The sequence below is a fragment of the Psychrobacter communis genome, from assembly GCF_014836505.1.
Taxonomy (GTDB): Bacteria; Pseudomonadota; Gammaproteobacteria; order Pseudomonadales; family Moraxellaceae; genus Psychrobacter; species Psychrobacter faecalis.
Genome location: NZ_JACSQR010000006.1, coordinates 57672 through 108973, shown reverse-complemented (window position 1 = coordinate 108973; position 51302 = coordinate 57672). Strand labels below are relative to the sequence as shown.

Below are 51302 nucleotides of genomic sequence, written 5' to 3'. Positions count from 1 at the left end.
AAGGGTGGATGGAGAATAATTTACCTAAACTGTTTCATGATATGGGTTGTATCAATTTTATTTTGGATTGACTATAATACCAATAAGTCAGATTATAAGGTTAATCCTTACTATCGGCCTCAAAAGCTAGAGCGGCATCGAGTGACTTATTATCATAAGTGATTGTCTCATGGATTTGTTGCGCCCTTATTGCATCTGCAGAGATATGCGAAGAGCTGTGCCCAAGCCATGTTGTGCTGTTTATGACATTACCTAAGGTGTTGTTTAATGAGTTCTTTAAAGTGTCATTTTTAGTATTCGGTTCAATCGCGCATAATAACGACCACATTTGCCACACGCGCGGATGGGTATCGACATTTAAAACCAAACGTGATTGAGCATTTTTAATCTGAGAAGGTGTCACTTTGTTATCGGACTGAAGTGTTTGTACTTTAGTAGCTAATGATTTGAGCGGGTCAGCAGCATTGTAGTTTATCACGTGAATAGGCAGTCGACTGTCAAGTTCAAGCGTACAGTCCCAGACACTGGCATCGTTTATTTTGCTCCAACCTGTGAGAGCTTGCAACGTTAAATCACCATTGGCGAGTTGCCAAGTTTTACCTTGCTCACAAACTTGAGCACTGATGGTTGCATGAGTTTTATTTTTACCAGATTGACTGGCTAGTTGATAAGCGCGCTGGAGCTCGGGCCAACGCTCACTACGCCCTGCTTGCCAATACTGAGCGGTTGGGAGACGTTGACTTAGCTCAGCGACGGTTATTGGTAGCAGCTCAGAGTCGTTTGGCTTATAGATGGTCTGCTCCAATGACTGACATTTGTTAATGTCGCTAAAGATGTCGTCAAGGCCGCGCTACTGCTTTGCACCACGATACCTTCTAGACGCTTGATAGATAAGCTGCGCAGTTGCTGCTCTAGGGTCGCAGATAACTTGTCAGCGGTTAGCGTGCTTGGCATCGTACGAATATCATAAGGCCTATGATCGGCTAAAATTAACCAGCTAACGTTTGTCTTATTATCTTCATTATTTAGCACAGGGTATTGTAGCACCGCCGCGCTTAAATATTGGTCGCCCGTTGGCAGAATATAGAGAGTCGGAGTCATGGTTAACGACTGCTGATTGGCGTATACCGTCATAACCAGTAGCGTTAACGGCGCTAGCGCGAGCCAACGACTGATAAGGCCGCGCGGTAATAGCCACGGCAGCATCGCCAATAATACCATCAGCAAAATTGCCATATTCACTGGCGTATAAAGCCATGCCCCTGAGAATATCGGTAACGTCGTTAGCCACGTGATAAGCTCGTGTAAATGAGCGACGAGAGCAATCACCAGTGCCCAAATAGCATCTGCTAACGTGGGCACGATAAGATAGCACAGCCCAGCCAGTAAATTTAGCGGTACAATCACCCAACCAAATAAACCGATGGCAAATAAATTAACGATAAGCCCTAACAGTGATGCCTTACCGAATAACAATAAGGTTATGGGTAATAGCGCGATAAATAGCCAAAACTGTAATTTGAACAGACGTTTAAATCCCAACCATGTACGTTGAAGTATCTTCGCATTTTTATTGTCAGTAGAGTTCGTGGTCGTTAAGCTTGCAGACTCTGTTTGACTCCATGCTATTGAACTATCTTCGTACTTTAATAGCAGCGCTACCGCTATAAAGGACAGCCAATAACCTGCTTGCCACAGTACATATGGGTCGAACCATGCCATCAATACTGCTAGCGCCAACAATATACGTATGGTACTAATTGGCAGTAGCGTTAAGCGTATCAACCCTATCGCTAATAACATCCATGCGGTACGCGCAGCAGGTATATCAAACCCAGTAAATAAGGCATAAGTAAAAGCCGCGCTCATCATAACCCACCAGCGCAATTGCCAGCGCGGGATATGACGATAGATAGAGGGGTAAAAACGATTCAACAGTAAGACTGCCAATCCCGCTAATACAATCGCTAAAAATAAAACGTGCGTTCCTGAGATGGCCAATAAATGAGAAATACCTGCCAGCTGATATAAATCTTTGGTATCGCGATTGATTAAACTGCGATCACCGGTCAGCAAACTCAAAGTCACCGCTTTTGCTTGCTGCTCTGCGAGAGTTTGCCCTGCCCAGTCCTGATAAAAATGCTGACGTAGTTGCCAACGTCCTTGGTCTATCGCGTTACGAAAGCGGTATAAATAAGAATTGTCAGCTTTAGACAATGCTGCTGAGCCATTAAACAGAATAGTTGAGGCGCTGGTCGCTAATATCGTGGCAACCCCATCGATATGTCGCCCTCGTAACCAACGATAACTATCAAATCCCGTTGGATTGTTCAGTGCTTGCTCAGAGTTGGCAAGTGGCGCTAGCGTCAAAGTCATCAATAACTGATCACCTGGCTGCAAATGATTTAGTTCTATAGTCTGCGATTTATTCTCAGTACCTTTCTTAGAAGGTTTTTTAGGGAGCGACTTCTTAGAGAAAGATTTTTTTGGATAAGCATTTAGCAGTATACGATATTGTTCATTTTCGAAATATTCGAAATTATCTCCGTTTAAGTTATTTTCCTCATTGCTGAGGCTATTATCAGTCACCTCTTTATAATTGGCATTGTAATTTACGCTCAGTTTGTCCAATTCTTTTGATGTTAGCTCGGACAGTAAAGGCGATATATGGCTAATGGTAGCAACCTGCCGATAGCCACTATTACTTGCGTCATCATAGACACTATCACTGATGCCTTCGATGCTCACCAACGCTTGCACGCGCACAGTTTGTTTGATGGCATTACTTTGCGCCTGTTGCTGATTTATCAAAGCGAGCAGCCCACTACCAGTAATCAGCGCTAACGCTAATACTGCCATTAATAAATGATGAGCAAATTTATAGAGTAATGATGATGTAGAAGATAGGGTTTTAGCAGAATTTTGAACAGCAAAATTTTGAGCAGAGGAATTTTTAACATACCTCTTTTTAGCGTCAATCGAGGGTGAAAACGCAATGTAACGCTGATTGATAAATAGCAGAACGATGGTCAAAGCTATTAATAATAACGGCAAGATAGAAGATGTGCTCAGGTCTGGTAATAAGGAGCCAACAGGCAGCGGCATAGTATCTGCGACGGCCAAAACCCCCATCATAACGATGATTATCAAGCTACCAATTAACCAGTACACCAGCGCTCCTCGCTTGCTTGATAGCTCGTCCATTGCATATAAGTTGTATGATGGATAATGACTGTTCTAAACATTGAACCAACCATCAAGTGAGCAAACCGTCAAGCGATGGCATTTATGTGGCTATTACCCTATACTTACCAGAAATATTGCAATAGTGATTATTCAACATTATCTAGCCGCTTTTCTGATAACATTTATAGCTATATTTTTTATTAATAATATCACTGTATATCAGCCCATCAATATGATTGAGCGGGCTGAAGATAACATGTAAAGGCGATTCTGTGCCAAACAAACGTCTAAAAGACCTACTTCCTACCCCTGAAAAAATCTTAGAAAGTCGCTCATTAAAACTATTTGCGCCACAACTTGCCGACCCTCGTTTATGGCATTTTAATCGCCATAGTTTAAATAAAGCGGTTTATATCGGTGTGCTCAGCGCATTTTTCCCCCTGCCAGGACAGATGTTGCTGGCTTTAATCGGCGCGCTTATTTTTCGTGCCAATGTGCCGATGGCGCTTGGTCTGACTTGGATTACTAACCCGCTGACGACTCTGCCGGTGTTTTATGCTGGCTACTATATCGGTGCCAAAATCCTTGATGTGCCGATGATTAGCTTGCGCATTATCGGCAGAATGATTTCTGACTTTAGCTTATGGCTCATATCTGATGGCGCCAATCCTTTCATCACTTATAAAGGTACGGTATCTATCGCCGCTTTTTGTCTAGGGCTAACAATTTTAGCGGTCATCAGTAGTATTGTCTGCGGTTTGGCGTTTAAAGCCATCTGGCGCTATAAGACTGTCACCAGCTGGCAAAAACGTCAGAAAGACTCTGCTGAAAAAACCAGCAAGCATGAATAGCCTTAATTATTAATAATCGATCTTGTCGCGTCAGTCATCTTATAAAAATAGCAGCATTTTATAAAGTTGGAAATATCTTATAAAATCATTGCCCAATTTGTAAGCGACCTTATAACTCGCCTTCTTCCTCTTTATGCTTGTCGATAGCATTTTTAACATTGTCGGTGAGGTTGGCATCCATCACAAAGATATCTAGCACTTTCTCATCTTTTAGCAGAGTATAACGCTTGCCAGTCGCACTATCTTGCGCCTTTAAATCGTAATCTGCACCCGCTAAGGTAATTGAGTCAAAAACCGGCGTCAGCAAGTCTATTTGCGCTTGTCTATCAATGGTGTCAAACAGCGTCGGATCCATATAAGGCTTTAGTGGTTCGTTACCTTCTTCAGCACTGCCAAAAGCTTCAATCGGATCATCATTTTTATCCATCTCATTATTCCTTATTTAGCATTTTAGTTATGATTTTATCTATTCGTTAAGTTTGCTAGATACAGTCTGTTTTTTTCGTCGTTTTTATAGTCAGTAACTTTTATAAAAAAGCTAACCGTATCATGCTGCTGCTCAGTAACAGCAATTCTACAGTTTATTGAAAAAAGTATTAAAAATGACGGCTTTAGTAATCTTCCCAATGTCCATTACGGAGCAGGAGCTGACGGTCAGCAAGGGCTGCCAAACTGCGGTCATGCGTCACCATTAATAGCGCGGTTTGCATGGTGCTTTGGAGCTCGGATAACAGCCCAAACACGCTTTGCGCGTTGTCATAATCCAAGTTACCAGTCGGCTCATCGGCCAAAATAAGTGATGGTTTGGTCACAAGCGCGCGAGCAATCGCCACACGTTGACGCTCACCGCCTGATAGCTCACCGGGTCTGTGGGCCAAACGGTGCTCTAAACCGACACTTTTTAAAATATCTATCGCTTGTTGACGTGCCTCGGTCGTCGATACTTTTGGGCGCATCAGTAGCGGCATAGCGACGTTTTCAACAGCAGTAAATTCGGCTAACAAATGGTGAAACTGATAAATAAACCCCAAGTGTTTATTACGCATCGCCCCGCGCTCGGTCTCATTCATACTATTTAATAGCTGCCCGTGTAGCCAAACCTCCCCGCTACTGGGGGTATCAAGTCCGCCAAGCAAATGCAGCAAGGTACTTTTTCCCGAACCACTGGTACCAACAATCGCAATGCGCTCACCGGCATTGACGGTCAAATCCAGACCGGTCAATACTTGCGTGCTCACCGCCCCTTCATCATAAATTTTATTAATATTGGTCGCTTTTAAAATTTCAGACATGGTACTTCCTTTGTTTTCTTTATCATGGCATTGACGATTGACGCCTGTAGATTACTCGTAACGCAACGTTTGCGCAGGCTGAATTTTCGCTGCTCGGCGCGCTGGATAAATGGTCGCCAAGAAGCTCAGTATAAATGACGCACTGGTAATCAGCACCACATCGGCCAAACGCAGCTGCGATGGCAGATAATTTACAAAGTAAGCATCAAACAAATTGAGGCCAAAGGTTTGATTGATAAAGCCCAAAATATCACTGACGGTCAGGGCAAAGATAACACCAAGTATCGTGCCCGCAATGGTACCAATAAAGCCAATAACGATGCCCTGTACCATAAACACATGGGTAATCAGACGCGGTGAAGCGCCAAAGGTTTTTAAAATAGCAATGTCTGCTTTTTTGTCAGTGACTAGCATCACCAAACTTGAAACGATATTGAAAGCGGCTACAAGGATAATTAAAAACAGCAGCAAGCCAACCATGGCTTTTTCCATTTGGATGGCACCAAATAAGTTGCCGTGCGTTTGCGTCCAATCGCTAGGATAAAGCTTGTTAGGCGCAATAGCTGCTGCTTTTTGGGCCGCCATCGGTGCGTTAAAGATATCGTCAAGCTTCATACGAATACCCTGCGCGCCCTCTGGTAGACGCAGTAATTTTGCCGCATCACCCATCGGAATAAACGCCATTAAGCTATCTACCTCGGGACTGATGGTAAAAATACCTGTCAACGTAAAACGCTTGAAGCGCGGTATCACACCCGCTGGTGATGGCGACGCTTCTGGCAATACCAACGTCACTTTATCGCCTAAGCGCAGCCCCAACGATTGCACCATCTCTTCACCAAGAACAATACTGAATTCACCGTTTTGCAGTGTATCAATACTGCCTTCTACCATGTGCTCGTTGATGATAGAAACGTTTTTCTCATACTCTGGATCAACGCCGGTGACCATAATCCCAGCCACTTGACCGTTGGAGGTCAGCATACCTTGCAGCTGAATAAAGGGTGCGACGGCAGCAACTTTGGGATCTTCTTTAATTTTACCAGCTACCTCTTTCCAATCACCGATAATCTCGGTTGAAATAACCGTCGCTTGTGGCACCATACCCAAAATACGCGTTTTGAGCTCGCGATCAAAACCATTCATGACCGATAGCACCGTAATCAGTACCGCCACGCCAAGCGTCAGTCCAATCATTGAAATCAGCGATATAAAGGAAATAAAACCATTACTACGCTCTGCTCGGGTGTACCGTAAGCCGATAAATAACGCTAAAGGACGAAACATATTCAAACTCTTTATCTTATCTACGTGCGACTTTATTTATGTTATAAAATCCAATGCAGCAACCGCCTTTTAGTATGACACTCACTAAGGCTGTTGCCGCAAAAACATATCAATCGAACAAAAAACAGGGGATTATGAGCAGCAAAATACCGCTGTCAAAAGGGAGCTAGTTTGACACAATTTGACTTATATGTGCCAGTCATTAGCGCAAACTGCCGGTATTTTTTAATAAAAACTCAACTTTTCATATTATTTTTCGTGATGGGCTTGCTATTAGTTGCGTCTATACCTATATATTGTATGCTAAGGACAATTGTCACTAACCCCTCATTGTTGTTTGTTGCCTCTTTACTGACGACATTGCTGGTTATCATAAACCAATCCGCTCATATATTGGATAATGGTCAGCAATCACAGTTTTAGACCCAAACTTCATGGCTGACTTAAGTTTGAGTATATTCATGACCATTAATTATCAATACAAAAACATCCAATCCCCTACCAAAATCACCTTAACTGACGAGCAATCTGCCGGTCACGCCGATCATTGGCGCATTTTGACCGATGACATGAGTCAAGACGTGCCAGAATGGCTGCAAAAGATGATTGAAAAAGCGGCGATGCCAAAAGGGCTCAACAGCAATGTCAGCGCTAAAGACAGCTGCTTATTGCTATCTGAAGACCAGCCTTGTCATATCAATCAAGTGCTGGCGATGAAAGACGGCAAGCCTGAATGCTTTATTAATGCTTACCCTTGTGTCGATAGCCCTTATGGTTTGACGTGCAAAATCGAGCGCATGATTGTCAATGACAACACTCACGATGCGGTCTTACGCTTACGCACCGCTGATGGCAGCATTATTTATGCTTTCGACCAGCTATATACCGCTAACCGTCATTTATATCAGCAAGATACCGCTTATTATGTGAACTTTAGTGCGTGGGCGCATGAGATTAAGCTGAGCGAGCAAGACGAAGTGATTATGGTCGAAGACCAAGAAGCCATTCGCTACCATCGCGCCTTTAACGACATCGTTGCCGCTAATGATGGAAAAATGCCTGACGATTTACAAGAGCAAATCAAAGCGTGGCAGCCTCAAACCAAAGAACAAATGGCGCCCGTCGAGATTAATCTCGGTCATATGTGCGCGTATTTGTTCGGCGATACCATAGGGCAAGAAGATGAAGCTTGGTGTCAAGGTCAGGTGCTTGGTAAGCAAGAAACACTATTTAATGGTCAGACCATTATCTTATTTGATGTGGTGGTACTGCGTGAACAAGATGCAGATCCTTTTGTCATTCGCATTGGCGCACCTAAAACCGAAGCCACCGCTGCTATTGAAGTGCATGACTATGTACAGGCCAATATCTGGTTACAAGCGGCGATTTACAAAGAAAATCAAAAACCACAAACAACTGCGCAACAATCAAAAGCCAGTTAATTTAGAAGTTACTTTACTGTTAAATTCTCCGACGAAAAAGCCCTTAATTCATATTAAGGGCTTTTTTTATGCTAAACGTTATTGATACAAAAATGAAAAACAAGTCATTAAGCTAAGGTAGTCATTGACTTGATATTACTATAAAGCTCTTTTTGCTCAGCACTTGGACGCGCGGTTTGTACTGCCATCAATTGTGACATATCACCTTCGACACGAATTTTACCGGCCATAAAAGCGCCCATGATTTCATTGGTATCAAAGTTGGTAATGATAGATTGCAGCAGGCTACGATCCAACAATAAGGTTGTGGTTGCCTTATCATTCAAACCGCGATGCAGTAAGCCGTCAGCAAAGCTTGCTTCGATATCTTGCTCCGTATCGGTAACTTTTAAGTTCACCACCATATTAGCAAGCGCTGGTGGTAAATTTAATTCACCGGCTTCTTGACCCATTTTCTCAACTTGCTCAAACCATTCGTCTGTCAAAAAAACTGCCATATTATTATCCTTAATACCTATTACTTATGAGGTTATTTATGAAGGTAGGCTTGTGCCAGCATACGGCTAAGCCTAACCACTATTTAAAAGTTCAAAATATTCGTTAATATCAGTATAAAGCACTTGGTTAGCGATAATACAAGGCGTCATTATAAGGTGCGATTCGATGATAAGTAAAACTTATTTATAGCGCAAATGCTGCTATTGTTACAAAACCACCGCTTAATTGTATTTTTTGCGCCAAAAAGCACTATCTTTTTTCACCCCTAGAATAGTAGGGAAATTGGGTATAAAATAGGTGTATAACGCTGAAAGATTATATCCTTCATAACTATTTTTACCAAAGAGTTTGTATTTTGGCGCATAGTTCTGATGATATTTGATTAGGTTTGCGTTACAATACCCTTAAACAGAGTCGGGAGTTTTAACTAAACATTACGTAAACATGGTTTTTGTCAGCCGCCGCTAGCATACATTGATGGTGTATAAGTTTTTTATCACCGATTGAATATCAGTATCTATCTTCGTTCATACTGGCTTTTTAGCAGTAATAATTAAGATACATACTCAGCCTCAATAGATGTTTGATGCTCAAGGAAGGCACATTATCTTATCAAATTTAACCGTTTATTATTTATTAATCATCCTATTATCGTCCAGCTGTGAGCGCCGTGCATTTATATCGCCGCCCTCTACTCAGCAGTAACCGCTGATAACTAGTGTAGGTGTGACTTAATAGTAAATAAGGTCTCGATAATAAGATTTGGCAAAAACAACATGTACCGCAACCATAATCTGCTTATAATTTTTTATAATATAGAGGCTGCGGAGAGTTAGTTAATTCTGTTGATAATTCGGGCTGTAAAGGAATCATCCAATGAGTTTACAAAACACAGCAGTCGCCCCAATTGACCGTGAGTATGAAATCACTGTCGTAAGATTCTTTACGATAATGGCCGTGATATGGGGCATCGTCGGCATGAGTATTGGTGTGTTCATTGCTTCACAGTTAGCATGGCCAGCACTCAACTTTGACATTCCATGGCTGACATTCAGTCGTCTAAGACCGCTACACACTAACGCGGTTATCTTTGCATTCGGTGGCTCTGCCCTGTTCGCAACCTCTTATTATGTGGTACAGCGTACCTGTAAGACGAGACTATTTGCACCTTATTTAGCTTGGTTTACCTTTTGGGGTTGGCAAGCGGTTATCGTCGCAGCGGTGATTACTCTTCCTTTAGGTCTGACATCGACCAAGGAATACGCTGAGCTTGAGTGGCCAATCGATATCTTAATTGCTTTGGTATGGATTTCTTATGCCATTGTGTTCTTCGGTACGCTCATCAAACGTAGAACTTCACACATTTATGTGGCTAACTGGTTCTTTGGCGCATTTATTATTACGATTGCTCTACTGCATATCGTAAACAGTATGGCTATCCCTGTTAGTGCGTTTAAATCTTACTCATTATTTGGCGGTGCGACCGATGCGATGGTGCAATGGTGGTACGGACATAATGCGGTAGGTTTCTACTTAACGGCCGCTTTCCTTGGGATGATGTATTACTTCGTTCCAGTTCAGATTGGTCGTCCTATTTATTCTTATCGTTTGTCTATCGTTCACTTTTGGGCATTGATTGCTTCATACATGTGGGCTGGTGGTCACCATTTGCATTATTCAGCGCTTCCAGATTGGACGCAGTCTCTAGCAATGGTATTCTCAATCATCCTATTTGCGCCATCTTGGGGCGGAATGATTAACGGTGTCCTAACGCTATCAGGCAGTTGGGATAAGCTGCGTACCGATCCGATCATTCGCTTTATGATTGTGGCATTGTCGTTCTATGCAATGTCAACGTTTGAAGGTCCGATGATGTCTATTAAGACCGTCAACGCGTTATCGCATAACACGGACTGGACAGTCGGTCACGTACACTCAGGTGCACTTGGCTGGGTTGGTATGATTACCATTGGTTCGCTATATGTATTGTTACCACGTATCTATAACAAACCAAAAATGTATTCTATTAGCTTAATCACCACGCATTTCTGGTTAGCAACAGCGGGTACTATCTTCTATATCGTTTCTATGTGGATTTCAGGTATCGGCCAAGGCATGATGTGGCTTGCGACCAATCCAGATGGTACGTTGGTATATAGCTTCGTTGATACCGTTGAGTTCTCACATTTCCCATATATTGGTCGTGCTTTTGGTGGCCTATTGTATGTATCGGGTATGTTTGTTATGGCATATAACGTTTATAAAACACTGCAAATGCCAGAAGGTAAGCCTGTAGATATCGCTGACCCAACGGATCATGAACCTAGTGTTGATAAACCTTCGGCAGCTAACGTATAAGGAGCGATCATGTCTGGTACACCGCATGAAATTATTGAAAAAAATACCGGCTTGTTGGTTATCGGTATTGTCATTGCCATTAGCTTTGCAACGCTCGTTGAAATCGTACCGCTGATTTATGATAACAAGGGTCCTGAAGAAGGTGGGGTGAACGCTCCCCTTCCCGCCATGGAACCATGGACCGCACTTGAGTTTGAAGGTCGTGACATCTATATTCGTGAAGGCTGTCACGTCTGTCATACACAAATGATTCGTCCGTTACGTGCTGAAGTTGAGCGTTATGGACCTTATTCGCGTGCTGCAGAATCAACGTGGGACCATCCATTCTTATGGGGTTCAAAACGTACTGGTCCTGACCTTGCACGTGTTGGTGGACGCTATTCTGAAGATTGGCAAAAACAGCATCTGATTGCGCCCCGTTCTTTAGTACCTGAGTCAGTAATGCCTGGTTTCCCTTGGCTTGCAACCAATGAAGTAAACGGTACCAATGTGCAAACTAAAATGCGTCTATTCCGTGATCAGTTTGGCGTGCCTTACACTGAAGAAGATATCGAAGGAGCGCCAGATGCGGTACTTGGCGCCACTGAGCTTGATGCTCTGGTTGCCTACTTACAGCAATTGGGTACCGCGATGGAAGGACAGCGCTAATGGGTATTGGTGAATTACAAACAATTGCGACCGTTTCTGCTTTTATTGCCTTCGTGGGCGTTGCATGGTGGGCGTATTCGCCAAAAAACAAAAAACGCTTCGAAGAAGATGCACAACTTGCGCTTGATGACGAGGATATCGAATCTTTGTCTGAAGAGCAGCGCAATAAGGATAAACGATGACATTTTTTTGGAGTTCTTGGATCACCATACTAAGTATTATGTGTTGGGCGGGTATCCTCGGCGTCTTACTAATGGTGTTGAAATACAAGCCAGAAGTAGAAGAAGACGGTACTACTGGGCACACTTACGACGGTATTCAAGAATACGATAAGCCACTGCCTAAATGGTGGTTAGTGATATTTTTTGGCTCAATCATTTGGGCCGTTGCATACTGGATATTTTTCCCTGCTATCTTTCCATCAAAGTGGGAAGGTATTACAACCGTAGAAGTGGATGGCAAAACCTTACCATGGACTTCTCATAACGAGTTGAACAGCGAACTTGAAAGTAATAACAAAGTATTTACCGATAACTTTGAGCAAAACATTTTGGCCAAGGCCGATGCGAGCGGTGCAACAAAAACCCTAGCAACGCTTTCTGAGATGCAAGCAACCCTGCGTCATAGTGAGAAGCCACCAGCAGAGCTACAGGCTCAAATCGACGAGAAAGTGGCCGAGTTGGCACCTTATGTCGAAAAGCTGGCTGAAAACCCGAATGCATTGAAGGTTGGTAGTCGCTTGTTCTTACAGAATTGTGCTGTCTGTCACGGCTCTAATGCGAAAGGTGCGCTAGGCTATCCTAATTTGACCGACAATGACTGGTTATATGGCGGTGAAGCTTCACATATCCTAACGACGCTACATAATGGTCGTGTTGGCGGTATGACAGCTTGGCGTGACCAACTTGGCGAAGATGGTGTGCGGGCAGCGGCTGAATATGTCTTGTCAATCTCTGGTAACCAACCAGGTTATGAGCTTGACCAAGCTAAAGTTGCTCAAGGTAAAGCCATTTTCCATGAGCCTACTAACTGTGTGCTTTGTCATGGTGAAGACGCTAAAGGTATGATCTCTACTGGGGCGCCAAACTTGACTGATAACATCTGGTTATATGGCGGCGATCGCGAAAGTATCCGTGATACCATCCGTTATGGCCGTGCCGGTGTGATGCCAGAGTGGGAAACCAAACTAGGTAATGAGCGTATTATGCTGCTTGCTGCGTATGTTTATTCTCTATCAGACAGAACGCCTCAGCCTGCTAAAGCGCAGCCTGTTTCTGCCGCTGCACCAAAAGCAGCCACACCTGAAACGGCAGTTGCAAACTAAGCACATTTAGTCAGTTGTATATCGTAAATAAGTAGTATTTGACAAAGGGAGGACTGTGATTGCAGTTCTCCCTTTTTAGTTATTTATCAGCTTTATGTTTTATTAATAAACTCTGCCTACGAGCAACTCGCAAAATCAAACTGCCGATAGATTTAATACTTTTTATGCTCTATCACCACTGGTTTTGATATTTATCAAGCTTAATAGTGATACGCACTTTGTCTATCAATAAGTCGCAGATAAGTATTGCTTTTTAACATTCTCACCCCATTTATAGTAGGGAAACTGCTAAAATAGCAATCGAGTAGAAACACTATAGAATCATCTATTTAAGCATATTTTAATCCTTTATTTACAATCGCTCATTTGGTAGCAAGTTTGGATACTTTTTTTGGTATGAGACTTGCTACTTACTGACATTGATAACATCGCACATCCATATACCCAGGTATTAAAGGTATTTGTTCATCATGCCAGCAGACTGATTCTTTTTTTAAAGAGGCACGTTTATGTCAGCACAACCATCCAATAAAATTCCTGTCGTTGAGGTGGATCTTAACGCCAATAAAAAACGCGTTCACCCTAGGTTTATCACCGGATTTTACCAAAATATCCGCGTGATTAGCATGTATGCGTTATTGGCATTATTTTTGATTTTACCGTGGATAAGGTATAACGGCAGGCAAGCTATCTGGTTCGATGTGCCGTCGCAGCATTATTATATTTTTGGTATGACGTTTCTGACACAGGACTTTTACTTTCTTGCCGTCTTTGCGCTTATTGCGGCGTTTGCGCTATTTATGGTGACGGTATATGCAGGACGGGTTTGGTGTGGTTATGCCTGTCCGCAAACCATCTGGACGCATATGTTCCAATACGTTGAAAAAATAGTGATTGGCGATCGCAATAAACGCATTAAGTTTGATAAAGAACCTATGAATGCTAAAAAAGTCTTCAAGCGTTTTTTAATCTACTTTATTTGGTTTGTATTTTCGATGATTACGGCGATGACGTTTGTCAGTTATGTATCAGGGACAGAAGCTCTATATGGTAGTTGGCAAATGTTAGGGGGTGTTATCCCCTTCCCTGAGTGGTCAACGTGGATATGGGTATCGATATTTATTTTCGCTTTTTCAACTTACGTCAATGCAGGCTATATGCGCGAGCAGATGTGTATCCAAATCTGTCCGTATGGCCGTTTCCAAAGCGTGATGTTTGATAAAGATACCTTGATTGTTTCTTATGATTATGAGCGCGGTGAACCTCGCGGCGCCCGTAAAAAAGGCACCCATCCTGAGAATTTAGGCGACTGTATTGACTGTACGATGTGTGTGCAAGTATGCCCAACAGGTATCGATATTCGTGATGGTTTGCAGGTTGCGTGTATCCAGTGTGCCGCCTGTGTCGATGCTTGTAATGATGTAATGGATAAAGTTGGCTACCCACGTGGCTTGATTCGTTATACTACAGAACGGCAATTGGTCGAAAAAGAGCCAAGCCGTGTATTGCGCCCGCGCTTTTTTGCTTATTTAACCTTGCTTGCGGTACTTTGTGGCGGTGTGGTTTATGCATTGACAGACCGCGTACCGTTAGAGATTGATATTCGCCGTGACCGTAATCAGTTGTCGTCATTGAACCAACAAGGCATGATTGAAAACAGCTATATCGTTAAATTGACCAACAAAACCCAAAGTGCGCACACTTATAAAATAAGCCTTGAGCCACAAGATGGGTTGAGCTTAGGCGTACGCTTCAACGATGTACCGTTAGAAGCAGGCGAAAGCTTTGATATGCCAGTCAGTATTTATGGCGACCCTGAGGTGATTGAGTTTGGTCAAACGCCGATTACTTTAACAGTAGCCAGCGAAGATGGTAAATATAATGTGAGTAAACAAAATATCTTTACCACGCAAGGGCAGTAATTATTGAGTATGTAGTTGCTTTTATCTATTCATCCGCTCGTTAGTGGCACTCAGTCAAAGGCTAATTATCATTGACTTGCGGGTGAAGTATTTGTCATTAAACTGGCTGCATTGAGCCGTCGGTTTATTTTTTGATAGCGTTTATAATAAGCTGACAAATCGCACATTATAAACGAATATCTGATTAATAGGTATGTTATGTCTAGTCCAGCACCGAACTTTAAGCATCAAGACAGCCAACCATGGTACAAAAACTATATGGTGGTTATCTTTGTCATTGGCATGCCAGCTTTTGTAGTAATCGCTTGCATTTGGTTTGTTTATTATTCTTATCAAATCCGTGATAGCGTGGTACGCGACGATTGGTATATGGATGGCAAAACCCTATATCATGACGTCTCACGCGACAAGCTCACCTATGATTTAGATTTACATGGCAAGATGCAGTTTGCCGATAATGGCGATGTCGTTTTTTATCTCAATTATCCTGAGCAAAGTTTGCAGTCTGGTAAATTATTAAACGGTGAGCCTTTAACCTATCCTGACTCTTTAGAGTTGTCTATCTCGCACGCCACCGACATTAAAAAAGACCGCGATGCGGTACTCAAACATCAAGAAGGTAACAAGTACACGGCGCAAGTCGATTTGGATGACGTAAAAGGCAAATATTATTTGCAAGTCAGTTATGATGGAAAGAATGATTGGCGTATGCAGGATGTGGCAAAATTACCACGCCCTGAGGTGAGTTTTAACCCTCTACCCGTTTTTGCCAAAAGTTAATTGTTAAGGTTAAATAAATACAAAAAAAACCAGCCATTAGTGAATAATGCGCTGGTTTTTTTTGACGTTAATTCTATAAAAATTAATGTCTATATGATTTAAATCACCGGATTAATCGTGGGGATTTTTTGCGTGGTACGGCTAGTTTTTGCCATGCTATCGGTGCTTTCTGCCTGCTGATCATGGTCGTGGTTGTGATGACTGGCAAACTTCGGATTAAAAACTTGAGTTTTTGGCGCTACTGGTAAACCAATCTCAGCCAAACTGTCGGTCTGCCCTGCTTGGATATTATCGCCTTCAAATAAGCGCTCATTGTCATCGCGCTCTATGTTTAAAGTTTCAAAGTCAAACAACTCGCGATCGGCCAATTGTGACGGCGCGACGTTTTGCATCGCTTTAAAAATAGACGCCAAACGCTGTGGATGGGCGTTATCCCATTCGCGTAGCATATCATTGATAATTGCGCGTTGCAGATTGGTTTGGCTGCCGCATAGATTACACGGAATAATCGGAAATTCTTTTAAACGTGCGTATTCAATGATGTCTTTTTCTTCAACGTAAGCAAGCGGACGAATCAGTAAGTTTTGCTTATCATCGCTTAGCAGTTTTGGCGGCATGGATTTCAGCGCGCCGCCGTGGAATAAATTTAAAAAGAACGTCGCGAGCATATCATCGCGGTGATGACCAAGGGCGATTTTGGTGGCGCCGATTTGTTTGGCAAAACCATATAGCGAACCGCGACGCAGGCGTGAGCAGGCTGAGCAGTACGTTTTACCTTCTGGCACCACGCTTTTGACGATACTATAGGTATCTTTTTCTAAAATATAATGGGCAATACCTTGCTCATTCAAATAAGCGGGCAAAATATCTTCGGGATAACCGGGCTGCTTTTGGTCAAGATTTACCGCAACGATATCAAAGCTAATCGGGGCAATGCGTTTGAGCAGCAATAAGATATCGAGCAACGTATAGCTGTCTTTACCGCCTGAAACGCAAACCATAACAACATCGCCGTCTTCAATCATATTAAAATCGCGAATCGCCCACGATACTTGGCGACGTAGCTTTTTTTGTAGCTTGCGAAATTCCGCCGTTTCAGTCGGTAAAATTTGCGTAGAGGATGTTTGCTCAGCGGTATTATTACTTATAGCCGCGCCAGCAATGTCGTCATACCCCATACTATCAGTATCTTCAGCATCACTATCCCAGCCAGTATCGGTAGAACTGGTTTTCGAAGAGGCTTCATCAAACTGAGAAGGGATTTTAGGCGTAAACAAGGTCGCGACGGTCATAAGGTACTCAATATCTTTACAAAGTTAATTTTACTACAAAGCAATTAGCAATATTTTTCAGCAGGTGGGCTTTAAAAGCAGCGATTATAACAAATTTTGCTAACAGATTGAAAAGTCGCACAAAATTAGTGGCTTTTTGTGCCCATTTTTATCGCCACTTATGCGCAATTAAACATATCTTCAAAGTTATGCAATAATGCTATCTTAGTTAAAATAGCCATTTCTCAGTAACTCAAATTTTTCAAATTTCTTAAACCAACAATAGACAATACTATGACTCCAATAACTGCGCAGACCTCCTCTCCCAGTCCCAAAGACAATACTGATTTAGAAACACTACATAAAAGCCAAAATGCCGTGGTGCTGCTATCAGGCGGGCTTGATTCCGTGACGTGTTTGTATTGGGCAAAGGCGCGCTATGCGTCTGTGACGGCGGTCAGTTTTAACTATGGTCAACGCCACAATAGCGAGCTTGTCGCTGCCAAAACCATTGCAAAGACTGCCAATGTTAACCATCGCATTATTGATATCGATATCGCCCAGCTTGGTGGCTCATCACTCACCGACCACAGCATGACTGTCCCTGATGGCGATACTAATAAATTCCCGAGTAACGATAGCGATGGCAGTGATGTCAATAATATCGATAACGTTGATAACGTCGATAACGTCGATAACGTCGATAACGTTGATAATAATGCCATTCCAAATACCTATGTGCCGGCGCGTAATACCATATTTTTATCTTATGCTTTAGCAGTCGCTGAAGTCACTGATGCTAATCATATCGTCATCGGTGTCAGTTCGGTCGACTATTCAGGCTACCCTGATTGTCGTCCAGAATATATCGCCGCCTTCGAACACATGGCAAACCTCGCCACCAAAGCTGGCGTTACTGGTCACCATTTATCGATTCAAACGCCGTTGCAGCATTTATCCAAAGCCAAAACTATTGAGCTCGGTTTAACGCTCGGGGTCGATTATGGACAGACGATCTCTTGTTATCAGGCAGATGCCAATGGTCTTGCTTGCGGTATTTGCGACAGCTGCGTCCTACGTCGCCAAGGATTTGCCCAAGCTGGGGTTGCTGATCCAACGCGTTACCAGTCTAATGAGTCTTAATAAACCTTTGGAAATATTCTGTTAAGTATTTGAAAATGGCGCTATTATTGTCTTGGCGCGGCCGCCCATTAAACATTTGCGCAACATTTGCTTGCATTAACACAGCACGCTAGCGTTGTATTTTAAGCAATTTACTTGCTATGGTATGGGCGACTATGTCAGTCACAAGCGGCATGTACTGCTGGTTTACTAAAATATAATGAGTGACATAGATAAAAAAGGCTTTTATAGTTACCTATACTTTTATCATCACTTATATAAGCCATAAAACCTGTGACCACATAACACTACCAAGATTTTTATATAAAATCTGAGAAATTGACACGACCCGTAGAGGATGTTTATGAAGTTTTTGCCTGTTTTACCCCTAGCTCTTGCTGCGCTGTTTGCCTTACCACAAGCAAACGCGGCCGACATCAAACAAGACAATATCAATACCTGTGTCAATGGCGCGGTCAAATATAAAGTCGCTAATAAAAGCGATGCTACCAAACTTTGTAACTGCACCATCGGTGTCCGTAGCAATATGACCATCGGTCAAATGTGGGAAATCGAGAGCTATGCAAAAAGTAAAAAAGACCCATCAGGTCTCCCTTACGTGAAAAAAATGCAAAAAGACTTGCAGCAATGCACCGTGGGCTTGGACCTAAAACAGCCACAAAAACCTGCCTAAGCTGCTTAAGAAAATATTTGCTAAAAAATACAAAAGACTGGCCATTGCCAGTCTTTTTTGTTGCGAATGAATAAGTGAAGTGTAAAACGGAGTATTTATTTCTGCCAATCTGCCTATAATAAGACCACCTACTATAATATACGTATAACCGAAACTAATAAGGATTTTATAATGGCTAAGCCCACTACAGAGAACCTTGCCCTGCCCGATTTTCCGGTCACTATCGTGCGCGAGCTAGACGGCAATTTTATTCATGACGATATCAGCCTAAAAGAGCTGGTTGCCCATACCGATAAAGGGCTTATCTTATATTTTTATCCAAAAGACAACACCCCAGGCTGTACCACGCAAGCGACAGAATTTACTACTCATATCAATGCGTTTGATGAATTGGGCTACGATATCATCGGTGTGTCGCGCGATAGCGTTGAGTCTCACGAAAAATTCATCGCTAAGTACAATTTGCATATTCCTCTGATTAGCGACAGTGATGAGAAATTATGCCAATATTTTGATGTAATTAAAGAAAAAAATATGTATGGCAAAGTCAGCTTAGGCCTTGTACGTTCAGCCTTTGTCTTTAATAAAGATGGCATACTTACTCATGCACAGCGCAATTTACGCGCAGCTGGCTATACCGAACGCTTACTCGCCACGCTCGCGCCATAATATTTTTATGATTATTTGGCAATTTTATTTATCTCTATCGACTACGATAAAACCTTTTTTTTGTGAGTAATATGAATCAACAGACTGACAGCACCACCGATAATAACACTAATAAAAAAGCGACGCGCAAGGTATCGGTGGCGGTCATCGGCGCCGGTACCGCCGGTCAAAACGCCTTTCGCCAAGCCAGAAAACTAAAAGACGACGTCCTCATTATTAATGACGGCTCTTGGTCAACGACTTGTATTGCCGTCGGCTGTATGCCGAGTAAACTTCTCATCGCTGCTGCCGATCGCGCCCATGACACCAACCATTCTGGCGAGTTTGGTATTCATGCTACTGCTCAAATAGATGGCAAACAAGTGATGGAGAGGGTTCGCGCCGAACGCAATCATTTTGCCAGTTACGTCCAAAAGCAAGTAGAAAGCTGGCCTGCTGAGACAAAAATAGCGGGGCGCGCTTATATTAATAAACAAGGTCTCATTGAAGTCAATGACGAACTTATCGAAGCTGATAAAATTATCGTAGCGACTGGTAGTAAGCCGTTTATCCCCGATAACTGGGCGGATAAACTTGGTAAAACTTTACTCACTTCTGATACCGTCTTTGAGCTGGCTGATTTACCAAATTCACTAGCCGTCGTCGGCGCAGGTGCTATCGGCTTGGAGCTTGCACAAGCCTTTACGCGTTTGGGCGTCGAGGTCACGCTTTTTAATCGTGACAAACGCGTCGCTGGTTTAAAAGATGAGGATATCAGTAATAAAGCCATTGATTGCTTAAGTCGTGAGCTGACCATGCATTTGGGCAGCAAGATTAACGATGTCGGTCAGCAAGCAGCAGATAACGAAGGCTCAGCGGCTTTTATCGATTACGAAGACAGCGCTGGTGAAGCGCGCCAGTGGCAGGGTGAGTATGTATTGGTCGCTACGGGCCGACGCAATAATATCGCGGCCCTAGGCGTTGAAAACGTAGGGGTTGAGCTTGATGACAAAAATCGCCCAAAGCAGCTCGATAAAAAAACGGGTAAAATTGGCAATTTAGAAGTTTATATTGTCGGTGACGCCAATGCCAATTTGCCTTTATTACACGTTGCCAGTGATGAAGGTTTTAGTGCGGGTAGTATGGTCTGTAACAACAATAGCGATGCATATATCCGCCCAACTGCCGCGCCGTTTTCTATCGTCTTTTGCTCACCACAAATCGTTAACGTCGGCATGTCGCTACCTGAAATACAAGCCGATCCAGAGCTTGAATATGTGATTGGAAAAGCCAGCTTTGATAATCAAGGTCGTAGCCGCGTGATGGGTGTCAATTGCGGCCTACTGCACATTTATGGGTGCAAAAAGACAGATAGAATTTTGGGTGCAAGCATGGTTGCCCCTGATGCTGAATATATCGGTCATATATTGGCGATGGCGATTACCAATGATATGAGTATAAAGGACATGCTCGATACGCCTTTTTATCATCCGACGATACTAGAAGGTCTACGTACGGCGTTACGCAACGTTCAGCGTATGATGAAAATCCCTTATCAGTATCACGATACTCAAGAAGGGACTTTTTAATCGACTGATAAAACCATTTTTATTAAAATTAACGTTAATATGGTTTAAGCTATTACGCCCAGTTAAGCTTAGATTGAGAATGAGCTGCGCGGTTTGCGCTGATTGTTCCTTAAAAATTTAGCGTTAAAACTTTATTATTAGATGATTTTATAGCTGAATTATCTTAGTATAAGCTCTTTTTACGATTCATTTGATGTAGACCCAAACTTTACATGGATAAAACAATGGCAATCGCTGGTATTACTGACTTCTTTCGAGAGATTGTTCGCGACCTACATACCAGCCTATATATTGCTATTGGCGGTTCCATCGAAGAAGACTCACTCGACTGGACTTCTAAATCAGTAGAACTGGTGAGCACGGCCATCAAAATCCTAATACTGCTGGCGGTATTGGGATTTTTTTATTGGCTTGCCATCTATCTTATCAAGAAAAGCAAAAGCCGCATTGGGCTCAATGAACGCCGCTCCAAAATCGCCCGCTCGGTATTACGCTATATTTGGATAGTCAGCAGTTTAATCGCTATTATGAGTCAGCTAAGCTTTGAACCAGATACGGTCAAAGCCACGGCCAAAGCCAGTACGTGGGCGGGAATTTACTATGTGTTATGGGCGTCATCTGGACAAATTATACATAAGGTTTTACAGCATTATGGTCTAAACGCCTCTATTGAGCAGCTGCTTAAAAATATTTTATCGGTGCTATTATTGGTATTCGGGCTTGCCAGCGTTATGGCACAATTTGGCTTTGATATCGTATCTTTGGTAGCAGGTCTGGGGATTGCCGGTATTGCCGTGGGTTTTGCCGCCCAATCGACGCTTGCTAACTTTATCGCCGGCATTACCATTTTACTTGAGCAGTCCTTTCAAGTCGGTGACTGGGTCAATATCAATGACAATGAAGGGCGGGTTGTGGTCATCGCGTTACGCACTACCCATATTTTAACCCGTGATAACATCACCGTCATCATCCCCAACTCCAATGTCGCCTCATCAGTGGTCACCAATTTAACTTCAAAAAACTTTATCCGTTTTGATATCCGTATGCGCATTGCTTTTGAAGATGATGTCGATAAGGCGCGCGAGGTTATTTTACAAGTATTGTCTGATAGTGAAGTGGTGCTAAAACGCCCTGAAACCTCAGCGACGGTAGACGAGATTGGCGAATATGGGGTATTTTTTGTCATCCGTTTTTGGGTCAAGCCTGCCGCCGTTGCGCGTATGCCAAAGATTAAAGAAGCCTTGACGGAAAATATCAAACGGGCGTTCGATGAGGCAAATATCTCAACCCCCTACCCGCATATGCGCCTGCTAATGCCAAAAAACGTTGATTCTCCTATCGACACCAAACCCTTTGCAACCACGACCAAACTGATTACTGAAGACAACTCATTAAAAAAAGATGCTGAATAACGGCTCGATAATCTCAAAACCCAGTAAGTCATCATTTTTTCAACGTAGCTTTTAAACACTGCACCATAAACACTGCCACTTTAAACTATCCACTTCGTAATTATGGTAAAATTGCCAGTTAAACCTCATAATTTTAAGCCTTAAGATTTTAAACATCAGGGTTTTGAGGTGCATTATTTATCAATTTAGCCCACAGGTAACCGTATGACCGAAACTACCACGCCCAACTCCTTATCAACCGCTGCAGCCGAGTTGTCGCTTGACCTTATTATTACTTGTGCCGATGGGCTTGAAGCACCGCTACAAATTGAGCTAAGCAGCTTTGGCATTGCAAGTGAGATGAAAAGTACAGGACGCTTAGCGGTCACTGGTAGCTTGCGCGACCTTTATACCATTTGTTTATGGTCACGGGTAGCGTCGCGGGTCTTGATGCTGATTAAACGTAAAAATATCAATACCGAATACGATGTGGCAGAACAGCTGTATGGCTTGGCAAAATCGGTCAATTGGACCGAGCAATTTAGCTTAGAGCAGACGTTTGCCATTCGTCTGTCTGTCGATAAGCGCGTTGCCGTCAGTCAACAATTCGCCATGCTGCGTATCAAAGATGCGATTGCCGATACTTTTAATGAAGTGTATGACAGCCGTCCTAATGTCGATAGTAAAAATCCCGATTTCTCAGTATTTGCGACAGTCAATGACAAGCAAGCTGAGCTATATTTAGATTTATCAGGCACCAGTTTGCACCGCCGTGGCTACCGTGTGGCTATGACTGAAGCACCGCTAAAAGAAAACTTAGCGGCGGCGCTACTTTATAGCGCAGGTTGGCATAAAAAGAATGATGCCGGTAATGCACCTTTTTATAACGCCCTAATCGACCCGATGTGCGGTTCAGGTACCTTTATCATTGAAGCGCTACTCATGCACTGCGATTATGCTGTCGGTATCGATAAAGCGGCCAATCAATTTGGCTTTTATCAATGGCAACATCATGATGAAGCGCTATGGAAGCAAATGATTGATGATGCGCAGACGCGTTTTCGTGAAGCTTTAGAGATTATCAACGAACAACCTGTTACCTTGCCGCTCATTCTGGGCTTCGATGCCGATAGTGGGGCAATTCTCGCGACAGAAAAGAACTTAATTGCCGCAGGTTTGCAGGATTTATTACCGCTACTTGACCTTGAAACCCGCGCCCTTAACCAGCTCAGTCACGTTTTAAAGCCATTAGCCGATGATGGACGCTTAAGCAATCCGTTGGTCATTACCAACCCACCTTACGGTGAGCGCTTGGGCGATGAAGATATGATTAAGCCGCTATATCAAGCGCTTGGGCTTATTTTGCAAGACAGCTTTGCGGGTAGCGGCGTCAATCCGATGCTTGGTATCTTGGCAGCCAATGTCGAACAGGTTGATATCTTGCCCATTAGAGAGCCGAAAACCTTGCGCTGCCATAATGGGGCGATCACGGTTTATTTCCGCTACGGTACCTTAATTGCTGGGCAAACAGGTAGCCTTATTAGTCGCTTTGAAAAGCGTGAAATTACCGTGGAAGAAGGCCAAGACTTTATTAATCGCTTGCAAAAAAATTTGGGCAAACTTAAAAGACTCGCTAGCAAAGACACTGTCAGCAATATTCGCGTATATGACGCTGATTTGCCTGATTTTAAAGTGGCGATTGATTTGTATGGCGATTACGTACACGTACAAGAATACGCGCCACCAAAAACCATTCCGGTAGAGACCGCGAAAAAACGTTTTAATTTGGCCTTGATGGGCATTCGCGAAGTGCTCAATATTAACCGCGAACAAGTTTTTATCAAAACTCGGGCACGCCAATCGGGCAATGACCAATATAGCAAGCAAGGCAGTAGCGAAAAACGCGGTAAATTTTATGTTGCGCGCGAAAATGGCGCCTATCTGTACGTCAACTTTACCGATTACCTCGATACAGGCTTGTTTATTGACCACCGCAATATGCGCGCTCGTATCAAAGACAATAGCCGTGGCAAATCGGTGCTGAACTTATTTGCTTACACTTGCACGGCGAGCGTCCACGCAGCATTGGCTGGCGCGAAAAAAGTCACCAGCGTTGACTTGTCGCAAAACTATCTCGATTGGGGCAAGCAAAACTTTGCTTTAAATGGTTTAAATGTCAGCAGCAATAAATATCAATTCGTCGCCGCTGATATTTTTGAATGGATTAAAGGTAATACGGAACAATTTGATATTATATTTATCGACCCACCAACGTTTTCAAATTCAAAAAAGTTCCAAGGTACCTTTGATGTCCAACGTGACCATCCGGCCCTTATTAATCGTGCGATGAACCGCTTAACCTCTGATGGTGTGTTATATTTCTCAAATAACTTCACCCGCTTTGAGCTTGATGAGCAGTTAACCGAACGCTATGACATTATCGATATCACGCCACAAACGATAGGCTTTGATTTTAATATCAAAAAGCCGATTCATCAAAGTTTTGAGATTCGCCATCGCTAGAGCTGCTTGGTTAAATATAAAAGCAGCATTTAAACCTTGTCTTTTCCAGTCCGTCTTAGCGTACACATAACTATGACCCAATCAGCTTTGATTGGGTCATTTTTTGTTGCTATGATAGAACGTTACTAGCAACCGTTAAGCGACAGATTTATAACCGCTTTAATCCCACTTTTGCTAGCGTTTTGATTGATATAACCAAACTATCAAACCCTTAATCACTCTAGTAACAAGGATAATCTCATGGCTTTATCATTAAATAAAGGCGGTAATTTATCGCTCACCAAAACTGACCCAAATTTAACCAAGCTACTTATCGGTCTTGGTTGGGATGAGCGCGCAACCTCTGGCGCTGAGTTCGACCTTGATGCCAGCGTGTTTTTGCTAAATACCGCTGGTAAAGTACGCGGCGATCATGACTTTATTTTTTACAACCAGCTAAAATCTGACAATGGCGCAATCGAACATACCGGCGATAACCGCACGGGCGAAGGCGACGGCGATGATGAAGTCGTCAAAGTAAACCTGACCCAAGTACCTGCTGATGTCGATAAAATCGTCGTTACGGTCACGATTCATGATGCTGCTGCTCGTAGCCAAAACTTTGGTCAAGTCGCCAATGCTTTTATCCGTGTGGTCAATGAAGAAACAGGCACAGAAGTGGTACGTTTTGACTTAGCAGAAGATTACTCTGTTGAAACGGCAATGGTGTTTGGCGAAGTTTATCGTCATAACGGTGAGTGGAAATTCCGCGCCGTTGGTCAAGGCTATTCAGGCGGCTTACAAGCCATGTGTCATCAGTATGGCGTCAATATCTAACTCGATATTAACCTCTGCCAAAAATTTAGCCCATACTAAAAACAATGCCTAGACATAAACACCGCCGAAACTTAGGGTAATATGGCGGCGCTATCAATTGCCATTCTGCCAGTAAAATATGGTTGCAAAATAGTCACAATTATTCCTAGCTAAAAGACTGGTAATGCTTTAAGTTTCGTTTAAAATTAGGCAAAAAAGTGGTTAGCGATAACCACTTTTTTTGTGGTTTGTGTTTATAATAGACCGACTTTAGCTTTATGCAACCAGACAGGATATGTCATGAGACATTTTTATTTAGACTTTATCTTCACCATTATTGCCCTAGCAGTCGCGGCATGGTGGGGATATTCACACGGCGGTATAGGCGGTATGATAACCACCTTATCTATTACCGCTATTTTGGCCGTCATGGAAATATCATTATCGTTCGATAATGCGGTGGTCAATGCCTCAGTTCTCAAAGGCTGGGACGAATTTTGGAAAAAGATATTTTTAACCGTTGGTATTTTGATTGCTGTATTTGGGATGCGTTTGGTATTCCCAATCGTTATCGTTGCAGTGACGGCTGACCTTGGTGTTATGCAAGTGGTCGATTTGGCCTTAAACGATCCTAAAGAATATTCAGCCAGACTATTGGCTCACCATGCTGAAATCTCAGCCTTTGGTGGTATTTTCTTATTACTCGTGTTCTTAAACTTTATCTTTGATGATAAAGAAGTACATTGGTTTGATTGGCTTGAGAGTCGTTTGGTCAAACTGGGTAAAGTCGATGCCATGAGCGTCTTTGTGGCGCTTATCGTGTTGATGATTGCCGTATCATTTGCTGACCCTGAGCAGTCAGCCGCGGTATTGATTGCAGGCGTTTGGGGTATCTTGGTATATCTTGGCGTCCAAGTGGTCTCGGGTATGCTAGAAGGTGACCTCGAAGAAGACTTAGAAAACGCTGAAGCTGGCTCAGGTGCAGCAGCAACCAGCGCGATTATGAAAGGAGGTATTATCGGCTTCTTATACCTAGAAGTCCTTGATGCGTCATTCAGTTTCGATGGTGTGATTGGCGCCTTTGCGATTACCAATGACGTTATCGTGATTATGCTGGGTCTAGCAATCGGTGCGATGTTTGTACGTTCGATGACTATTTTCTTAGTCGATAAAGGCACGCTTGATGAGTTTGTCTATCTCGAACATGGCGCGCATTATGCCATCGGCGCTCTAGCCATCATTATGCTATTGTCGGTGAAATTCCATGTGCCAGAGATTATCACTGGTCTGATTGGTATTGCCTTTATTGGTTGGGCGTTTGTCGCGTCACTCAATTATCGTAAACGCCAAGCGCTTGAATAAAGAAATAATTGTCGACGTAATACTTAGACTTATTCAGATTATTAAATCACAGGTCATCACCATTATTGGTTATGACCTGTTTTTTATAGGAATTGTGAAAATAGAATTGTGAGCAGGGATTAGCTTAGGCTATTAATTTTTGCGCTACTTATCAGCGAGCATCTTTTGCAGTTTTGCCAATATCACACCATATAAAGGTAAAAAGATAAGCACGCCCATCACTATCTTAAACAGATAGTCCATCGCGCCAATCTCAACCCAGTGCGTCGCCATAAAAGCATCTGGGCTTTTATAAAAAGCGATGGCAAAAAAGCAGAAGCTATCGACCAGATTTCCAATAAACGTCGATGCCAGGGGTGCAATCCACCACGTTTTAAGCTGGCGTAACTTATTAAAGACTTTAATATCTAACAGCTGTCCAATGACGTAAGCACTAAAGCTGGCGAGGACAATGCGAAAGACAAATAAATTGAAATCCAGCAGATGCTCATGACCGACGAACTGTCCATCTGCAAATACGACAGAAAAATAGTAAGAAATGGCGAGCGCTGGCAGCATGGCAAAGAAAATAATGCGTCTAGCGAGATGTTGACCAAAGATGCGTACGGTCAAATCTGTAATCAAAAAGATAAAAGGAAAAGTTACCGCGCCCCATGTCGTAATAAAGCCAAATAGCCCGACCGGTATTTGCACTAAATAATTACTAATGGCGATGATAAAGATATGCAGGCTGACAAGCCAAAATAAAGCACGGCTGTAACGAATGGATGAAGCGGGATTGGTCGAAATGGTACAGGTATTCATAATAGAGGCCTTTTTTTGAGTCAGGGTGGAGGGAACCTGAGCGCGCTATTATAAATGATAATAAGATAAATAGCTAAAATAGGACAGACATGCTCGTAACATCCTCTTATATAAGCAAAAATATAACTGTCAGATAGGCACACAAAATACACCTTGCTTAGTAAGCAAACGCTTAGTATAGTAAAACGTAATGATAGGCAGGTTATGGCGTACAGGTCGATTTACTGACCTTTTGCGCTGAAATACTTACGCGTAAATAGCATGACTGCCCTATTTTTGTTTTATAAAATCAAATCCACTTAATTATTAATCCAAAGGATATTTATATGGCTATTAGCTTAACAAAAGGCGGCAACGTAAACTTATCAAAAGAAGCCCCAGGCTTAACCAACATTACCGTTGGTCTTGGCTGGGATCCACGCGCTACTGACGGTCAAGAATTTGACTTAGACGCCATAGCCTTTTTGGTCAACGAAGCAGGCAAAGTGCGTAATGACCAGGATTTTATTTTCTTTAACAATCTAAAGTCGGACAATGGCGCGGTTGAGCACACAGGTGACAACCGTACAGGCGAAGGCGACGGTGATGATGAAAAAATCAAAATCAATCTTGCTAGTATTCCAGCAGATGTGAGTAAAGTCGCTATCTGCGCCATCATTTATGAAGGTCAAGCGCGTAACCAAAACTTTGGCCAAGTTGGCGACGCTTATATCCGTGTAGTCAATGATAATGGTCAAGCCGAAATCGCCCGTTATGACCTATCAGAAGATGGTAGCACTGAGACAGCGATGATTTTTGGTGAGTTATACCGTCATAACGGCGACTGGAAATTCCGCGCTGTTGGTCAAGGCTTTAGTGGTGGTCTAGGCCCATTAGCCTCTTCTTATGGCGTCAACGTTTAACGCTCTATAAGATGTTTGTAAGACGACTACCGAAACCACTATCGCAATCGACTATTTGATTGCGATAGTTAATAAGCCATCAAGTGTGCCTGTTTAAAGCATTTGATGGCTTTAAATGTAATTGACCCAGTTAAATTGAAACGCTCATTTTTATAAAAAAACATTTAAGACATTAGAATAAGGATTTGCAGCTTATGGCAGCGACGTTTAGCTTAATCGGCACCATTGAACCTTTTTTGCATTGTAACTTAAAAAAAGGCGATTCGATTTATTGTGAAGCCAATGCCATGGTGATGATGGAGTCGAACCTTGAGCTTAAAGGTAAGCTACAAGGCGGTCTTATGCAATCACTGATGCGCCGCTTTGCCAACGATGAATCCTTATTCCAACAGCAGATTGAAGCTGTCAATGGTGAAGGTGATTGTCTGCTAGCACCGACGCTTGATGGCGATATGCAAATCATCGATTGCGGCGCGCAGCAATATACCTTGAGCGATGGCGCGTTCGTTGCCGCACAAACAGGCGTCGATATCAGAGCCAATATCCAGCGTAACCTCGGCGGCGCGGTCTTTGGTGATACGGGCGGCTTTATGGTGATGCAAACCCAAGGTCAAGGTCAGGTAGTGGTGTCAGGTTTTGGTTCGCTATTTGAGATTGATGTGACGCCTGATAAAGACGTCATTATTGATAATGGCCATGTAGTCTGCTGGGATTCAAACCTTGATTATAAGCTTTCGGTATCGACCAGCAAAAAAAAAGGCATCATGAGTAATATTATCAATTCGGTCACCAGTGGCGAAGGCATGGTTTTAAACTTCTCAGGAACAGGCAAAGTCATCATCTGCTCGCGCAATCGTGACAGCTATCAAGGTTGGTTACAAAGCATCTTAGGTACCAGCTCAGGCGGTCGCGGTGGCAGCGGTGGTTTTTTAGATAATATTTTATAATTGAAGTTGCATTTTATCATTAAAGTTATCGCCAAGATTGAAGCTCTAAAACAGCGCAGAAATGAAAAACTAAAAACACGCACTAAAAATTCATTAATCCCCTCACAATTATTATAAGGATTTTACCATGGCAGTTAGTTTACAAAAGGGTCAAAAAATATCCCTCAGCAAAGAAGCTGGCGGCGAGCTTACGCAAGTAAAATTGGGTTTAGGTTGGGATGTTTTCCAAGGCCAGCAAGAGAAAAAAGGTGGCTTCTTGGGTAAATTGTTCGGCGGCGGCACGGGCGGCGATTCGATCGATTTAGACGCCTCATGCATTATGTTTGATGCCAATAAACAAGCGGTCGATGCGATTTGGTTCAGCCAGCTAAAATCAAAAGATGGCAGTATCGTTCATACTGGCGACAACCGCACAGGTGACGGCGACGGCGACGACGAAGTCATTAACGTTGATTTATCAAAAGTGCCAGCGAACGTAGTATCGTTAGTATTTACCGTTAATAGCTTTACTGGTCAGACCTTTGAAACGGTAGAAAACGCTTTTTGCCGCATCGTTAATGCCAATAACAATCAGGAAGTTGCCCGCTACAATTTATCAGCGCAAGGTGGACACACCGCAATGATTATGGCAAAAGTCTATCGTCATAATAACGAGTGGAAAATGCATGCCATTGGCGAAACTGCTTCTGGTCGTACTTTTCATGATTTGATGCCTGCTATCACGCCGCATGCTTAATTCATTGCAGATCCACTTGTAAGACTGTTAGTAATCTATAAGCAATCAGCCCGTCTATTTATAATAGACGGGCTGACTTTTTTTATTAAATAATACTCTTAAAGCACTTATTTACGCCCACGCTTCCAGCTGAAGCCCCAATTAAAGGCTTTGTCCATTTCTTGGTGACCTTGGAAATATTGATTGATACGTTCGACGTTAATACTGCCTTGCTGATTGACCAAACGCGCAATCGCACACATGGGCAAGTTACCTGTGCCTTCTGTCAAACGAGTTTCAATCGGCGGCTGATCTGGCACATGAATGGTCACAACGCCATCGGTTTGCGCCCAATTTGGTACGCCTTCGTAAATAAAAGCAAAGATAAAGACTTCTTCAATCTGCGACCACTGTTGCCCGTTGATATCGAGCCACTCACCGCCACTGACTTGTCCGGTTCTATCATCGGCACGGAGCAACACATAAGGCGCTGATTGTAAGTTACCAAAGCGATTGCCCAAGGCCTGAATCAGCGTCTTTTCGCCATTTTTCAGATGAATCATCGCCCCGACATCAAGGTCAATACCGCCCGCTTTATGCTGTTTAAATAAATCGCCGAGCAAGCCTTTTTTGGGGGCTGATTTATCGCTATTTGGGCGCTGATTCCAGTTAAGGTTGACAGAGATTTTACCAAAATCATCGCGTTTCTTTAGATTGATGCTAGATTGGTTCTTGGTTAAGGTGATTTTACTGAGATTAATTGACGGATTTTGAGCAGCGCTAGGAATTGGCGGCGGCGTAGTTGTTTGCGGCGCACTACCCGCTTTTTGCGTGTTGATTGGCTTTTGCGTATTGATTGGTTGAGCTTGAGCTGGCGCTTCATCGGCAATCTCAACACCGAAATGCTCAGACAACGGCTTTAAGCCACCTTCAAAACCTTGGGCGATAAAACGGAATTTCCAACTGCCCTGGCGACGGTAACACTCTGCTAAAATAATGGCTTTTTCATTACGACCGGCGGCAGCTAATTGGCAAGTCATCAGCACTTGGCTGCCTTGTAGAACCTGAATATCCACATCACCGACTTGCGCAAGCGTTTGCGCACTAGAAAACGCAAGGGCAATCTTCTCGATACTCGCTGGCTGCGCAGGTAAATTAATATCAAAAAATCCATCGCTATCATGTCCACGGAAACTTACACTGCCATCATCGCTACGCGTTTGACCATAAAATATCATGTCGCCATCGCCGCGTACTTTACCGTTAGTCGTCAGGCGATAAGCGGCGCAATCGATGGCGCTTTGGCTTAAAATACGGATGCTGATATTATCGGTTGGCAGCGGCGCATTGGCACCAGCAATCAGTTGTTGAGGTTGACTCATCATTTATCCCTTAGGTTATTTATTATTTGTTAATATGGGTGCTGTTGGCTATCGCCCTATAGTAGCATGGATAATGGCTAATTTTTACAGCGCACGGCACAGTTCAACAAGGCGTTAACAAGCCTGCAAAAACATTTTTACAAATCCTTAACGTTATTTTGTCAGTAGTATTTATAGCGCTTAGCATTTGTATATAATAGCCTCTATTTTAGGCAGTATGATAACGCGCTTAACGACCGACCCTATTCAAAACTCAATTCTAGTTGTTCCACTCTATAAATTTTAGTAACGCTGAGAAAATCATGAAAACTTCTGCTAACAAAAGCCTTTATACAACGTCTACTACGCCATCTGCCGTTTGGTTAGCTGAAGGTCAATCAAGCCAGCGTGATATGCTCGCCAGCCTACAAGCATTAAAAGCCCAATCTGAGACGCCATTTAACATTATTGCTTCACACCGTCATAATAGACCTGAGATTTTTGAATTTGCCGATAGCGTATATATTGAGCCGTCTGCAAGTGCCACAGATAGCGATGAGCAAGCAGAGCTTGAGTCTGCTGAGCCAGTAATGCCGCGTTGGCAGTTTGTCTTAGAGAAAGCCAAAAATAACAACGTTAAAGTGCTACTCACGGGGCGCAATGGCATTGATTATGAAGCGCAGCGGGAAGCATTTGACGCGGCGGGTATTCGTTTATTGACTGGCGCGACAAGTGTGGCGGCGTTAGAAGCGATAGATGATAAGTTTGCCTTTATGCAGCAGTGTCATGAGCATGATATTCCCGTCGCCGAAGCGTGGCGCTTTGATAATGTCGCAGAGCTTGAATCACTCCTTGCTAGGCACGGTCATCAGCCTTTATGCGTCAAACCGGTCACTGGTATTTTCGCTCAAGGGTTTTGGCGACTGGATACCGACAAGGAAGCTGACGCACGATACGATAGCTTTGAACATTTATACTTTACCGAAGAGAAAAAAATCAATACCACGCAATTTATCAATGCCTATGCAAACAGTCTGATGGTGCACGAGCGCCCAATTCCTATGTTGCTGATGCCATATTTATCAGGGCAAGAGTACTCTATCGATGTCGTCTGTGAATACGGCGAAGTATTGGCGGCTGTTACTCGTTATAAAACGGGTAAAATCCAGCATATCGGCTACGAGCAAGCGGTCATGGATGTGATTATTCCACTGATTAAAGTGTTTGGCTGTGATGGCATCGTTAGCGTACAAACCAAAGCCGATGATGACGGTCAGCACCGCGTACTTGAGATTAATAGCCGCCCCTCTGGTGGCATCGGTTACACCACCCATAGCGGGCTCGATTTGACCCAAATTGCATTTGGCTATTGGCTTGGCTTAACCGCTAAGCCAAAGCTTGTGGATATTGCACAGCAAATCATTCCCTGCCAAGTACGCTCAATTATGGTTAGCGTAAAGATTGAAGCAGAAAATGCTAGCGAGTAAGTAAAAATAACGATTAACAAATTGCAAGACCGAAGGAAAATAAATGCCAAATAAGCAACACAGTACGACCATCACCCTACCACGCGGCACTCTTGATTTAACTTATCAAACCAATTTTAGCGGTGACAGTAAAAACTACGAGCTAGAAGACTTGCTTGGATTTGCGCAGCGTATCAATCCAAAACGCGCGTTTTTGTTTGTCTCAAAAGTCTTAGGTCGCCATATTCCAGTCGCGCCTAGCACCATGCGTCATGCTTTTACGGATTTGGCAAACTTAGTACCAGATGATTTGCCTGAACCCATTTTGGTCATCGGTATGGCAGAGACTGCCGTTGGCTTATCTGCTGGCGTACACCAAGCGCTACAAACTCGCTATCCAAACGCTTTATTGCTCAACTCAACCCGTCATTCACAACATAACAAGGATAATACTGAAACCTTGCTAACGACTTTTAGCGAAGATCACAGTCATGCCAGCCAGCACTTAATTTATCAAAGTGCAGATACAGTAACCCAAGCGCAGCTACTAGCGAGCAAAACCTTGATTATGGTGGATGATGAAGCGTCAACGGGCAATACTTGCGTCAATGTCGTCACCGCCCTTCGTAACGCAGGACTGACCGAATTAGAACAAGTGCATCTAACCACTTTGGTGGATTGGTCGCTAAATCAGAACCGAGCTCAAGCTGACGTAGATGACAACATATCTGCACGTTTGCCTAATATTGACTTTCATCGTCATCACCTACTATCTGGCGCGTGGCAATGGACGGATGCGACCAACCCTGAATCCATTACGATGCCATCGGTCGATACCACTGAGGCTGGCAGTTATGCGCTAGGCGATACTGGCAACTGGGGACGATTCCCAACCTTAGACAGCACCGATGGTTTTGCTTTTTATCTTACGAAGTTTCAAGCAGCATTTAACCTTTTTAATCAGCAAGCCCAATCTGAAAAAGCCTCGTTTGAGAAAGAACAGTTTGATAAAGAACAGTTGCCACAGCGGATTTTAGTATTGGGCAGTAATGAGTTTGTTTGGTTGCCGTTTTTATTGGCAGAATGGCTTGAGACGCAAACTCAAAACGCTACGGTTAAGTTTAGCGCTTTAACCCGCTCGCCGATTGCCCTTGGGGGCGCGATTACCACGATGCTCAGTTTTAGCGATAACTATGGGCTTGGTATGACCAACTTTGCTTATAATGTTGAGCCTAGCGATTGGGACTTGATTGTCTTGTGCGTGGAAACATCGGCGGATAGCGTCGATGAGATGTGGAAAGATTTGGATAATGTGTTGGTGATGAGTCCGACGCTTTAAGCTGTTTTATAAAAGCTAGCTTACCAAGGCTATCTTATAAAAGCTGTCCTATTAAAACTATCCTTTAAATCCTGCTTTAATGCTCACATTTAACCCTTACGCACGCTTTTATGGCAAATACTATGACTAGCCCATTTTTTCAAGCCAATCCCGATATTATCAAACCCTACGCGCTGATGGATTTAGACGATACGCTTTTTCAAACCCAACGTAAAATTGATGCATGGGAATTGCCAACGTCTGAACCTGAAAATCTAGTTTGCGCGACCGTTAATAAACAAGGTAAGCCACTAAGTTTTATGAGTCAGCGTCAAGCCGTATTCTTTAACTGGCTGCTTACTAGTACTGAGTTGATAGTGGTCACCGCACGCGATCGCGGTGAAATCAAACGCGTTAAGCTGCCTTTTGACAGTTGGCAAGTCTTAACCCACGGTGCGATTATTCTTGCTAGAGACGGCACGCTACAAGCTCAGTGGCAACAGCGTATGCATAGTCAGCTTGCACCACTACAGGATAAATTGCAGCAGCTTAGCCAATTATTTGCCAATCACAGTAAAAATGACAATAGCCAGCTGGTATTTACACCGCATATCGATCACTTTAATAATGGTTCTGCTAATGAAAAATTGACTATTTACCTGGCTATTAAGCATGGGCAAAAGGACCATCAAGCGTTAGTAGAGCTCGCTAAAAAGTTACCAACGTTAATACGTAACTTTGAGCAAGATTTTTATGTGCATGTCAATGCGAACAATCTGGCGATATTGCCGCACGCGGTTCATAAACGCCATGCAGTACAGTTCTTATTAGACCAGCATTTAGACCATCAGCGTCCAAGCTTTGGTTTTGGTGATAGCTTGGCCGATTTACCATTTTTGCAATTGCTGGACTGGTACGGCATGCCCAATCATGGTCAGCTACACGACAGTTTTAGTTCTTAATAGTTCTCGGCTTTCAACAACTCTCAAATATCAATAAGTATAGTAACGACAGCCGCTTATACGAGCAAACACCTTTTATGATGACTTCAAATATTCAAAAACTAAAGAAATACGGCTCAGGCAGCTACCTTGCCAGCGATGTGACCGTACTGCTTGATATCGTTGATAAAGACGCGGTTGCTGATGTACCCGTCAGCCAAAAAGAAGCGCTGATCCAAAGCGGTCAGCGCCATTATTCAGATATGTTAACCTTAGAGAATGCGCCAACTGCCATGCATGAGCAATTGTATCAGCAGGCATTAGCGCAAGGTACCACGAGAACCGCGACAGATATTGTTAACTTGGCTTATACGCTACATCATATTTTTCAGCAAACGGTAAGTACTGAACGTCCATTAATATTAGTCAGCTTGGTACGCGCAGGTTTACCAGTTGGCGTATTATTACAACGTGCCCTATTAGACAATGAAAAGTCAGATGCTAATAGCAGCTATGCACTGCCAAGTGTGCATTATGGTATCAGTATCATTCGCGATCGCGGACTTGATACCGTTGCGCTGCAGATGATATTGGATGCTCATCCAGAAAGTCCCATCATATTTGTCGATGGCTGGACAGGCAAAGGGGCAATTTATCAAGAGCTGGCTCGCAGCTTAGACGCCTTTAGTGACCCTAATCATCCAAATTTTGCCAATATTTTCCATCAAGGTGAGAATGTTATTCCGCTACTGACCCTTGCTGACCCCGCAGGCGTTGCTTGGTTGGCGGCAAGTGAGGAAGATTGGCTGATTCCATCAGGTTTATTAAACAGCACCGTATCTGGGCTGATATCACGCAGTTTATATACCGAGCCGCAATCGGGGCTACATCGTAGCGTCTTTTATGATAACTTGGTTGCGGTAGACCATAGCCTAGCCTTTGTTGATCATATTGATAGCACGCGGCGTTCATTGTCTACATCTCCACAATACTTGCAAACGTTTGAGCAACCTCGCTATCAGACGGCGGATTTAATCGATATGCTGGCAGCAGAGTATGACATTAGCAATCGCAACCGTATTAAGCCGACCATTGCAGAGGCGACACGGGCGATATTACGCCGTGATCCTGAGCGCATCTTGCTGGCCACCGCCGATCACCCTGATACGGTGTTATTGCGCCATTTATGTAGCGAGCGCGATATCAATATCACGGTATTAGGTGCTAAAATACTCCCCTATCAAGCGATTACACTGATCAAGGAGCGGTCAACAAACCGTCCATGATTTATTAATGTATTGATGCCCTGATATAATGATGTCTTGCGAAAGAAATGCATCAATACTGCATCAGCAGCGCTGTTTTTATCATACGTCACGCTATGAACTTCCCTCTATAAACCATTCATTTATCACTATTTACGATGCCAACTATGTCCGATATACCGCACAACGAGTCCAACCTTTATAACAACAGTCAGTCTTACGCCCACCTGATTACTGAGCGTCATGCGATGCTTAAGCCGCTTACCCATCATCCGTATCAGTTGGGTGCCAGTCTTTACATGCCTGCGACGCGGCAAGATATTTGGCAGGTCATTACGCGTGAAAAATTACCGACCATTAACAGTATTATTATCTGCTTAGAAGATGCAGTCAGCCATGGCGATGTTGAGCTGGCGCTCATACGCCTGCAAACGCTGCTACATACGTGGGCGGCGCATGTCGATAGTATCAATGACCCTGCAAAAAAAGAGAACATTCAATCAAAAGCGCAAACTGCTCAACCAACCAGACCGTTAGTATTTATTCGCCCGCGTCATCCGGCGATGCTAGAGCAGCTGGCAGATTTTGCTCATATTGATTTGGTCGACGGTTTTGTGATGCCAAAAGTTGATATGTATAGCTTGTCTAATTGGCGCATGGCGTCTCAGAATTTAAGCACTGAGCAACTATTGATGCCGACGCTTGAGACGGCAGCGCTCTTTAACCCGCATCACAATCAAGAGTTGGCGATTGGCTTTAAAGAAGCCTTTAGCCAACCCCTTTTTGCCCTGCGTATCGGTGGTAATGACTTATTTGCAGCGCTGCGTTTACGCCGTCCTAAAAACAGCATCGTCTATGACACTCCGATTGGTACGCTCGCCTATCAGCTGCTTGGCTGCTTTGTACCGCATGGTTTTTATCTTACCGCGCCAGTATTTGAATACTTAGAGCAACCAACGCTGTTTATGAAAGAGCTGATGCATGATGTAAACTTAGGACTGGTCGGCAAAACGGTCATTCACCCAAGCCAGATTGCTTTGGTACAGCAAGCGTATTGCGTGCCTTTAAGTACCTTGGATGAAGCGCAGGCAATCTTGCATAGCGAGGCAAAGGCGGTCTTTAAATATAACGATACCATGCTTGAGCCTGCCACGCACCGTGCATGGGCCACCGAAATAGTCAATCGCGCTGAGGTTTTTGGTACTCTTGATGATATTAATAGCGACTATACGACCCGCTTATAAATAAAGACATTAGCCTGATTCCTTTATCGTATGTTTTTAAAACTGCCGCTTTAACGTTAATCTGTTAAATGGTTTCAATGAAAAAGCCGTTATCCTATTTAAAATAACGGCTTTTTTCGTATAAACACTTTATTAATTGCTATGTCTGATTCAAAACTGGTTCCAGTCTCGCTCAAAGTTAGACACAGTTGGCTAAAAAGGTATTAATCACTTTATTTACTTGCTCAGGCTCTTCTACCGTCGCTGTATGTCCAGCGCCTTTAATAACTGCAAGCTTTGAGCCTTTAATAGCAAAATGCATGCGCTCCGCTTTTGAATAAGGCGTTGCCACATCTTCATCGCCAACGATAATCAATGTCGGCGTGCTAATCTCGCCTAGCTGATCGTAAGTACCCGAGCGTTCAATGACACCTGTGGTCGCCTTTACGACGCCACCTTTACGATTGCCTTGTAACATCGTGAGCCACGCTCTACGGTCAGCCTTACGCGACTTATCGTTCAAAAAGCTACTGCCAAACATAATAGGCATGACTTTTTGACTGACGCGTTTCATACCCAGCCAGCGGATAGCCTTCATCAATTTGCGATACTGCGGGACGTTTTTTGGGTCTTCAGGGTCTGCTGACGTTTCAAGTAAGGTCAGCGATAACAGTAGCTCCGGACGTTTGAGCGCGATACGCTGAGCGACAAAACCACCCATCGATAACCCTAAAAAATGGCATTTATCAATCTTAAGCGCATCCAATAACGCTAGCGTATCTTCGGTCAGCGTCTCCATATCATAGCCCGATTTGCTCATCTCCGACTGACCTTGTCCACGAAAATCAAATGTAATACAGCGGCAGCCATATTTAAAGTACTCCACCTGCTTATCATACATCCGCGTATTCCACAGCAGCCCATGGGCAAAGACCATCACTGGTTTTTGCTTATCATCCGGCGCGCTGTCTTCATAATAAATATCAACGTTATTCACATTTATCACTGGCATAATTACTTCCTTGTTTGTTGCTTATTGATTGCTTGTTTGGTTAACGAAATCCTTAACACTACTGATGTTTAGCATAATGCACCAAGCAAATACTTCATAGCGTTATTTTTGTAGGCAGATCGTATATATTTATTAAAACAAATATATAACAAAATAAAAAAACTCAAATATTTATGTCCGTGCCTTTAGCGCCCACAAAACTCGCTTTTATAATCATAACAAGCTGCTATAGTAATCAGCTTGCATGACTTGTTACACCTTGTCCATTATAACGTCCATTGTTATCCGCAATGCTTATCTAGAACTTCTTACTAAGGAAACCAACCATGTCACAACCTTTGGTCGAATATCACAGCGAAAACCATATTGCCACCATTACCATGAATGACCCTAAGACGCTAAATGCCTTTAGCACACCATTAAAAGGCGCGGTTATGGATGCGCTTGACAAAGCTGATCAAGATACCGACGTACGCGTGATCGTGCTGCAAGGATCAAACAATAATTTCTCTAGTGGCGGTCATATCGGTGAGATGTTAGAGAATGGTATGGAGTCTGAAGCACTCGTGGCAAAGCTTGATTTTATGCTCAGAGAAGTGGCAGAAGTGAGCTTAAAGTTGCGTAATATTCATAAACCCATTATAGCCAAATTAGAAGGTGCCGTCGCGGGTGCTGGGATGAACTTGGCATTAACCTGTGATTTCCGTATTGCCGCTGATAGCGCCAAATTCGTGCAAGCGTTTGTTAATATCGGTTTGATTCCTGATGCGGGCGGCATTTACTTACTCAATCAATTGATTGGCGCGGCGAAAACGACTGAGCTTGTGATGCTGGGTGAAAAACTCACTAGCGAAGATGTCGCGCGTCTAAACTTAGTCAATAGTGTCGTGAGCATAGATGAGCTTGACGCCAGCGTACTAGCATTGGCAACGCGCCTAAGTAATTTACCGGGCAAGGCACTGGCTTCGATGAAGCATATGATTAACGTACATGCTTTTTCAGGCTTAAATGAAGCACTCGATATGGAAGTTGACCAACAAACTATGATGGCAAAAACCGCTGACTTTGCTGAAGGTATCACTGCCTTTATGGAAAAACGTAAGCCCGTTTATCAAGGTAAATAAAAGTTTATAACGCTAATTTTTACACGATCAACAAAAAGGCTGCCTAATCTAATAGCAGCCTTTTTTGAGTCATTTAATACGATTCATCTCTGTATTTATGAAGAAGCAGAAGCGCTCTTATCGTAACGCGGTAAGGTGAATATCTTGTCAAAACCTAAGGTAAATACAAAGGTATAAACCAAGAAAAATAGCAGTAACGCCGCCTCCATCATAAAGGCTTTAATTAAACCAACGTCATACCAAATCATATATAGCGGTAGGCAAATCAATACTAGACCGCCTTCAAACCCTATCGCATGAGCGCTGCGGATTAATAAGGTACGCTTTTTAACCTGCTTGCGCCGCTCCCACGCTTCAAAAGCAGTATTGTATAAAAAGTTCCAAATCACAGCGGCTAATGACACCATCACCGCAACGGGTAACGACTCTGCCGCATCGCTACCACTAAGTTTCATTAGTACAAAGGTAGAAGCAATAATAGCGATAATTTCAAAGATGGTCACATAGACAATACGACGTTTGAGTGGGGATAAAGTAATCAACCAAGACTCCAAAACACTTAGCACTTAAGTATAAACAAAAAGTTGCTTAGTAAAGTATCGGTCCGTCCCGAGATAGAAATGAGAAAAATTGCAGAGCCACGGATTCCGCCTGCCCCTATATTATACATAAGATAATGAGAGAAACCAGTCGCAGCTTATTTTTCTGGCGGACCCCATTGATTGGTTTCAAGCTTGGTATCGCTCGCTAAAAATACCAGTAAGATAATAGAGCCTATCAATGGCAAAATAGATATCAAAAACCACCATCCTGAACGGCTAGTATCATGCAATCTGCGAATAGTCACTGCTAAGCCCGGCAAGAACAAACCAAGCGCTACAACAATATAAAATAACCCTATTTCTGAATTGAAGATAATCGCATCTAAAATCATCGCTATGATGACCAATCCCATTTGCACCAATACGAAATACCAATACTCTTTACGCCGAGCACGTCCAGAGAAATTGGCATAATTCCTTAGACCTTTTTTAAACCAGTCCATAATGCCATAGTTTGCCTCAGCACTATGATTATTAACCATCCCAGAATTTGGTAAAGGTGGCGGCGTTACTTTATCAAGCATATTTTTATTTTCCATAGGATTTATTATCACTCACCTTTAACGGTAGAGTCGCCAACTAAAACATTTAATCAACGACTTTGATTATAAGCACTCAATAAAAGTTTGCAAACCATTATTCATATTTTTCAAACATGTAAAAAACCCCGCATCATCATGATACGGGGTTTGTTTTCAAAAGATTAAAAAGCTTTCGAATGAAAAACTAGGTCAACTGAGCCACGTTAATTTTGTCTGCTTCTTCAGTGTAATCTTCCATACGGTCGAAGTTCATGTATTTATAAACTTCATCACCCATGCTGTTTAGCATGCCAGCGTATTGCTGGTATTCGTCGTTGGTTGGCAATTTACCAAGTACCGCCGCTACTGCAGCAAGTTCTGCAGACGCTAGATAGACGTTTGCGCCTTGACCTAGACGGTTCGGGAAGTTACGGGTAGACGTTGATACCGCCGTAGATTTCGGTGCGATACGTGCTTGGTTACCCATACATAGTGAACAACCTGGCATTTCAGTACGAGCGCCGGCTTGAGCGTAGATGTTGTAATAACCTTCTTCCATCAACTGACGCGCATCCATTTTGGTTGGTGGCGCAATCCATAGACGAGTTTTGAGGCTTCCCGCTGGTACGTCTTGTAGCAGTTTACCCGCAGCACGGAAGTGACCAATGTTGGTCATACATGAACCAATGAATACTTCATCAATGGTATCACCAGCGACGTCAGCCAATGTCTTAGCATCGTCTGGATCGTTCGGGCAGCATAGAATCGGCTCTTTGATCTCGCTCATATCGATAGTCATGTCGATGGCGTATTCTGCATCTTCGTCAGCACGCATGAGGCTTGGGTTCGCTAGCCATTCTTGCATTTGCTCAACGCGGCGGCTGATGGTACGCGCATCGCCATAGCCTTCTGAAATCATCCACTTAAGCAAGGTGATGTTTGAGTTTAGGTACTCAGTCACTGATTCTTCAGACAAAGTAATGGTACAACCAGCAGCACTACGCTCAGCTGACGCATCAGACAATTCAAACGCTTGCTCAGCGGTTAGGTCTTCTAGACCTTCGATCTCTAAAATACGACCGTTAAACTCGTTGATTTTACCTTTCTTATCAACGGTCAAATAACCTTCTTTGATCGCTTGATAAGGAATCGCATGGACCAAGTCACGTAGCGTGATACCAGGTTGACGTTCGCCAACAAAGCGCACACGAACAGACTCAGGCATATCAAGTGGCATCACACCAGTTGCTGCTGCGAATGCAACCAAACCAGAACCGGCTGGGAACGAGATACCCATTGGGAAACGCGTATGCGAGTCACCACCAGTACCAACGGTATCTGGAAGTAGCATACGGTTAAGCCACGAGTGAATGATACCATCACCAGGACGTAAGCTGACGCCGCCACGGTTCATGATAAAATCAGGTAGTGTGTGCTGAGTTTCAACGTCAACTGGCTTTGGATAAGCAGCGGTATGACAGAACGACTGCATCACTAGGTCGGCTTGGAAGCCTAGGCAAGCCAAATCTTTTAGCTCGTCACGAGTCATCGGACCAGTGGTATCCTGACTTCCTACGGTAGTCATTTTTGGCTCACAGTACATACCAGGACGTACGCCTTCTAGACCACAAGCTTTACCAACCATTTTTTGCGCAAGGGTAAAGCCTTTACCGGTATCAGCTGGCTCTTCTGGCTTAGCAAATACGTCTGAATGACCAAGACCCATATATTCACGAGCACGATTGGTCAAACCACGACCAACGATTAATGGAATACGGCCGCCTGCGCGCACTTCGTCAAGCAAGGTTGGCGAGCTTAGCGTAAAGGTTGACAATACTTCGTCAGAGTCGTGCTTAGTGATTTTACCTTCATACGGATAGATGTCAAATACATCGCCCATGTTTAGGTTATCAACGGCAACTTTTTCGATTGGCAAGGCGCCAGAATCTTCCATGGTGTTAAAGAAGATAGGAGCGATATTGTTACCAAGCACCAAACCGCCACCACGCTTGTTTGGTACGTTCGGAATGTCTTCGCCCATTAGCCAAAGTACCGAGTTGGTTGCAGACTTACGGCTAGAGCCGGTACCGACCACGTCGCCAACATAGGCAAGTGGATGACCTTTTTCTTTTAACGCTTCGATTTGCTTCATTGGACCAACAACGCCCTCTTCGTCAGCAAAGATGCCGTCGCGAGAGTTTTTGTGCATGGCTAATGAATGCAATGGAATGTCGGGGCGGCTCCACGCGTCTTGGGCTGGTGACAAGTCATCGGTGTTGGTTTCGCCAGTGACTTTAAAGGTGGTATAAGTGGTTTTCTCTGGCACTTCAGGACGGCTTAAGAACCACTCCGCGTCAGCCCAAGATTGCACCACTTCTTTAGCAATAGCATTGCCAGCTTCGGCTTTTTCGGTCACGTCATTAAACGCGTCAAATACGAGTAATGTTTTCTTTAACGCATCAGCAGCTTCTTGTGCGACTTCCGCGTCGTCTAATGCTGCAACCAATGGCTGAACGTTGTAACCACCTTGCATGGTACCTAAGATTTCAACGGCTTTTTTCTTGCTGATAAGTGGTGAAGTCGCTTCGCCTTTAACAATAGCAGCTAAAAATGCAGCTTTAACATAAGCGGCTTGGTCAACACCGGCAGGAATACGGTTTTCTAACAAGTCCATCAAGAACGCATCTTCGCCCGCTGGTGGGTTTTTAAGTAGCTCTACCAATTCTGCTACCTGCTTCTCATTTAATGGAAGTGGTACAGTCCCTAGCTCAGCACGTTCTGCGACATGTTTACGATAAGCTTCTAACACAATAGTCGTCCTCGTCGGTTGGTGACCAGTACATCACGTGAGTAGTCAGGATGACAGCCTACATCGATGTACTGCATTGAATAATTATCCGTGCAATCATAGCTCAAAACGCTCAAAATGTTAATGGCTGAGGCGCGAAAAGGCGCAGAATAACGCCATATTGGACATTTATTATAAAAATAGTGCCATAACCAATATGATTGACGCGGTTAAATAAAAACCCTGTGCCTGCTATACTCTGACAACCTCAAAACCGATCAGATGTCTTACGTCAGCGAATTTTTATATGCGACTTGATAAAACACACTTTACCAATAAATATTAAGGATAATAAAATGGACGATAATGCCAACTATCAAAACGGTCTAAAAGTTCGTACCGAAGTGATGGGCGAGCAACATGTCAAACGCTCGCTCGATTCGGCGACCCCATTTACCCAGCCACTGCAAGACTGGATTATCGAACATGCTTGGGGCAGCACGTGGCAAGACGACACCATACTACCGCGCAAATATCGCTCCTTAATTACCATGGCGTTTTTGATTGCGCAAAAAAGCCCTGCTGAGCTAAAAGGTCATATCCGCGGGGCAATTAATAATGGCGCCAGCGTCGCTGAAATCCGAGAGGTGTTGATGCATAGCCTGCCTTATTGCGGTGCACCTGCTACCCAAGAAGCGTTTCGCGCAGCCATAGATGTGCTAAATGACATGGACATTGATATCAATAAATAAAACTAGGGTAAAGGTGCGCTTCATAGTAGTCTTATTAGTGATAAAACCCTATTTAGCGCTAGTAGTTTTTTTGATTGTCTTAACAAGATTGCCCAAAAAACCTTTAGCCATTATCTGCTATAATAGCTGCATTCATAAAACATTCTAATAATGCCAAAAACCCTTATCTTATCAAGGGTTAAGAGAACATTTGATTATGACAAACGCCGTACAAACCCACGTCCCCGCTGCCCGTGCAAAACCGAAAAAAGCCATCCAAGGCGAAAAGCTACGTGGCTACGACAAGGTAGCGCGCATCCCAATTAAAGTGATTCCGACCGTCGAGGCAAAGAAAAAGCCTGATTGGATTCGGGTTAAAATGTCGTCACCTGCGGAAGTAGCGCGTATCAAAGCCACTCTGCGTGAGCAAAAGCTTTATACCGTCTGTGAAGAAGCAGCTTGCCCGAATCTGCCGCAGTGCTTCGCTGATGGTACGGCAACCTTTATGATTATGGGTGATATCTGTACCCGTCGCTGCCCGTTTTGTGATGTCGGTCATGGTCGTCCAAATGAATTGGACAAAGACGAGCCACGCCATACCGCTGAGACCATTCAAGGTCTAGGTCTGAAATACGCAGTGATTACTTCAGTTGACCGCGATGATTTAAAAGACGGCGGTGCTGGACATTTCGTTGAAGTTCTCAATGAATCGCGCGCGCTAAGCCCAAATTGCTTGATTGAAATACTAGTGCCAGATTTCCGTGGGCGTATGGAAATAGCCTTAGATTTATTGACTGAAACCGCGCCAGATGTGTTTAACCACAATATCGAAACCGTGCCGCGTCTGTATAAAGCCTTCCGTCCAGGCTCTGACTATCAGCATTCATTAGACTTGCTCAAGCTCTATAAAGAGCGCCGTCCTGATATCGCCACTAAATGCGGTTTTATGGTTGGACTTGGTGAGACCGAAGAAGAAATTTATGCGCTGCTTGATGATTTAAAAGCCCATGACGTCGATATGATTACCATCGGTCAGTACCTGCAACCCAGTAAAGACCATGCGCCAGTTGATCGTTACGTACATCCAGACGAATTCCAGCGTTATATGGACTATGGTAAAAAGATTGGTTTCTTTAGCATTTGGGCCGGCCCAATGGTACGCTCAAGCTACTTTGCCGATCGTCAATACTATGGTGAAGATTGCCCAGCACCAATTCGTAGCAAAAAAGCGCTTGAAGCAGAAGGTAAGCTTGGCTGCTAAGTAATATTCGTCACGATACCAAAGTAGGATGACGAATCTTAAAACATATAAAGGGCGAATAGTAGATAGTTACTATTCGCCCTTTTTTTATGCTTATACACTTAATCCCTAAATAACGTCAAACATTTAGAGGTTGGACTGCTGTTTTACTGTTTTTCATATTTAACAACGCGATACCAAGGATGATGACACCGCCTATCAAACCTGTGATAAGACCCGGATAAATCAGCAGTAAAGCACCAATTGCCAAAATGATGCGCGTGATTGTATTCATACTGCCTTTAAAATACCCTTCTAACGCCGCACTAAGGCCAATCACACCAATCACAGACGTCACAACGGCCATAACAATATCGATGATTGGGGGCAATGGGAATTCTTTTGCCGTAACCGCAAGACCTGTCGGGTCAATCATCAACATTGCAGGATTATAAATAAACATAAATGGAACGATAAATCCAGCCAGTGCCAACTTTAACGACAGAAACCCTGTTTTCATAGGATCGCCACCAGAGATACCAGCGCCAGCAAAGGCTGCCAAACAGACCGGCGGAGTAATATTGGCAAATACGCCAAAATAGAACACAAACATATGCGCCGCCAAAATAGGAATATTGAATCCTGCTAATGCGGGCGCCGCCATCGTTGCCGTAATAATATATGCAGGAATCGATGGTAATCCCATTCCTAAAACCATCGACGCCAGCATGGTTAAAATCAAGGTGAGCAATAATGAGCCTGCTCCTAAAGTGACAATCGAAGAGGTCATCACCGTACCAAAGCTCGTTAAGCTGACTACCCCAATAATAATCCCTACGACCGCACAGGCCGCCATGACCGCTAACGACTGGCGCGCACCGTCTTCTAGCGCGCCCAAAATGTCCTTAAAACTCATGCGCGTCTCAGCTCGCAGCATACTGATGACAACAGTAAAGCCAATGGTATAGGCAGCGGCATACCCTACCGGTACATTCTTAATCAATAAAAAAATCAAAAACACAATGGGTAGCAGCATATGTCCGCGCGCTTTTAATACTTCTTTTACTTGCGGCAAACTCTCTTTTGCCATACCTTTTAAGTCTCGGCGGCCTGCGCGAAAATGCACCTGCGCGATGACGCCTAAATAATACAAGATAGCAGGTAACAATGCTGCCAAAGCAATAGTGCTATACGGTAGACCTGTGGTCTCGGCCATGATAAAAGCACTAGCACCCATAATTGGCGGCAATATTTGACCACCGACTGATGCACTTGCCTCTACAGCACCCGCAAAATCTTTATGATAACCAACCTTTTTCATCAATGGGATAGTAAACGCGCCGGTACTGACTACGTTTGATAAGGCAGATCCATTGATACTGCCCATAAAGCCACTTGAGATGACAGCCACTTTAGCAGGGCCGCCTTTTTTATCGCCTGCCAGCGCTAATGCCAAATCATTAAATAGCTGACCCATGCCTGAACGCGCTAAAAATGCGCCAAAGAGGATGAATAAAAAGATAAACGTAACTGAGGCACCGATGGCAACCGAATATAGGCCTTCGGTTTTGAGGAATAACTGACCAAAAATATCGCCAAAATCATAAGGACGAGTGAGTAGCCGGTCAGGCATAAAATTCATATGGCTGATAAATGGATATAACAAAAATATTGACGCCAATATCGGTAATATCCAACCAGTAATACGCCTACTGCCCTCGAGTACACAAATCACCGTGATAATAGAGAACAATACATCCGTTTGATTGGCGATGCCACCACGTGAGGTCACAATATCTTGATACTCATAGATAAGATATGCCATTCCAGATAAAGATAACACGAACCAAACCCAGTCATACCAAGCCACCCGCTTGCGGCTACTCTTCTTACTGGCTGGAAAAATCAGAAAAATCAATGCAAAACCAATACCTACATGCACAGAACGCTGTAACAATGATGGCATAGGATTAAAAGTAATATATAGATGAAAAAGTGAATATAAAATACAAATCGCAGCGATAATATATTTTACTGGCCCTTGAGTGATATGACGCGTAATTGACTCTCGGTCGTACTTTTCTAGTATTGCTTGTGTGAGGTTAGGATCAACGTCGTCATCGATATCAGTGCTATCATGAAGGCCAGGTTGCTTAGACAACTTAGCCTCATCGCTAGAGACAGTAGTCCCGCTATTGTGATCCATCACTTGAGAGTTCATGACAAAAATCCTTATTAAATCTATCTATTAGACTATACGATTTGGGCGTAATAGTTACTGCAGAATAATCAGGCACCCATTGATGAATTAAAATACGATGACCTGCATAATCAATCTCACCTTCAGTGCGCCTTGAAACAACCCAGTTAAGACTGGGGAGTCTTTCGTTGATTTGATAGCCAACATAGCCTGGTTTTCTTATTGGAGCGACATTTTCAGTAGATGGGGTTCCCGCCCCAAAAGCTTGTAGATAAGTAGTGGTTAGCAATAAACCTTGATTCTCACGAACATATTGCTCCTCCCACCATTGCTTTTCTACAGAATGAATCCAGCGCAATTGAAAATTAGGCTCAACGAAATAACATACTTTTTTATCAGATTCAGCAACATCATCGACGCGCACCTCGATGACAGACTGGCGGGTAAAAATTACCCAGAATATTAAAACCGCTAGCGCAGCAGTCACTGCTGCGCCGACTGTTAAACTTAAGCGTTTACTTAGCTGATTGCTCTTCATAGTATTTCTTAGCGCCTGGATGGATAGGAGCTACCATTCCTTCTTGAGCAGTCTCTAAGCTAATATCATTAGCTGCTTGGTGGGCATTTTTTAGGCCATCCAAGTTTTCAAACAGCGCTTTGGTCAGTTTATAGCCATCCTCTTCAGAGATGTCAGAACGAATCAACAACGCATTCATCACGGCAGTCGTTGGAATGGCGGCATCGTTACCATATGTTCCAGCAGGAATCTCGAACGTCTTAAAGTAAGGCTTGTTTTCGATAATTTGTTTAAGCTTATCTTGATTGATGGTGACCAGCTGCAATTTGATACCCTGCTCTAGCTCTAACAGTGAAGAGTTTGGTAAGCCGCTACTAAAAAACGCCGCTTCAATCTTACCCGCTTTCATCGCATCGGCTGCATCGGCAAACCCTAGATAGTCAACTTTGACATCATCATAAGTGATACCAAAACCTTCTAACAACGTCCGAGCATTGACTTCCGTTCCAGAACCTTGATCACCAACCGCAATACGCTTACCTTTTAAATCTTCGATATTTTTGATACCAGATTTTTCTGAAGCGACTATCTGAATCACATTTGGATATAGAACGGCAACTTGTTGAATATTTGTTATCGGTTCTTTAAAGTCTTCAGTACCTTCAACCGCATTAGTGACGACATCACTAAGTGCTAGCACCATGTCGACTTTACCTTGCGTGAGTAGATTGACGTTTTCTACTGACGCCCCCGTGGTTTGGGTCTTAGCATTAACGCCAAAGGTTTTGGCGTAGATTTCTGCTAAAGAGGTGCCAATAATATTATAAGGACCTGATGCGCCCCCTGTTGCGATAGTGACAAACTTGGTTTCAAGCTTATCACTCGCCACTGAAGCAGCAGTATTGTCCGTGGTAGCGCTATCATTGGTATCAGTCGCCGTGTTGTCTGAACAGGCAACCATCGTCATACTTAAGGCAACAATTGCAGCTAGGAGAGGAGTTTTACTAAAAAACATCATTATTTTCATCCTTGATAAAATAAAGCGAATTGGATTTATAAAATATTACTTAACCATGTCACTGTAATAGTAACTAATCCGTGTTGAATTGTGAGCTTTATATACTATATTAATTTTTGAAAAGTGTAGCGTCCCATTGATACAATCAAAAGTATCCATGTAATTAAAGCATGAGGTGTCATACATTGCTATCTTGTTTTATGCGATAGCAAACATTGGCACGCATGAATCGTAGTTTATCTCTTCAAATTTGCTAAACCAAAATAATTAGACTAGCTAGTGTTTCGCTACGCGGTACTAAGTTCCATATTCTTATCATCATTTAAACAGACTTTATGCACCTTGTAAACTTCTATTAACATTTCCCTTAATTGTTAAAATAACTTTGATTCTTGCCATGCGCAGCCGACGCGTGATTACTGCTTGAATAGTTAAAAGAACACTTACTGCCAATGATTATCTTTTTTACTAATACGCAGATATCTATAATTTTTCACTACTATAATTGGTCTCTATTACATATAATCGCTAATAACATCAATAGAATCGATAAACCTTAAAGGAAAACTTATGAAAAAACTATTTGCTTCGAGCATCGTTTTTGCCACATTTGTCCTAGCTGGCTGTGCCACTTCTGATATGAATACCAATGCTGGCACGGCCATCGGTTCGGCAAACGAGATTGGGATGAATATTTTTAAAGCCGCTATTGATAACCAATGCCGCAGTCAGATTGAAAAACAAAATGCTTGGCGCATTGCTAGTGTGGCGATGTCAGATGCCCAAGAGGAAGAGATAAAAGGTCGAGTTTGCGGCTGCGTCAGCGAGCAAGCGCCGCAGCAAGTGACCCTCGTTGAACTTGGCAATGCGGCAATTGATGCCAACTATCGCACCCAACTGGTCACTAAAGTGGTAGCAAAAACGCTGCAAAGCTGTTATGGCAGTATCGTTAAATAAGTAGCTGAAAAATAGATGCTGGATCAGCGACTTGACTAAAGGGCTTATTTCACGAAATAAGTTGGGTTATTGATTGCACAACCCAACTTATTCATATAGATTATTTACTATTGTGAATGACAAATGGAATTTATCTTTAACCCATGTCAAGGATGACTGATGAAAAGACGTGCATTTATAAAACTTGGTGGTCAGCTAACGGTAGCCGGCACTGTGTTGACTCAGCTCAGTGCTTGCTCATCAGATGATGATGACGTCAGGCCACCAAATAACCTCGATGGTTTAGATGGTTTAGGCTATCAAGGCGCAGCACCTTTTGTGCATGGCATTGCCAGTGGTGACCCGCTCCAAGATCGGGGCATACTATGGACACGAATTACCAATGACGGCAGTATCCAAGCCGCCAGCATTCCTGTTGCTTATAGGGTAGCAACAGACCCAGCGCTGAAAAACATCGTTACTCAAGGTCGCGCAATAGCGACAGCGCAATCCGACTTCACCGTAAAAGTCGACCCTAAAAACCTACAACCCAATACCACTTATTATTATGCTTTTGAAGCACTAGGCTATCGCTCTCCTATTGGTCGCACACGCACCATACCACAAGCAGACTTGCCAGCAAGCGAAGTTGATCGTGTGCGCTTAGCCGTGGTTTCCTGCTCAAACT

44 protein-coding genes and 1 pseudogene (1 of these 45 only partly in view) are annotated in these 51302 nt (G+C 43.4%); 29 read left to right on the top strand and 16 right to left on the bottom strand.

The genetic code is table 11. The features are described from left to right. Positions 1-100: 100 nt before the first annotated feature. Both H9653_RS12450 and H9653_RS12445 read right to left on the bottom strand, forming a co-directional pair. On the bottom strand, positions 101-805 hold the full coding sequence (locus H9653_RS12450) for a hypothetical protein (RefSeq protein WP_225211596.1): 705 nt from the start codon (positions 803-805) through the stop codon (positions 101-103). Further along, the gene (locus H9653_RS12445) at positions 757-3171 is read right to left on the bottom strand and encodes a ComEC/Rec2 family competence protein (RefSeq protein ID WP_318242144.1); all 2415 of its coding nucleotides are present in this window, start codon (positions 3169-3171) and stop codon (positions 757-759) included. Before H9653_RS12445 ends, H9653_RS12450 begins: the two co-directional genes overlap by 49 nt. Positions 3172-3458: 287 nt before the next feature. Between H9653_RS12445 and H9653_RS03980 the strand changes: the two genes are divergently transcribed. Continuing rightward, complete coding sequence (locus H9653_RS03980) at positions 3459-4037, top strand: DUF2062 domain-containing protein (protein WP_068404088.1); 579 nt, start codon at positions 3459-3461, stop codon at positions 4035-4037. 109 nt (positions 4038-4146) lie between these two features. Here the strand turns inward: H9653_RS03980 and H9653_RS03975 are convergent, their stop codons facing one another. The 3 genes from H9653_RS03975 to H9653_RS03965 all read right to left on the bottom strand — a co-directional run bounded on the left by H9653_RS03975 (position 4147) and on the right by H9653_RS03965 (position 6616). Next, positions 4147-4464, bottom strand: a complete 318-nt coding sequence (locus tag H9653_RS03975) for a hypothetical protein (protein ID WP_191690622.1) — start codon at positions 4462-4464, stop codon at positions 4147-4149. A gap of 184 nt (positions 4465-4648) precedes the next feature. Next, positions 4649-5329 (bottom strand): lipoprotein-releasing ABC transporter ATP-binding protein LolD, encoded by a 681-nt coding sequence (lolD, locus tag H9653_RS03970; protein ID WP_068408142.1) that lies wholly within the window; start codon positions 5327-5329, stop codon positions 4649-4651. Between the two features lie 51 nt (positions 5330-5380). Further along, positions 5381-6616 (bottom strand): lipoprotein-releasing ABC transporter permease subunit, encoded by a 1236-nt coding sequence (locus tag H9653_RS03965; protein ID WP_191690620.1) that lies wholly within the window; start codon positions 6614-6616, stop codon positions 5381-5383. Positions 6617-7077: 461 nt separating this feature from the next. Here H9653_RS03965 and H9653_RS03960 point away from each other — a divergent pair, with 461 nt between their 5' ends. Continuing rightward, the gene (locus H9653_RS03960; protein ID WP_191690618.1) at positions 7078-8058 is read left to right on the top strand and encodes a hypothetical protein; all 981 of its coding nucleotides are present in this window, start codon (positions 7078-7080) and stop codon (positions 8056-8058) included. 107 nt (positions 8059-8165) lie between these two features. Here the strand turns inward: H9653_RS03960 and H9653_RS03955 are convergent, their stop codons facing one another. Continuing rightward, positions 8166-8555: an SCP2 sterol-binding domain-containing protein gene (locus H9653_RS03955; RefSeq protein ID WP_068408139.1), complete on the bottom strand. Its 390-nt coding sequence runs from the start codon at positions 8553-8555 to the stop codon at positions 8166-8168. Between the two features lie 877 nt (positions 8556-9432). Between H9653_RS03955 and ccoN the strand changes: the two genes are divergently transcribed. From ccoN to H9653_RS03925, 6 genes are all read left to right on the top strand, one after another. Further along, a complete protein-coding gene (gene ccoN, locus H9653_RS03950) occupies positions 9433-10914 on the top strand; it encodes a cytochrome-c oxidase, cbb3-type subunit I (RefSeq protein ID WP_191690616.1) in 1482 nt (493 codons plus the stop codon). Between the two features lie 9 nt (positions 10915-10923). Further along, positions 10924-11562 (top strand): cytochrome-c oxidase, cbb3-type subunit II, encoded by a 639-nt coding sequence (ccoO, locus tag H9653_RS03945; protein ID WP_191690614.1) that lies wholly within the window; start codon positions 10924-10926, stop codon positions 11560-11562. Then, positions 11562-11744, top strand: coding sequence for a cbb3-type cytochrome oxidase subunit 3 (locus H9653_RS03940; protein ID WP_191690612.1), 183 nt, complete (start codon positions 11562-11564; stop codon positions 11742-11744). The genes ccoO and H9653_RS03940 overlap by 1 nt, the downstream gene beginning before the upstream one ends. Then, positions 11741-12886: a cytochrome-c oxidase, cbb3-type subunit III gene (ccoP, locus tag H9653_RS03935; protein WP_191690610.1), complete on the top strand. Its 1146-nt coding sequence runs from the start codon at positions 11741-11743 to the stop codon at positions 12884-12886. Before H9653_RS03940 ends, ccoP begins: the two co-directional genes overlap by 4 nt. A gap of 509 nt (positions 12887-13395) precedes the next feature. Further along, positions 13396-14808, top strand: coding sequence for a cytochrome c oxidase accessory protein CcoG (gene ccoG, locus H9653_RS03930; RefSeq protein WP_191690608.1), 1413 nt, complete (start codon positions 13396-13398; stop codon positions 14806-14808). 198 nt (positions 14809-15006) lie between these two features. Continuing rightward, on the top strand, positions 15007-15588 hold the full coding sequence (locus H9653_RS03925; protein WP_191690606.1) for a FixH family protein: 582 nt from the start codon (positions 15007-15009) through the stop codon (positions 15586-15588). 98 nt (positions 15589-15686) lie between these two features. On the opposite strand, the gene ttcA is transcribed toward H9653_RS03925, so the two are convergent. Further along, a complete protein-coding gene (ttcA, locus tag H9653_RS03920; RefSeq protein ID WP_191690604.1) occupies positions 15687-16880 on the bottom strand; it encodes a tRNA 2-thiocytidine(32) synthetase TtcA in 1194 nt (397 codons plus the stop codon). A gap of 273 nt (positions 16881-17153) precedes the next feature. Here ttcA and queC point away from each other — a divergent pair, with 273 nt between their 5' ends. From queC to H9653_RS03880, 8 genes are all read left to right on the top strand, one after another. Beyond that, positions 17154-18002, top strand: a complete 849-nt coding sequence (gene queC / locus H9653_RS03915) for a 7-cyano-7-deazaguanine synthase QueC (protein WP_191690602.1) — start codon at positions 17154-17156, stop codon at positions 18000-18002. Between the two features lie 343 nt (positions 18003-18345). Beyond that, positions 18346-18675 carry a hypothetical protein gene (locus tag H9653_RS03910; protein WP_068408057.1) on the top strand — a complete coding sequence of 110 codons (330 nt, stop codon included), beginning with the start codon at positions 18346-18348 and terminating at the stop codon, positions 18673-18675. A gap of 171 nt (positions 18676-18846) precedes the next feature. Beyond that, complete coding sequence (locus H9653_RS03905; RefSeq protein WP_191690600.1) at positions 18847-19344, top strand: peroxiredoxin; 498 nt, start codon at positions 18847-18849, stop codon at positions 19342-19344. A 71-nt stretch (positions 19345-19415) separates the two neighbouring features. Further along, positions 19416-20912 carry a dihydrolipoyl dehydrogenase gene (locus H9653_RS03900; RefSeq protein WP_191690598.1) on the top strand — a complete coding sequence of 499 codons (1497 nt, stop codon included), beginning with the start codon at positions 19416-19418 and terminating at the stop codon, positions 20910-20912. A gap of 224 nt (positions 20913-21136) precedes the next feature. After that, positions 21137-22324 (top strand): mechanosensitive ion channel family protein, encoded by a 1188-nt coding sequence (locus H9653_RS03895; RefSeq protein ID WP_225211594.1) that lies wholly within the window; start codon positions 21137-21139, stop codon positions 22322-22324. Positions 22325-22528: 204 nt separating this feature from the next. Further along, positions 22529-24826, top strand: a complete 2298-nt coding sequence (rlmKL, locus tag H9653_RS03890) for a bifunctional 23S rRNA (guanine(2069)-N(7))-methyltransferase RlmK/23S rRNA (guanine(2445)-N(2))-methyltransferase RlmL (protein WP_191690594.1) — start codon at positions 22529-22531, stop codon at positions 24824-24826. Between the two features lie 240 nt (positions 24827-25066). Then, entirely contained in the window at positions 25067-25642 is a 576-nt protein-coding gene (locus tag H9653_RS03885) for a TerD family protein (protein ID WP_068408067.1), read from the top strand. Positions 25643-25921: 279 nt separating this feature from the next. Beyond that, the gene (locus tag H9653_RS03880; RefSeq protein ID WP_191690592.1) at positions 25922-26983 is read left to right on the top strand and encodes a DUF475 domain-containing protein; all 1062 of its coding nucleotides are present in this window, start codon (positions 25922-25924) and stop codon (positions 26981-26983) included. A gap of 144 nt (positions 26984-27127) precedes the next feature. Here the strand turns inward: H9653_RS03880 and H9653_RS03875 are convergent, their stop codons facing one another. Beyond that, positions 27128-27787 (bottom strand): 7-cyano-7-deazaguanine/7-aminomethyl-7-deazaguanine transporter, encoded by a 660-nt coding sequence (locus H9653_RS03875; protein WP_068408071.1) that lies wholly within the window; start codon positions 27785-27787, stop codon positions 27128-27130. A 326-nt stretch (positions 27788-28113) separates the two neighbouring features. Here H9653_RS03875 and H9653_RS03870 point away from each other — a divergent pair, with 326 nt between their 5' ends. The 3 genes from H9653_RS03870 (at position 28114) to H9653_RS03860 (ending at position 30372) form a co-directional block, all read left to right on the top strand. After that, the gene (locus H9653_RS03870) at positions 28114-28689 is read left to right on the top strand and encodes a TerD family protein (RefSeq protein WP_068408073.1); all 576 of its coding nucleotides are present in this window, start codon (positions 28114-28116) and stop codon (positions 28687-28689) included. 194 nt (positions 28690-28883) lie between these two features. Beyond that, complete coding sequence (locus H9653_RS03865; RefSeq protein WP_068408074.1) at positions 28884-29636, top strand: TIGR00266 family protein; 753 nt, start codon at positions 28884-28886, stop codon at positions 29634-29636. Between the two features lie 127 nt (positions 29637-29763). After that, positions 29764-30372: a TerD family protein gene (locus H9653_RS03860; protein WP_068408075.1), complete on the top strand. Its 609-nt coding sequence runs from the start codon at positions 29764-29766 to the stop codon at positions 30370-30372. Between the two features lie 107 nt (positions 30373-30479). Here H9653_RS03860 and H9653_RS03855 read toward each other — a convergent pair whose 3' ends face one another. Continuing rightward, positions 30480-31733, bottom strand: a complete 1254-nt coding sequence (locus H9653_RS03855) for a TerD family protein (RefSeq protein WP_191690590.1) — start codon at positions 31731-31733, stop codon at positions 30480-30482. Positions 31734-32035: 302 nt separating this feature from the next. Between H9653_RS03855 and H9653_RS03850 the strand changes: the two genes are divergently transcribed. From H9653_RS03850 to H9653_RS03830, 5 genes are all read left to right on the top strand, one after another. Next, entirely contained in the window at positions 32036-33199 is a 1164-nt protein-coding gene (locus H9653_RS03850) for an ATP-grasp domain-containing protein (protein ID WP_191690588.1), read from the top strand. 43 nt (positions 33200-33242) lie between these two features. After that, entirely contained in the window at positions 33243-34517 is a 1275-nt protein-coding gene (locus tag H9653_RS03845) for a phosphoribosyltransferase domain-containing protein (RefSeq protein WP_191690586.1), read from the top strand. 122 nt (positions 34518-34639) lie between these two features. Continuing rightward, positions 34640-35458 (top strand): HAD hydrolase family protein, encoded by an 819-nt coding sequence (locus tag H9653_RS03840; RefSeq protein WP_191690640.1) that lies wholly within the window; start codon positions 34640-34642, stop codon positions 35456-35458. 80 nt (positions 35459-35538) lie between these two features. Further along, complete coding sequence (locus tag H9653_RS03835; RefSeq protein ID WP_191690638.1) at positions 35539-36723, top strand: cysteine protease StiP domain-containing protein; 1185 nt, start codon at positions 35539-35541, stop codon at positions 36721-36723. A gap of 146 nt (positions 36724-36869) precedes the next feature. Further along, entirely contained in the window at positions 36870-37946 is a 1077-nt protein-coding gene (locus tag H9653_RS03830; RefSeq protein WP_191690584.1) for an HpcH/HpaI aldolase/citrate lyase family protein, read from the top strand. A gap of 178 nt (positions 37947-38124) precedes the next feature. On the opposite strand, the gene H9653_RS03825 is transcribed toward H9653_RS03830, so the two are convergent. Further along, positions 38125-38937 carry an alpha/beta fold hydrolase gene (locus H9653_RS03825; RefSeq protein WP_191690582.1) on the bottom strand — a complete coding sequence of 271 codons (813 nt, stop codon included), beginning with the start codon at positions 38935-38937 and terminating at the stop codon, positions 38125-38127. A gap of 326 nt (positions 38938-39263) precedes the next feature. On the opposite strand from H9653_RS03825, the gene H9653_RS03820 reads away from it, so the two are divergent. Beyond that, a complete protein-coding gene (locus H9653_RS03820; protein WP_191690580.1) occupies positions 39264-40061 on the top strand; it encodes an enoyl-CoA hydratase/isomerase family protein in 798 nt (265 codons plus the stop codon). A 95-nt stretch (positions 40062-40156) separates the two neighbouring features. Here H9653_RS03820 and H9653_RS03815 read toward each other — a convergent pair whose 3' ends face one another. The 3 genes from H9653_RS03815 to acnB all read right to left on the bottom strand — a co-directional run bounded on the left by H9653_RS03815 (position 40157) and on the right by acnB (position 43993). Continuing rightward, positions 40157-40603 carry a PACE efflux transporter gene (locus tag H9653_RS03815; protein ID WP_191690578.1) on the bottom strand — a complete coding sequence of 149 codons (447 nt, stop codon included), beginning with the start codon at positions 40601-40603 and terminating at the stop codon, positions 40157-40159. Positions 40604-40758: 155 nt separating this feature from the next. Continuing rightward, positions 40759-41202, bottom strand: a complete 444-nt coding sequence (locus H9653_RS03810) for a DUF805 domain-containing protein (RefSeq protein ID WP_225211593.1) — start codon at positions 41200-41202, stop codon at positions 40759-40761. A 187-nt stretch (positions 41203-41389) separates the two neighbouring features. Beyond that, complete coding sequence (gene acnB / locus H9653_RS03805) at positions 41390-43993, bottom strand: bifunctional aconitate hydratase 2/2-methylisocitrate dehydratase (RefSeq protein WP_191690575.1); 2604 nt, start codon at positions 43991-43993, stop codon at positions 41390-41392. 335 nt (positions 43994-44328) lie between these two features. Between acnB and H9653_RS03800 the strand changes: the two genes are divergently transcribed. Both H9653_RS03800 and lipA read left to right on the top strand, forming a co-directional pair. Next, positions 44329-44724, top strand: a complete 396-nt coding sequence (locus H9653_RS03800) for a carboxymuconolactone decarboxylase family protein (RefSeq protein WP_068406189.1) — start codon at positions 44329-44331, stop codon at positions 44722-44724. A gap of 196 nt (positions 44725-44920) precedes the next feature. Continuing rightward, complete coding sequence (gene lipA, locus H9653_RS03795) at positions 44921-45964, top strand: lipoyl synthase (RefSeq protein WP_144297152.1); 1044 nt, start codon at positions 44921-44923, stop codon at positions 45962-45964. 118 nt (positions 45965-46082) lie between these two features. On the opposite strand, the gene H9653_RS03790 is transcribed toward lipA, so the two are convergent. The 3 genes from H9653_RS03790 to H9653_RS03780 are packed head-to-tail and all read right to left on the bottom strand — an operon-like array spanning position 46083 to position 49675. After that, positions 46083-48164: a TRAP transporter permease gene (locus tag H9653_RS03790; protein ID WP_225211592.1), complete on the bottom strand. Its 2082-nt coding sequence runs from the start codon at positions 48162-48164 to the stop codon at positions 46083-46085. Continuing rightward, positions 48136-48681 carry a DUF1850 domain-containing protein gene (locus H9653_RS03785; RefSeq protein WP_191690573.1) on the bottom strand — a complete coding sequence of 182 codons (546 nt, stop codon included), beginning with the start codon at positions 48679-48681 and terminating at the stop codon, positions 48136-48138. Before H9653_RS03785 ends, H9653_RS03790 begins: the two co-directional genes overlap by 29 nt. Beyond that, positions 48659-49675 (bottom strand): TAXI family TRAP transporter solute-binding subunit, encoded by a 1017-nt coding sequence (locus tag H9653_RS03780; protein WP_373429184.1) that lies wholly within the window; start codon positions 49673-49675, stop codon positions 48659-48661. The genes H9653_RS03785 and H9653_RS03780 overlap by 23 nt, the downstream gene beginning before the upstream one ends. 573 nt (positions 49676-50248) lie before the next feature. Between H9653_RS03780 and H9653_RS03775 the strand changes: the two genes are divergently transcribed. Beyond that, positions 50249-50635 carry a hypothetical protein gene (locus tag H9653_RS03775; RefSeq protein ID WP_191690569.1) on the top strand — a complete coding sequence of 129 codons (387 nt, stop codon included), beginning with the start codon at positions 50249-50251 and terminating at the stop codon, positions 50633-50635. Between the two features lie 159 nt (positions 50636-50794). Further along, a pseudogene (locus H9653_RS12440) lies at positions 50795-51302 on the top strand (alkaline phosphatase D family protein); it runs 1175 nt beyond the window's last position.

Coding starts and splice junctions, on each gene's coding strand:
- H9653_RS03975 (WP_191690622.1), bottom strand. CDS start 4,464: ATGGATAAAAATGATGATCCGATTGAAGCTTTTGGCAGTGCTGAAGAA.
- lolD (WP_068408142.1), bottom strand. CDS start 5,329: ATGTCTGAAATTTTAAAAGCGACCAATATTAATAAAATTTATGATGAA.
- H9653_RS03965 (WP_191690620.1), bottom strand. CDS start 6,616: ATGTTTCGTCCTTTAGCGTTATTTATCGGCTTACGGTACACCCGAGCA.
- H9653_RS03960 (WP_191690618.1), top strand. CDS start 7,078: ATGACCATTAATTATCAATACAAAAACATCCAATCCCCTACCAAAATC.
- H9653_RS03955 (WP_068408139.1), bottom strand. CDS start 8,555: ATGGCAGTTTTTTTGACAGACGAATGGTTTGAGCAAGTTGAGAAAATG.
- ccoN (WP_191690616.1), top strand. CDS start 9,433: ATGAGTTTACAAAACACAGCAGTCGCCCCAATTGACCGTGAGTATGAA.
- ccoO (WP_191690614.1), top strand. CDS start 10,924: ATGTCTGGTACACCGCATGAAATTATTGAAAAAAATACCGGCTTGTTG.
- H9653_RS03940 (WP_191690612.1), top strand. CDS start 11,562: ATGGGTATTGGTGAATTACAAACAATTGCGACCGTTTCTGCTTTTATT.
- ccoP (WP_191690610.1), top strand. CDS start 11,741: ATGACATTTTTTTGGAGTTCTTGGATCACCATACTAAGTATTATGTGT.
- ccoG (WP_191690608.1), top strand. CDS start 13,396: ATGTCAGCACAACCATCCAATAAAATTCCTGTCGTTGAGGTGGATCTT.
- H9653_RS03925 (WP_191690606.1), top strand. CDS start 15,007: ATGTCTAGTCCAGCACCGAACTTTAAGCATCAAGACAGCCAACCATGG.
- ttcA (WP_191690604.1), bottom strand. CDS start 16,880: ATGACCGTCGCGACCTTGTTTACGCCTAAAATCCCTTCTCAGTTTGAT.
- queC (WP_191690602.1), top strand. CDS start 17,154: ATGACTCCAATAACTGCGCAGACCTCCTCTCCCAGTCCCAAAGACAAT.
- H9653_RS03910 (WP_068408057.1), top strand. CDS start 18,346: ATGAAGTTTTTGCCTGTTTTACCCCTAGCTCTTGCTGCGCTGTTTGCC.
- H9653_RS03905 (WP_191690600.1), top strand. CDS start 18,847: ATGGCTAAGCCCACTACAGAGAACCTTGCCCTGCCCGATTTTCCGGTC.
- H9653_RS03900 (WP_191690598.1), top strand. CDS start 19,416: ATGAATCAACAGACTGACAGCACCACCGATAATAACACTAATAAAAAA.
- H9653_RS03895 (WP_225211594.1), top strand. CDS start 21,137: ATGGCAATCGCTGGTATTACTGACTTCTTTCGAGAGATTGTTCGCGAC.
- rlmKL (WP_191690594.1), top strand. CDS start 22,529: ATGACCGAAACTACCACGCCCAACTCCTTATCAACCGCTGCAGCCGAG.
- H9653_RS03885 (WP_068408067.1), top strand. CDS start 25,067: ATGGCTTTATCATTAAATAAAGGCGGTAATTTATCGCTCACCAAAACT.
- H9653_RS03880 (WP_191690592.1), top strand. CDS start 25,922: ATGAGACATTTTTATTTAGACTTTATCTTCACCATTATTGCCCTAGCA.
- H9653_RS03875 (WP_068408071.1), bottom strand. CDS start 27,787: ATGAATACCTGTACCATTTCGACCAATCCCGCTTCATCCATTCGTTAC.
- H9653_RS03870 (WP_068408073.1), top strand. CDS start 28,114: ATGGCTATTAGCTTAACAAAAGGCGGCAACGTAAACTTATCAAAAGAA.
- H9653_RS03865 (WP_068408074.1), top strand. CDS start 28,884: ATGGCAGCGACGTTTAGCTTAATCGGCACCATTGAACCTTTTTTGCAT.
- H9653_RS03860 (WP_068408075.1), top strand. CDS start 29,764: ATGGCAGTTAGTTTACAAAAGGGTCAAAAAATATCCCTCAGCAAAGAA.
- H9653_RS03855 (WP_191690590.1), bottom strand. CDS start 31,733: ATGAGTCAACCTCAACAACTGATTGCTGGTGCCAATGCGCCGCTGCCA.
- H9653_RS03850 (WP_191690588.1), top strand. CDS start 32,036: ATGAAAACTTCTGCTAACAAAAGCCTTTATACAACGTCTACTACGCCA.
- H9653_RS03845 (WP_191690586.1), top strand. CDS start 33,243: ATGCCAAATAAGCAACACAGTACGACCATCACCCTACCACGCGGCACT.
- H9653_RS03840 (WP_191690640.1), top strand. CDS start 34,640: ATGACTAGCCCATTTTTTCAAGCCAATCCCGATATTATCAAACCCTAC.
- H9653_RS03835 (WP_191690638.1), top strand. CDS start 35,539: ATGACTTCAAATATTCAAAAACTAAAGAAATACGGCTCAGGCAGCTAC.
- H9653_RS03830 (WP_191690584.1), top strand. CDS start 36,870: ATGTCCGATATACCGCACAACGAGTCCAACCTTTATAACAACAGTCAG.
- H9653_RS03825 (WP_191690582.1), bottom strand. CDS start 38,937: ATGCCAGTGATAAATGTGAATAACGTTGATATTTATTATGAAGACAGC.
- H9653_RS03820 (WP_191690580.1), top strand. CDS start 39,264: ATGTCACAACCTTTGGTCGAATATCACAGCGAAAACCATATTGCCACC.
- H9653_RS03810 (WP_225211593.1), bottom strand. CDS start 41,202: ATGGAAAATAAAAATATGCTTGATAAAGTAACGCCGCCACCTTTACCA.
- H9653_RS03800 (WP_068406189.1), top strand. CDS start 44,329: ATGGACGATAATGCCAACTATCAAAACGGTCTAAAAGTTCGTACCGAA.
- lipA (WP_144297152.1), top strand. CDS start 44,921: ATGACAAACGCCGTACAAACCCACGTCCCCGCTGCCCGTGCAAAACCG.
- H9653_RS03790 (WP_225211592.1), bottom strand. CDS start 48,164: ATGAACTCTCAAGTGATGGATCACAATAGCGGGACTACTGTCTCTAGC.
- H9653_RS03785 (WP_191690573.1), bottom strand. CDS start 48,681: ATGAAGAGCAATCAGCTAAGTAAACGCTTAAGTTTAACAGTCGGCGCA.
- H9653_RS03780 (WP_373429184.1), bottom strand. CDS start 49,675: ATGTTTTTTAGTAAAACTCCTCTCCTAGCTGCAATTGTTGCCTTAAGT.
- H9653_RS03775 (WP_191690569.1), top strand. CDS start 50,249: ATGAAAAAACTATTTGCTTCGAGCATCGTTTTTGCCACATTTGTCCTA.